This window comes from Amycolatopsis sp. NPDC005961 (assembly GCF_040629235.1).
GTDB lineage: Bacteria > Actinomycetota > Actinomycetes > Mycobacteriales > Pseudonocardiaceae > Amycolatopsis > Amycolatopsis camponoti.
Map to the genome: position 1 here is coordinate 1 of NZ_JBEXVF010000062.1, position 54479 is coordinate 54479.

The following is a 54479-nucleotide window of genomic DNA, read 5'->3' on the forward strand; positions in this document are numbered from 1 at the left end:
TCGAGACTCGCGCGATCCACGCCGGTCAGAAGCCAGACCCCCGCACCGGCGCTGTGATCGTGCCGATCTACCAGACTTCGACCTACGCGCAGGACCGCCGTGCTCGATGAACCACTCCTGGATGTCGGCCATCATCCGGAGGCTGAACTCGGTGGAGAAGATGCAGGTGTTCTGGCCCTGGTCCTCCTTGAGGATGTCGGCCTGGACCGTCCCCCGGACGTTGCGCAGCGCCCACTCGCGCAGCTCGGCGGCTTCCTCGTCGGACGGGTTCCGGCCGTGCTCGGCCTTGAACGCCTCGACGCGCTGGTCGATCGCGGTGTTGAGGAAGAAGGCCAGGATCGTCGGCGCCGGGCCGTTGATCGTCATCGACACCGACGTGTTCGGCGCGGTCAGGTCGAAGCCGTCGTAGAGGACCTTCATGTCCTCCAGCGAGGCGATGGACACGCCCGACGTGCCGACCTTGCCGTAGATGTCCGGGCGCGTGTGCGGGTCGTGGCCGTACAGCGTCACCGAGTCGAAGGCCGTCGAAAGGCGCTTGGCCTCGGAGTCGGCCGACAGCATCTTGAACCGGCGGTTGGTGCGGAACGCGTCCCCCTCGCCGGCGAACATCCGCGCCGGGTCCTCCCCCTCGCGCTTGAACGGGAAGACACCGGCGGTGTAGGGGAAGTAGCCCGGGAGGTTCTCGCGGCGCAGGAACGACAGCAGCTCGCCGGATTCGGCGTAGCGCGGCAGGGCGACGCGCGGGATCCGGTTGCCGGACAGCGTGTCGCGCCACAGCTGCGTGCGCAGCTCCTTGTCGCGGATCTTGACGACCAGCTCGTCCTGGCGGTACTCCTCGGCCAGCTCCCGGAACCGCGCGAGGAGCTTTGTCGACTCGCCGTCCACATCGGACTCGGCCGCGGCGAGCAGCCCGTCGAGCGCGTCGGTCGAGGCGTCCACCTTGGACAGTTCGGCGCGCGCCAGCGCCAGCGCTTCACGCTTGCGGATCGCGGCGACCTGCGCCTCGGTCTTCGCGTGGTACCCGCGCACGGTCTCGGAGATCTCGGCCAGGTAGCGGGCCCGGTTGCCCGGGATGACCGTCGAAGCGTCGGTCGACACCTTGACTTCGACCTTCGGCAGCGTGCCGGCCGAGACGGTCAGCCCGCGCTCGGCGAGCAGGCCGCGCAGGTGCTGGTACAGCGCGGTGACGCCGTCGTCGTTGAACTTCGCCGCGCTCGTGCCGTACACCGGCATGTCTTCCGGGCCCTGGGAGAAGGCCTCGCGGTTGCGCACCAGCTGACGCGCGACGTCGCGGCGGGCGTCCTCGGCGCCGCGGCGCTCGAACTTGTTGATCGCGACGACGTCGGCGAAGTCGAGCATGTCGATCTTCTCCAGCTGCGACGCGGCGCCGAACTCCGGCGTCATCACGTACAGCGACTCGTCCACGAAGTCGACGATGCCGGCGTCGCCCTGGCCGATGCCCGGCGTCTCGACGATCACCAGGTCGAACCCGGCGGCCTTGCACGCCTGGATCGCCTCGCTCAGCCCGGCCGGGATCTCGCCGGACGTCGTGCGCGTCGCCAGGGAGCGGAAGTACACCGGGGAGCCGTCGAGGCAGTTCATCCGGATGCGGTCGCCGAGCAGCGCGCCGCCGCCCTTGCGCCGCGACGGGTCGACGGCGAGCACCGCGATCCGCAGCTTGTCCTCCTGGTCGAGGCGGAAGCGGCGGATCAGCTCGTCGGTGAGCGACGACTTGCCCGAGCCGCCGGTGCCGGTGATGCCCAGAACCGGCACCTCCCGCTGGCCCGCGGCCTCGGCGATACCACCGAGCAGGTCGCCGGGCAGCCGCTCCGCCTGCAGCTGCGTGATGACGCGCGAGAGGGCGGCGACGTCGCCGGAGAGCACCTTGTCCAGCGCCGGGGCCTCGGCCGCGAGGTCGACGTCGCAGGCTTTGATCATCAGGTTGATCATGCCCGGCAGGCCCATCTCGTAGCCGTCCTCGGGCGAGAAGATGCGGGCGACGCCGCGCGAGTGCAGCAGGTCGATCTCCTCGCGCACGATCACCCCGCCCCCGCCGCCGAAGACCTTGATGTGGCCGGCGCCGCGCTCGCGCAGCAGCTCGACCAGGTAGGAGAAGTACTCGACGTGCCCACCCTGGTAAGCCGAGATGGCGACACCCTGGACGTCTTCGGCGATGGCCGCGGTGGCCACCTCGTCGACCGACCGGTTGTGGCCGAGGTGCACGACCTCCGCGCCCTGCGACTGCAGGATCCGCCGCATGATGTTGATCGACGCGTCGTGACCGTCGAAGAGACTCGACGCCGTGACGAACCGGACGGGGTGCGCGGGGCGGTACAGCTCACTGCTCATCCCCTGAGAATACTTTGACTTCCTACTATCGGGAACCCGAGGACCCGTGACACGGCTCTCACGAGCTCTCCGGGAGAACTTGACATCGGCCAGCTCGGCGCTATGTTTAACAAGTCCGTTAATTAACAAGGTGCTGAAATGACCACTGACCAGTTGAGCCGGACGTTCTCGGCGCTCGCCGACCCGACCCGGCGTGCCATTCTCGCCCGGCTGTCGGCGGGCGAAGCGACCGTGAACGAGCTCGCCGAGCCGTTCACGATGAGCCTGCCCGCCGTTTCCCGGCACCTGAAGGTGCTGGAACAGGCCGGGCTGATCACCCGCGGCCGCACCCGCCAGTGGCGGCCCTGCCGGCTGGAGGCGAAACCCCTGGAAGACGTCGCCGACTGGGTCGCGACCTACCGCCGGTTCTGGGACGGCGGGTTCGACCGCCTCGAGGAGCACCTGAGGAGCCTGACCGGCGATGCCTGACCTCACCATCACCCGCGTCTTCGACGCCCCGCGCGAACTCGTCTACACCGCCTGGACCGCACCGGACCACCTGGCGAGCTGGTTCGGTCCGCAGGGCTTCACCTGCTCCGCCGTGACTGCCGACCCGCGCCCCGGCGGCCGCTGGCGGGCCTGCATCCACTCCCCCGAAGGCGAGGACCACTGGATGCACGGCGTCTACCGCGAGGTCGACGCCCCGGAACGGCTCGCGTTCACCTTCGCCTGGGAAGCCCAGGGGCAGGAGACGCTCGTGACGATCGGCTTCGCCGACCTCGGGGGCAAGACCGAGATGACGTTCACCCAGACCGGCTTCCCGACCGCCGCCGAACGCGACGGCCACGAGGAAGGCTGGAACTCCAGCTTCGAGGACCTGACCGGCTTCATCCGAGGAAAGGACGCCCGATGACCGCCACCCAGCCGCAGATCGTCACGCCGGAGGAATGGCAGGCCGCGCGCGACGCGCTGCTGGTCAAGGAGAAGGAGCACATGAAGGCGGCCGACCGCCTCGCCGCCGAGCGCCGCCGGCTGCCGATGGTCCGCTTCGACGCGAAGTACCCGTTCGAGAGCGCCGACGGGCCGGTCACGCTGCTCGACCTGTTCGAGGGCCGCCGTCAGCTGATCGTGTACCACTTCATGCTGCACCCCGGCGACGAGGCGGGCTGCCCCGGCTGCTCCCTGCTCGTCGACAACATGCCGCACCTGGCGCACCTGCACGCCCGCGACGTCACGCTCAAGGTCGTCGCGCCGGCGACGCTGCCGGAGATCGAGCGGTACCGGACGCGGATGGGCTGGGACGTGCCGTGGGTGTCCGCGCACGGCACCGGGTTCACCGAGGACTGCGGCGTCGGGATGGGGTTCGGCGTGAGCGTGTTCCTGCGCGACGGCGACGACGTGTACCGCACGTACTTCACCTCCGGCCGGGGCGGCGAGATGTTCCTGGCCTCCCACCGCTACCTCGACGTCACGCCGCTGGGGCGCCAGGAAGCGTGGGAAGAGGACAGCCACGGCGACGACGCGCCGAGCTCGTGGTGGCGCCGTCACGACGAATACTGAAAGTTCCCGGGCGGCCGTGTCCGATCTGCCCGCGCGGCTCCGACCTCCCGGTGAAAGCACTTCAGAAGGAGACGAAAATGCGCGAGATCGTCCACATGGTCCACACCTCGCTCGACGGCTGCGTCGAGGGCCCGGCCGGCGAGTTCGACTGGCCGGTCATGGGACCGGAGCTGTCCGGCTACTCGCAGGAGCTGGCCGGGCGCTACGGCGAGTTCGCCTACGGGCGGAAGGTCTGGGACATGATGTCCGCGTTCTGGCCGACCGCCGAGACGACCTCCGACCACCCGCACGACATCGCCTTCGCGCCGGTGTGGCGGTCCACCCCGAAGATCGTGTTCTCGCGGACGCTGGAGAAGGCGGACTGGAACACGCGGGTGGTCGGGGGCGCGCTGCCCGAGGTGGTCACGTCGCTGAAGGCCGAGCCGGGCAAGGACGTGCTGCTGATGGGCGGCGCGGAGCTGGCCGCCGGGCTGACCGCCCACGGGCTGATCGACGAGTACCAGGTGTTCGTCCACCCGGTGATCCTGGGCGGCACCAAGCGCCCGTTCGCCGAGGGCACGGCACGGCTCGGGCTCGAGCTGGCCGAGTCCCGCACGTTCGACGGACGGGTGGTGCTGCTGCGCCTGCGGCGCGCGTGAAACGGCGCCGGCGATCCCGCGCTTCCCCGCGCGCGATCGACCGGCGTGGTGCTCACGCCCGGAAGCGGCTGGTGCCTCCTCGGCACCGTCCGCTCCCCCGGCGTCAGCGGCTCTTGGCCGCCCGCAGCGCGATCCACTGGCGCATCGCGTACTCGACCAGCGTGATCAGCGTCTGCTTCGTCGACTCGCGGTCCCGGGCGTCGCAGCGGACGATCGGGATGTTCGGGTCGATCGACAGGGCCTCGCGCACGTCGTTGATGTCGTGCTCCAGCACGCCGTCGAACGTGTTGACGCCGACGATGTACGGCAGGCCGCGATCTTCGAAGAAGTCGATCGGGGCGAACGAGTCGGCCAGCCGGCGGGTGTCCGCCAGCACGACCGCGCCGATCGCGCCGCGGACCAGGTCGTCCCACATGAACCAGAACCGCTGCTGCCCGGGCGTGCCGAACAGGTAGAGGATCAGGTCCGCGTCCAGCGACACCCGGCCGAAGTCCATCGCCACCGTCGTCGTCGACTTGCCCGGCGTGTGGTCGAGGTTGTCGACGCCGACGCTCGCGTCGGTCATCATCGCCTCGGTGGTGAGCGGCACGATTTCCGACACCGACCCGACGAAGGTCGTCTTGCCCGCGCCGAAGCCGCCCGCCACCACGATCTTGGCGGATGTCATGGTCGGGGGCGCGGTGTCCCGCGGTGCCTTAAAGCCGACGGAGTCCACTCAAAACCCTTTCCATCAACACCAGATGTGCCTCGGCGCCGTCATTGCCCGTTATCGTCTTGTGCACCGTGACCAGCCCTGCGTCCGCCGCGTCGCTGATCAGCACCCGGGCCACGCCCAAAGGCACCCGCAAGGCCGACACCAGCTCGGCGACCGAACGGGGGGTCCGGCACTCTTCCATGATCGAGATGCACTCGATCTGCTCCGCGGCCACTTCGGGGAAGCCACCGGTGGCAGCGTAGTCCTTCGCGGAGATCAGTGTCTCCAGCTCCAGGGCGTAGTTCGCCCGGGTGCGGCCACCGGTCAAAGCGTACGGCCGGACGATCGCCGTCTGGTCCTCGGGCGCGAGCGGCTGTTCGAACACCGCGGGCATGATGAACTCGCCGCTGGGCGGTCCGGGGTCGAACAGCCCCCCTGGTCTGGGGGCGTCTCCGTCGGTACTGCCGGGTGGAGAGACTAAAGAGGTCACTCGATCTCCTTGGTCGGCCGACGGCGCGGGCGCCGGCGGTTCCGCGGCCGCGTGCGCACCGGCGGCCGGGGGTGGCGGGGACTCCTTGCTCTTCTTGCGCTTCCGGCGGGCACGGCCGGAATCCAGGGTGAACCCGTTGAGGACGTCGGCGAAGGTGCCGTCGTCCTCTCGCCCGGGGGGCCGCTGCCCCTCGGGTGGTTCACCGCCGAATCCGGACCCCGTGCTCATCGCGCCATCATCCCACCGGTTCGCCGATCAGCGACCCACCAGAGCCCTGAAGCTGAGCGCGCAGCTCCGGGGTCAGGATCTGGCCGACCCGGTCGACGAGCATCGTCATCTCGTAGGCGACCTGCCCGATGTCGCAGTTCGGGGCCGCGAGCACGGCCAGGCAGGACCCGTCGCTGATGGACATCAGCACCATGATCCCCAGCTCCATCTCGACGACGGTCTCGTTGACCGCGCCCGCCTCGAAGCACCGGGCGGCGCCCTGGGTGAGGCTGACCAGGCCCGAAGCGACCGCGGCGAGCTGGTCGGCCCGGTCGAGCGGCAACCGGTTCGACGCGCTCAGCAGCAGGCCGTCCGCCGAGACGACCACGGCGTGGGCCACGCCGGGCACCCGCTCCGCGAAGTCGTTGATCAGCCAGCCGAACTGATTCTGCGGCGGCTGTGCGCTACTCGGCGAGGTCATTCGCCCTCCAGTGTCTCGTGGTTGGTCTCGGCCCGCGCGGTGCGGTGGCGTCCGCGCTCGATGCCCTGCTGGAAGCTTCGCAGGCGGCCGCGCACGTCGTGTGCGTCCCGTTGTGGTCGGGGGGCCGTGGCCCCGGTGGGCGGTCCGGCGCTGCCCGGGAGCAGCTGCTCCCCGCGACGGCGCCGGGGCAATCCTGCCGAAGTGAACGTGGCAGGTGCCGACTGGGACACCGCTTGCACCGCCCGCCAGCCTTCATCGGTGCCGAAGTTCCACTCGGCGGTGGCTTCGACGGCCGGCTCTTCCTGGCGCGGCGCCGGCGTTTCCGGATCCGCGGCGCCCCGCCGCGACGGCAGCGCCGAGGGCGGGACGGCGGGACGGCCCGGGCCCTCGAGGAAGGCCGGGGACGGCCGGTCGGGTCCACCGAAGGCCGGCGGGCGCGGCGACGGCCGCGGCTGCCGGCTCGGCAGCGGTCCGGGCTGCTGGGGCGCGGCCGGTTCGCCGGGCTGAGCCGGGCCATCCTGCTGTGCGGGCTGGTGGAGGGCTGCGGGCTGAGCTTGCCCCGGCTGCGGCGATCCGTCGGACGGGGAGGACTGCTCGCGGAGGGCAGCGGGCTGAGCTTGCCCCGGCAGCGGCGAACCGTCCGACGGGGATGACTGCTCGCCGGACTGCGCCGGTGTGGACTGCTGCGGCCCGGGCGACGGCCGCCTGGCCGGCAGCTGTCCGGGTTCGCCGGCCTCAGGCGCGGCCGGAGACTGGCCGGACTGCGCCGGCTTGTTCGCCTCACTGGACCGACGGAGAGCGGCGGGCACCCGGCTCCACTGCGGCAGCCCGTCGGACTCGCCAGGCTGGTGGAGGGCGGCCGGCGTTTGGCCGGACTGCGCCGACCCATCCGACTCACTGGGAGCAACAGCCCCCTGCCCCGATCCCTCCGGTTCGCCGGACGGGCGGAAAGCGGCCGGCACCTGGCCCGAACCACCAGGCTGAACGGGAGCAGCGGGCCCCGGCTGCGCCGGCGCGTGCGGCTGGAACATGTCCGGCTGGGCGGCCGGGCGGCCCGGCCGGCCGTTCGGCTGCGGCGCCTGCCCGGCACCTGGCTGTCCCCGCCGCGGCAGGCCGTTCTGCTGGAACGCCACGTCCTGCTGCGTCCCGGGTGCCCCCGGCTCGAGCCTCTGCGCGAACGACTGCTGCTGGGCTGTCGCCGCCGAGATGTCCGGCTCGGCAGCTCCCGGCTGAGGAGCGTCCGGCTGGAAGGCGGGCGCCGCGCCCTGTGCCTGGCGCGCCTGGCGGCGGCCGCGGGTGACGCCCTGCTGGAAGCTGCTCAGCCGCCCGCGGACGTCGGCCGGGTCGCGGACCGGCAGGTCGGAACGGGCCGGGGCCGGGGCCGCCGGAATCGCCGCGGCCGGGGTCGCGCTGCCCGGCATGAGCTGCTCGCCGCGGCGGCGGCGGGGCAGCCCCGCCTCGGTGAACGCCGTCGGCTCCGACTTGGTGACCGCCTGGACCGTGCGGAAGTTCTCGTCGCTGGCGAAATCCCAGCTGCGGGCCTCCTGCGGCTCGGCAGCAGGCTTCTCCGGGGCCTCGGCGACCGGCTCCGAATCTTCCGAAGCGGCGGCGGCCGGCTTCTCGGCGGGCTTGTCCTCGCGGAACCACGCCGACAGCATCTCGTCGAAGATCGGCGTCGTCTCCGAGCGATCCGGCGCCGGAGTGGGCGCCGGGGCCGGCTCCGCGGTCGCCTGCTGCCACCAGTCGGTCAACGTGGTTTCGTTGGCGGAGAACAGGTCCTTGCCCGAGGGCAGGTCACCGGCGCGCGGCGGGTCCGGCACCGGCAGCACCGCGGGCACCGGCGGCAGCGTCGGCCGCGGCGGCGGCGCCGGGTCGTCCTTGGGCAGCGGCGCGAACAGGTCCGTCCCGGAGATCTCCAGGTCCGACGGCGGCCGGACCCCGGCCGGCCCGTGACCGTTGGTCAGCCCGGCGAGGTCGCTCGCCGACGGCCAGCGCTCCTCCCCCATCGCCGGCTGCTCCGGCACCAACGGGCGCGGCCGCGAGTTGCCGTTGACCTGGCGCCGCGGCAGCTGGTTGCCCATCGGCGGGCTCGCGGGCGGCCGCTGCGCGCTGATCTGGCCCGTCCGCGGGCCGTCGGTCACCGCCATCACCAGCTCCGCCGGGACGACGACCGTGGCGCGGACCCCGACGATGTCCCGGCCGCCGTGCAGCGACACGCCGATCCGGTGCCGGCTGGCCAGCCGGCCGACGACGAACAGGCCCATCCGGCGCGAGGTGGCCAGGTCGACCGACCCGGCCTCGGTCAGCCGGGTGTTCGCCTCGGCGACCTCGGCCTCGTTCATGCCGATGCCCTTGTCGAGGATGTCGATGTTGAGCGAGCCGTCCTCGCCCAGCCGCGACGCCACGGTCACGCTCGTCTCCGGCGCGGAGAACGCCGTCGCGTTGTCCAGCAGCTCGGCGACCAGGCGCATCAGGTCGCTCGCGGCGTAGCCGACGATCCGGGCCGGGGGCGGCGACTGGACCTGGACCCGCTGGTACTGCTCGATCTCCGACACCGCGGCGCGGAGCATGTCGGTGGTGCCGACCGGCTTGCCGGACCGGCGGCCGGGCTCGGCGCCCGACAGCACCATCAGGTTCTCGTTGTTGCGCCGCATCCGGGTGGCGAGGTGGTCGAGCTGGAACAGCGTCGCCAGCTGGTCGGCGTCCTCCTCGTCCCGCTCCAGCTGCTCGATCAGCTGCAGCTGCCGCTGGACCAGGCTCTGGCTGCGCCGCGACAGGTTGACGAAGACGCTGCCGAAGCCGGTGCGCATCGCGGCCTGCTCGGTCGCCAGCCGCAGCGCCTGGTGGTGGACCTTGTCGAACGCCCGCGCCACCTCGCCGACCTCGTCCTCGGTCTGCACCGGCACCGGCACGACGGCCGTGCCCTGCACGCGGCCTTCCTGGATGTTGCGGACCGCTTCGGGCAGCGCGGTTTCGGCGACGTCGAGAGCGCTGCGACGCAGTGCTTTCAGCGAGCGCAGCAGCTGCCGGGTGATGAGGAAGACGACCGCGACGGCGAGCACCATCGCGGCGAACAGCAGCACCGCGAGCAGGCCCGCGCCGCTGCTGGCGTCGTCGACGAGCTGCTCCGAGGTGGCCGACGCCGACGCGCCGAGCCGGTCGGCGACCTGGCCGATCTGCGTCCGCATCGCCGAGGAAGCGGCGGTCCAGTCGGCCGCGGACAGGGCGCGGAAGGCGTCGTCGACCGTGTTCCCCTGCGCGTTCAGCACCGACTCGACCATCCGGGCCCGGCTCTGGGCCTGCGCGCCTTCGGCGATCGCGGCGAAGTCGCGCTGCAGCGTGTCGCCCGCCGCGGAGCGGAAGTCGATGAGCCGGTCGGCCAGCCGCAGCTCGGCGGCGCGCAGCGTGGCCAGCTCGCTCGGCGACAGCGCGGAGCGGGCGATGCCGTAGGAGACCAGTGCCTGGCTGACCGACACCTGCTCGCCCGCGACGAGCAGCTCGTGCAGCCCGGCGGGGGTCCCGCCGAGGGTGCCGTCGCCGGCGCCCGCGGTGGCCGCGGTGTCGAGGCCGATCAGCGAGCCGGTGGTCCCCGAGTACGCGGTGACGGCCTGGGCCGGGTCGAGCTGGCCGCCGTCGACCTGGCGGCGCAGGAAGCCGAGGTTGTTGACCTGCGCGGTCGCCGCGCCGGCGGCCCCGGCCACGCCGGGCTCGACCTCGGACGCGCGGGCCTGCGCCGCGGTGAACGGCGCGACCGCGGCGTCGGTGGCCTTGCGGGCCGCGGCCAGCGCGGGCGTGCCGCCGACGGTGCCGTCGGTCAGCATCGCCGCGGTGACCGTGCGCTCCTGCTGCAGCGCACCGGTGAGCGCGCGGGTCTGGCCGCCGAGCGAGACGAGCCGGTCGAGGCGCTGGTACTCGGCCGAGCGGCCGACCTGGCCCGCGATCGTCGTGACGCCGAGGACCAGCGCGAGCACGATGGGGACGACGGTGACGGCCGAGAGCTTGACGGGCAGGCTCCAGTCGCGCCAGCGCACGAGGGCGCGCCACGCGTCCTTCCCCTTGGACCGCCGGGGTGCTCGGCCGAGCAGCTCCCCCACGGGCACCTGACCTTCTCCTGCAACGGTCACGTGAGTGACTCCCTGTCCGGCGTCATGGATCCGCGTCGACGGCGCGGCGTCCCGGCTCGCGGCGGGCCGCCGGACGGTCGTGCCGCCCGCGCCCTGCCGCGTCCCCGGTGCCCTCGCTCGTCCCCGGCCGCCCGGCCGTCCGCGCACTCGTGCAGGCACCGTCCCGCCGTCCCGTGCAAGGGACTGTGCACGTGCACGGCGCAACTTGCGGTCTGCACGGTCGTCGAGATCAACTTAATCGGTGCCAATCGATCGCTGCGGTCAGCTGGGCCAAAGAATCGTACCCCCGGCGCCCGGACGGTCAATTTTGTTCTCCACTCGGGCGCTGACCTGCGAAAAGTGGATTCCGGGCCGAGAACCACCCCGCACATTCGCCCTCACCGCCCCCGAAGAGGGAATTCCGGTTACCGGAAGCGTCTCACCCAGGCATCCGGCCGTCACCCGATTAGCCCACCCAGGGGAGTGTAGTACCTCGGACGATCTACACTCAGTACCCCCATCGGGTGGGTCAAGTCTCAAGATGTGCCCGATGTTGTGGCGTTGTCCCCCATCGTGCCCCGACCTGGTGATTTCTTTCGAGACTGACCGCTGACCAGTGGATCTTCACCGCCACGCCCGCAGGCGGGCGACACTCTCCGGGACGACGTGAGCGCTCACGGACACTCTGCGTGTCCGACGCGGATCGACCCTCGACCGGATTAGCTCGTTCGCCGCAGTGCCCGCCGGATGCGACAACGTGGCGTCACAATTCTTTTCATCATTACGGGTGATCTGCTCGTGATCATGAAGCACTACTCCATTCGACGCTTTCGACGAGAAATCGAATACCGCGCGTTCCGCGCGTCCTGGACCGACCGGCCGCCTGCGATGTCCGCCGGACGGCCTAGTTACGATGTTCGTCTCGCAGTCCGCAAGGGCGGCCCGGTGCGCTGTCCGCAGACGGCCGGGGCCCCGCCGCCACGGAGGCACTCTGCCGGAGGCAACCCACATGTACGACGTCGCGCGCCCCGCGGCGGGCAACCCCCTCGAGGAGACCGGCCAGATGCCGGCCCTGTTCACCGGGGACCGCCCACCCGCGGCCCAGCACCGCCGGCCCGTTCCCCGCCCGGGTCCCGACTACCCCGCGATCCAGGCCAGCCGCGAGTTCGGCTCGCTGCGGCGGCGGTTCCGGGCCTTCGTCTTCCCGATGAGCTTGGCCTTCTTCGCCTGGTACATGACGTACGTGCTGCTCGCCGCGTACGCGCACGACTTCATGAGCACCAAGGTGTTCGGCCAGGTCAACGTCGGCATCCTGCTCGGCATCGGCCAGTTCGCCAGCACCGCGCTGGTCACCTGGCTCTACCTGCGCTACGCGCGCCGCCACCTCGACCCGCGCGTGGCCGAGCTGCGGGCCCGCGCGGGCCTGACGGAAGGGACCCGCCGATGACCGCCCTCGCCGCCGAAGGCACCCCGGCCAGCGACCCGCTCGTCAACACCGCCGTGTTCGCCCTGTTCGTGGCGATCACGCTGTACGTCGTCTACCGGGCCAGCAGCCGGAACTCCTCGACGGCCGACTACTACGCCGCGGGCAGCGCGTTCACCGGCCGCCAGAACGGCATCGCGCTGTCGGGCGACTTCCTGTCGGCGGCATCGTTCCTCGGCATCGCCGGCGCCATCGCGATGCACGGCTACGACGGCTTCCTCTACTCGATCGGCTTCCTCGTCGCCTGGCTGGTCGACCTGCTGCTGATCGCCGAGCTCCTGCGCAACACCGGCCGCTTCACGATGGGCGACGTGCTGAGCTTCCGGATGAAGCAGCGCCCGGTCCGCGCGGCGGCGGCGACGTCGACACTGGTGATCTCCTTCTTCTACATGCTGGCGCAGATGGCGGGCGCCGGCGGCCTGGTGGCGCTGCTGCTCAACGTCCACTCCAAACTCGGCCAGGCGCTGGTGATCGGCGTCGTCGGCCTGGTCATGGTGCTGTACGTGCTGGTCGGCGGGATGAAGGGCACCACGTGGGTGCAGATCATCAAGGCGACCATCCTGCTGCTGTGCGGCGCGCTGCTCACGGTGTTCCTGTTCGGCAAGTTCGGCTTCTCGTTCTCGAACCTGCTCTCGTCGGCCGCGGAGAACAGCCCGCTCGGCGACAAGCTCCTGGAGCCGGGCGGCTCGTACGGCAAGAACGCCACCACGAAGCTCGACTTCGTGTCACTGGCCTTGGCGCTGGTGCTCGGCGCGGCGGCACTGCCCCACGTGCTGATGCGCTTCTACACCGTGCCGAACTCCCGTGAGGCGCGGCGAAGCGTCGTCTGGGCGACGGCGTGCATGTTCCTGTTCTACCTGTGCACGCTGGTCATCGGCTTCGGTGCGGCCGCGCTGGTCGGCGCGGACGAGATCAAGGCCGCGCCCGGCGGGGAGAACTCGGCGGCTCCGCTGCTGGCCCTGCACGTCGGCGGGACGCTGCTGCTGGGCATCATCGCCGCGGTGGCGTTCGCGACGATCCTCGCGGTGGTGGCCGGGCTGACGATCACCGCGTCGGCCTCCTTCGCCCACGACGTCTACGCGAACATCTTCAAGCGCGGCAAGGCGGACCCGGCCGACGAGGTCCGGGTGGCGCGGCTGACCGCGATCGCGGTCGGGGCGCTGGCCATCGTCGGCGGCGTGCTGGCGAACGGCCAGAACATCGCGTTCCTGGTCGCGCTGGCGTTCGCGGTCGCGGCGTCGGCGAACCTCTCGACGCTGCTGTACTCGCTGTTCTGGAAGCGGTTCAACACGACGGGCACGCTCTGGGGCATCTACGGCGGCCTGGCCGCGAGCCTGATCCTGGTGCTCTTCTCGCCGGTCGTCTCGGGCGCACCGGACGCGATCTTCAAGGGCATCGACTTCGCCTGGTTCCCGCTCAAGAACCCGGGCCTGGTGTCGATCCCGTTCTCGTTCCTCTGCGGGTTCGTCGGCACCCTCGTCGGCAAGCCGAAGGCGGACCTGGAGAAGCAGGCCGAGATGGAGGTCCGGTCCCTCACCGGGATCGGCAGCTGACTGCCTGACGATCCTGGACGGCCTGCGTCACGCGCGCAGGCCGTCCAGGATCACGGTCAGCACGCGTTTCCCGTCCTCGGGGCTGCAGTTGCGCACCGCCATGCCCGCGCCGTGGCCCAGCCGCAGGACGTCGGGCCCCGCGACGTCGGGCCGGATCAGCCCCGCGGCCGCGTCGACCAGCACCCCGACCGCTTCCCGCAGCCGCACCTGGCAGTACTGGAACGTCTCCGAGCCCGAGTCGATCGACTCCTTGAGCACCGTCGCCAGCTTGTGCCGCTCCACGACCCAGGTGACCTGCTCCCGCAGCCAGGCCTCGAGGGCCTCCCACGGCGGCAGCTCGTCGTGCAGGACGTACGCGCGGTCGGCGAGCACCTCGATCTCGTCGCGGTAGACCGCTTCGAACAGCTTTTCGCGCGTCGGGAAGTGCCGGTACAGCGTGCCCGCCCCCACCCCGGCCTTCTTCGCGATGTCGTCCAGCGGCACGTCGGCGCCGTGCGCGGTGAAGAGATCCTTCGCCGTCGCGACGATGCGCTCGTAGTTGCGCCGCGCGTCCGCCCGCATCGGACGCTCCGAGTCCGCACCCGGCATCCCGGCCTCCTCGCCACTTAACCGGAGAGATTCTCCGAATTCACTTGCGCATCCGGAGACACTCTCCATATTATCGGATCGCACCCAAGCGGAGAAACTCTCCGCTTACCTCCGTACTCCTTGGGGGAGTATCTCTTGTCCCAGCAAACGATCCATCCTGCGGTCGAGCCTGCCCCGGCGCGCCGCAGCGGGCTGGTCCTCGCGATCATCCTCACCTGTCAGCTCATGCTCATCCTCGACGCGACAGTCATGAACGTCGCGCTCCCGCGCATCCAGGCCGACCTGGGGTTTTCGGCCACCGGCCTGTCCTGGGTGATGACGGCCTACAGCCTGGTCTTCGGCGGTCTCCTGCTGCTCGGCGGCCGCGCCGGCGACCTGTTCGGGCGACGCCGGATGTTCGTCGCGGGCACCGCACTGTTCACCCTCGCGTCGCTGGCCGGCGGCCTCGCCGGCTCGGCCACGCTGCTCATCGCCGCCCGCGTCCTGCAGGGCGTCGGCGCCGCCATGGCCGGTCCGAGCACCCTGGCGCTGGTCACGACCACGTTCACCGAGGCCAAGGCCCGCATCCGGGCGCTCGCGCTGTTCTCCGCCATGTCCAGTGGCGGGTTCGCGATCGGCCTGATCGTCGGCGGCCTGCTCACCGAGTGGATCTCGTGGCGCGCCGCGCTGTTCATCAACGTCCCGTTCGGCCTGGCGATCGTGCTGCTCGCACCCCGGTTCGTCCCCGAACCGGCCCGCCGGCCCGCGCACCTCGACCTGCCCGGCGCGATCACCGGCACCCTGGGCGTCGGCTCGCTCGTGTTCGCCTTCACCCACGCGGCGTCCGACGGCTGGGGCAACCCGGTGACGCTCGGCTCGCTCGCCGGCGGGCTGGCGCTGCTGACGGCGTTCGTCGCGATCGAGGCCCGCACCGCGATGCCGCTGGTCCCGCTCCGGCTGTTCGCCGACCGCGACCGCAGCGCGGCCTACGTCAACTTCTTCCTCGGCCCGATGGCCATGATGTCGATGTTCTTCTTCCTCACCCAGTTCATGCAGGACATCCGGCACTTCGCCGCACTTGCCACCGGCTTCGCGTTCCTGCCGATGGCGGCGCTGATCTTCACGATGAGCCGGCTCGTGCCGCGGCTGCTCCCGCGCTACGGCCCGAAGCCGCTCGCCGTCACCGGCACGCTGCTGATGCTGGCGGGCGTCGGCTGGCTGGCGATGCTGACGACCACCAGCGCGTACTTCCCCGCGTTGCTGGGGCCGCTGGTGCTGATGGGGCTCGGCGGCGGGCTGGCGTTCGCGCCGCTCAACGTGATCGTGATGGCCACCGTGCCGAACGACGACGCGGGCGCGGCGGGCGGCGTCCTGCAGACGATGCAGCAGGTCGGCAGCACGCTGGGGCTGGCCGTGCTGGTCACGGTGTTCGGCGCGACGACCCGCTCGTCGGGCGCGACGGGAGCTCAGCTCGCCGTCGACGGCATGACGTCGGCCTTCGCGACGGCCGCGGTGTTCGCGGCGGGCACGGTCCTGGTGGCGCTGACGTTCCGGCGGGTTACAGCTTCTGCCCGGCCTTGACCTTGTGCGTCACCCGGCGCTCGACGAGGAACGAGACGAACGGGACGCAGCCGGCCAGCAGCACGAGCACGGTGCCCTTGATCGACCAGCGGGCCTTGATCGCCAGGTCGATGGTCAGCACGAGGTAGATCATGTACAGCACGCCGTGGATCGGCGAGTAGACCGCCGACGGCGTCGGGTTGTCGAAGCCGTAGCGCAGCACCATGACGAAGCAGAGGCCGAGCAGCCCGACGCCGGTGACGTAGGCGGCGGTGCGGAACCGGACGAGGGGGCCGGCGAGCGGCACCGCGGTCTGGGCGGCACCTTCGGTGCTGGTGGTCATCGGGACGTCCTCACTCTGCGGCCTCACTCGGCGGCCTGCTGGTCGCGGGCGTTCAGCTCGCGCAGGTAACGGTTGTACGCGGCCAGCTCCTCGTCCTCGTCCGTCGGCCGCACGTCGGGCCGGGGACGGGGAGCGGGCACCTCGGCGACGGGGGCCGGCTTCGGGCGGTCGTCCGCGGTGCCGTCGGCCTCGGCCTTCTGGCGGAGCTTGCGGATCCGCCAGAACATGAAGGCCGGGAACAGGCCGAAGAGCGGCCACTGCAGGACGTACCCGAGGTTCTGGAAGGTGCCGTTCGCCGAGGTGAAGCGGTCCCACTGCCACCAGGCGAGCCCGCAGCAGACGAGCAGGCTCACCAGGCACGTCGCGGCGATCGCGATCCGGCGTCCCCAGGGGGAAGCCGCCGGCGAAGGGGAAGCTGGCACGCTCCGACGCTAGCACTGGGCGGCTGAGGGCCGGCGGCCGACTTGCGCGCCGGGTGGCGTCGCTCTCAGCGCAGGTCGGGTGGGTTCACGTGGCCTTGACCTGGCGGCCGGGTGGGCCCGAAACTCAGCCTTGCCTGCGCACCGACTGGGCGCCCTTCGCATAGCCATCGGCCAGGCCGAACACCTTCTGCGCGTACTCCGTCGAGTTGTTGTACGACAGGATCCCGGCCCACCACCCCGAAGGGCTCGCCATGTCGCGCCCGCCCGCGCACAGATAACGCGCCGCCCCCAAGGCCGCGTCGTCGATCTGCTGGGGGTCGCCGAGGCCGTCGCCGTTGCCGTCCGATGCCCACTTGCGCCACGTGCTCGGGATGAACTGCATCGGGCCGACCGCCCGGTCGACACCGGCGTCGCCGTCGTAGCGGCCGCCGTCCGTGTCGCCGATCGCCTGGACGCCCGCCGATCCGTCGAGGGGGACGCCGATGATCGGCTTGGACGGGCGGCCGTCCGCGCCGAGGACCGCGCCCGCGTACTGCCCGTGGTTCGACTCGATCCGGCCGATGCCGGCGAGCGTGGCCCACGAGATCTTGCACTTCGGCTGGTCCGCGCGCATCGCCAGCTCGGCGTTGCCGTACGCCTGCAGCGCCCGCGCCGGGACTCCGGTCGCCGCGGCGACCTGGGTCGCCCACTGGGACAGCGTCGCCGGGCCGGTGCTGCGGGCCTGCTGGGGAGACGTCTGCTGCTCGGCCCCGCCCGCGACCGCACCGCCGGCCGGCGCGACCGACCCCGGGCGGACGTCGGCCGCCTTGACCTGCAGGGCGGGGATTTCGGTGGTGAGCGGGCTCGCCTCCGGCGTCGACGCGCGGGTGACGAGCCAGATCCCGCCGCCGGCCACGGCCAGCACGGCGAGGACCACGATCAGCCGGGTGAGCACCGCGACACTCGCGGAGCGCGGCGCCGGTGCCGGTGCGGCGGGGGCGGCTTCCTCGACGCTCGCGTCGATCGGGTCGTCCTCGTTCTTTCCGGTCCTGGTGCGCACGTAACTCCGGTCCTCCAGCGTGGTGTCGACGAAGTGTCAACGAGCCCGCGCAGGTTAGCGTTACGCGGGTCGTCGCGATCGTCTCACCACACCGGTTCACCCGGCCGAGTGGAAACGGTCAGGCGGACTTCTGCTGCCGCGCGAGGCGCGCGACGCACCAGGCCGGGGCACTGCCGCGGCGGAGGTGCTGAAGGACGGTCATCGGCCCGAGCCGGCGGCTCAGGTCGGACGGCGCGAGCCCGGCCGCCCGGTAGTCGAGGGCCCGCTGGTCGAGCGGGCTGAGACCGGCGTCCCACCACTCCTCGGCCTCGGCGACGCCGCCGACCATCTGCCACCAGCCCGCGGCGGCGGTGAGGAGCTCTTCGGGTACTTCCGGCAACCGGCGCCGCATCGCGTCGAGGTAGCCGGGATCGGCCGCCTCGACCGGGACGAACCGCTGCTGCCCCGTACGGGCACGCTGGCCGGGGATGCCCGGAGCCTGCGCAGGCGCGTCCGCCAGCCACGCGGACGCGATGCGGTCGACCTCCTGCTCTTCGGGGGTCTGCTCGCGCTCCGCGGCCCATTGCCGGATCAGCGCGTCCACTCCGGGATCTCCGGTCATCCCTGCCTCCTTGTAGGTCCCCGACGGACAGGCCTGACACCTGTCCCACGCGGTGGTGCCGCACGCACCAACCTGCACCTTGCTGAGTGGAAACTGCCTGCGTACCGGGGTTCTCCGGGGGGATGGCGAACCACCCGATCACGCAATGTGAGCACCGTAGGGCCGGGGTGGTCTCCTTCGCCAGACCCCGGCAGGCACGAATTCGCCGACCTGCGCGTTTTCGGCCGCAATCCACCCGGATGGTCGAGTGTTCGGTCCGAAATCCGAGATTCGTGACACTCAGTGATTTACCGTCCGCTAACACACAGGGTGACGACCGGCGCCGCCTTTTGCGGCGCCGGTCAGAGCGTTTCCGGTGGTCAGGAGAAGAGCGACCGGAAGAACGTCACGATCGCTTCGGCGCCGTCCTTGAGCCAGCCGAGGACGCGGTGCACGAAGTCCGCGGACTGGGTGGGCTGGGTGATCAGGAAGAACAGCACGAGCGCGACGACACCGACGATCAGAACTTTCTTCATGCCGCTCGACATGCGCTTCCTCCCCGGCTCGCCGTCCCCGTCCTGGGAGTGGCCACGTCAATACTCTAGGGAAGGCGTGCCCCGAAGACACCCCGATCAACCCCCGATCACCCCGACCGGCCCCGAGGAGCGGCGATGACCCGGAACGTACTGGTCGAGCGGGACGGCGCGGTGACGACGGTCACCATCGACCGCCCCGCCGCCCGCAACGCCGTCGACGGGCCGACCGCGGCCGAGCTCGCCGAGGCGTTCCGCGAGTTCGACGCGGACCCCGGCGCCGCCGTCGCGGTCCTCACCGGATCGGGTGGCGCGTTCTGCGCCGGAGCGGACCTCAAGGCGATCGGCACCGACCGGGTGAACCGCACTCACCCGGACGGGGACGGCCCGATGGGCCCGACCCGGATGCGCCTCGGCAAGCCGGTGATCGCCGCCGTGCACGGGCACGCCGTCGCGGGCGGGCTGGAGCTGGCGCTGTGGTGCGACCTGCGGGTCGCGGACGCGACGGCGGTGTTCGGGGTGTTCTGCCGCCGCTGGGGGGTGCCGCTGATCGACGGCGGCACGGTCCGGCTGCCACGGCTGATCGGCCAGTCCCGCGCGATGGACCTGATCCTGACCGGCCGGGCCGTCGAGGCGCCCGAAGCGCTGGAGATCGGCTTGGCGAACCGGCTCGTCCCGGCCGGCGAAGCGGTTTCCGCGGCGCAGGAGCTGGCGCGGCAGCTCGCGGCGTTCCCGCAGCAGTGCCTGCGGGGCGACCGGCTCTCGGCGCTCGAGCAGTGGGGGAAGTCCGAAGAGGACGCGCTCGCGACGGAGTTCCGGGCGGCGATGGGCGCGGGGGTGCTGGCGGCGGAAGCGGTCGACGGCGCGGCCCGGTTCGCCGGCGGCGAGGGCCGACACGGCACTTTCACGTGATCAGAGGGGCATCACCCGTGACTGCAGGGGCATCACCTGTGCTTGAGGAGTCGACACGCGTGACTGGGAGGTCGACATGCGTGACTGCGGGGTCGACACGGCGAAGCCGATCGTCCCCGCCGTGTCGACCCTCCAGTCACGCGTGTCGACCCTCCGATCACGCGTGATGCCTGGCTGGTCACGGGGTTTCGGTCGGTGACCGGCCATGGCTCGACCGGGTGGATCACGGAGAACCGGGGCGGTTCCGGTCGGGCGGCCGATAGGGTCGCCGGATGGACGACGATGTTCCGAGAGTCGTGCTCCGGCCCGTGGCCGAAGGCGATCTCGACCTCCTGGAACGGCTGACCAACGATCCCGTCGCCGCCGGGGAGCACCAGTGGTTCGGCTGGCACGATCCCGGCTACCTGCGCCGCCGCTGGCAGGAGACCGGCATGCTCACCACCGAAACCGGGATGCTCGTGCCGACCCTCGGCGGCCGCATCCTCGGTCTCGTCTCCTGGCACCGCAGCCGCACCGGGCCGACGTCCTACTGCTGGAACGTCGGGCTCGTGCTGGCGCCGGAAGCGCGTGGCCACGGCTACGGCACCGAAGCCCAGCGGCTGCTCGCCGAGTACCTCTTCGCCCACACCCAGCTCAACCGGGTCGAAGCGACGACCGAGGTCGGCAACCGCGCCGAACAGCGCTCGCTCGAGAAAGCCGGCTTCACGCGCGAAGGCATCCTTCGCGGCTACGGCTTCCGTGACGGCGAGTGGCGCGACAGCGTCGTCTACTCGGTCGTGCGCTCCGACCTGGCGAAGACCTAGGCGATCGCCCCCGCCGAACGCAGGGCGCCGAGGTCCGTGACGCCCAGTTCGGCGAGCACGGCTTCGGTGTCGGATCCCTTGGCACGCGGGGCTTCCGGCGTCTCGGGCGGGGTGCGGCCGAACCGCGGGGCCGGCGCGGGCTGGACCATGCCGCCGATCTCGACGAACGTTCCGCGCGCCGCGTTGTGCGGGTGTTGCGGAGCCTCCGAAGGCGACAGCACCGGCGTCAGGCAGGCGTCGGTGCCTTCGGCGCGCGCGACGAGGTCGTCGCGGGTGTGCTTGGCGATCGCCCCCGCCACGATCTCGCGAAGGCGGGGCCACTGCGAACTGTCGATGTGCAGCGGCAGCTCCGCCGGGTCCAGCTCGAGGACCTTCACGAAGTCGCCCCAGAACCGCATCTCGATCGCGCCGACGGCGACGTACTTGCCGTCCGCGGTCTCGTAGGTGTCGTAGAAGGGGGCGCCTCCGTCGAGCATGTTCTCGCCGCGGCCGCCGCCCCAGAGCCCGGCCGCGGCCATGCCGTGCAGGCTCGTGGTGAGCAGCGCGGCGCCGTCCACCATCGACGCGTCGACGACCTGCCCGCGGCCCGAGGTGTTCCGTTCGTACAGCGCGGCCAGGATGCCCATCGCCAGCAGCAGCCCGCCGCCGCCGAAGTCGCCGACGAGGTTGAGCGGCGGCACCGGCCGCTCGCCCGCGCGCCCGATCGGCTCGAGCGCGCCGGAGATGCCGATGTAGTTGATGTCGTGCCCGGCCGCGGTGGCCAGCGGGCCGTCCTGGCCCCAGCCGGTCATCCGGCCGTAGACCAGCCGCGGGTTGCGGGCGTGGACGACGTCGGGGCCGAGCCCGATCCGTTCGGCGACGCCGGGGCGGAAGGGCTCGATGAGGATGTCGGCGGTGTCGCACAGCTTCAGCACCAGTTCGACACCCTCGGGCGTCTTGGTGTTGATGCCGACCGAGCGGCGGCCGCGGGCGAGCGGGTCGGTCTGGATGCCCAGCACGTCCTCCCCCGGTGCCGCGCGGTCGACGCGGACGACGTCGGCACCGAGGTCGGAAAGGATCATCGCGGCGAACGGGCCGGGGGCGAGCCCGGCCAGTTCCACCACCTTCAGGCCGCTGAGCGGACCTGCTTTCATGTCGGGTCCTTTCAGAGCGAGCGGGAGATGATTTCCTTCATGATTTCGCTGGTACCACCGAAGATCCGCGAGATCCGGACGTCGGCCCACGCGCGCGCGATCGGGTACTCGGACATGTAGCCGTAGCCGCCGAAGAGCTGCACGCAGTCGTCGATCACCTTGTTGACGCGCTCGGTGGTCCACAGCTTCGCCATCGCCGCGCCCTGGACGTCGAGCTCGCCCTTGAGGTGGCGTTCGATGCACTGGTCGAGGAACGCCCGCGCGACGGCGGCCTCGGTGGCGGCCTCGGCGAGCTTGAACTTGGTGTTCTGGAAGGAAAAGATGGGCCGGCCGAACGCCGTGCGCTCCTTCGTGTACTCCAGCGTGAGGTCGACCGCGGCCTCCAGGCCGGCCACCGCGGTGACGGCGATGATCAGCCGTTCCTGCGGCAGCTGCAGCATCAGCTGGAAGAAGCCCTGGCCCTCGGCGTCGCCGAGGAGGTTGGCCGCGGGCACGCGGACGTCGTCGAAGAACAGCTCGGCGGTGTCCTGGCCCTTGAGACCGACCTTGTCGAGCACGCGGCCGCGGCGGAAGCCCGGGGTGTCGGTCTCGACCACGATCAGCGAGACGCCCTGCGCGCCCGCGTCCGGGTCGGTCTTGACCGCGACGACCACCAGGCCGGCGTGCAACCCGTTGGTGATGAAGGTCTTCGCGCCGTTGATGACGTAGTGGTCGCCGTCGCGCACCGCGCGGGTCTTGATGCCCTGCAGGTCGGAGCCGGTGCCGGGCTCGGTCATCGCGATCGCGCCGACCAGCTCGCCGCTGGCCATCTTCGGCAGCCACTCGCGCTTCTTCTCTTCGGCGGCGTACGCGTTGAGGTAGTGCGCGACGATTCCGTTGTGGACGGTCACGCCCCACGCGCTGTCGCCCGAGCGGGCCTGCTCTTCGTAGAGCACCGCCTCGTGGGCGAAGGTGCCGCCGCCCCCGCCGTACTCCTCGGGGATGGACAGGCAGAGCAGGCCGACGTCGCCGGCCTTGGTCCACAACTCGCGGTCGACCTTCTTCTCGGCCGCCCAGCGTTCCTGGTGCGGCACGGCCTCCTTCTGCAGGAACGACCGCGACAGCTCGCGGAGGTCGTCGAGCTCGGTCGTGCTCCAGGAGCTCTTCGGGAGTTGAAGCGGCACGGGACCCTCCTGCTGGAAAACATGACGATCAGCATGTAAGTTCTCTGCGGAATGTACATCCGTACCGGCCTGTAGGTAAAGCAGGGAGGCCGAAGTGACCGCGGCGGCACACCGGACCCAGGCGCAGCGGCGCGAACAGACCCGCACGGCGCTGCTCGACGCCACCATCGACTGCCTGGTGGACGTCGGGTACGCGCGCACGTCGGTGCAGGAGATCTGCGCCCGCGCCGGCGTCTCGAAGGGCGCGGTGCAGCACCACTTCACCGCGAAGGCCGAGCTGATGGCGGCCGCCGTCGAACACCTGACGACGAAGCTGCGCCGCCAGCTCGCCGCGTCGCTGGACGAGCTGCCCAGCGGCGGCACCGGCGTTGCCGCCGCGATCGACCTGCTCTGGACCGGCTACTCCGGCACCCTTTCCACCGCCGTCACCGAGCTGTGGGTCGCCGCCCGCACCGACCCCGAGCTGCGCGCGGCCATCCGCCCGGTCGACCGCGCGCTCGGCCGCGCCACGCTGGAGCACGTCACCCAGGTCGCCGGCGAGCTGCCGCCCGAACGCGCGGAAATGCTGTTCTGGCTCACCGTGAACCTGACCCGCGGGCTGGCGCTGGACGCCGAGCTCGGCGGCGACCCGAACCGGCGGCGGCAGCTGCTGGAAGAGTGGAAGCGGATCGCGGTGCTGCTCTACCAGGACGCAGCCACTGCGCCAAGCTGACCAGCCGGGCCCCGCAAGGGCTGGAATACCCCTTATCCCGCAGGCGGATTCGTGGTCCAATCCCCCCGGACGAGGGGAGCTCCGATGACCGCCAGCCCGTACCAGAACCCGTACGGCCCTCCCCCGGTGCAGCAGCCACCGCCGCCCCGGCCACCCGCCGACGCCGGCGCGCGCTTCCGGCTGATCGCCGCGATCGTCGGCGCCTTGGCCGCGGTGCTCGTGCTGGCCGGGTCGTTCCTCCCGCAGACGAAGTTCGAGCAGGTCGTCGGCGGCAAGGCCGAGAGCAGCCAGACGATCAGCGCTTGGACGCGCTCGTTCGACGTCGAGCCCAGCCCCGAGGCGAAGAAGTTCTACGAGAACACCCACGTCGCGCGCTACGGGATCCCGCTGTCGGCCGGCGCGCTGGTGCTGCTGGCCGGAGCCGGCCTGGCGTTCGCGGGTGCGCGGCGTTCGGCGGGTCCCGGAGTGCGCTCGGGCGCCCGGACGGCCCTCGTCGCCGGCGGTGCCGGGGTCGCCGCGGCGGTCTGGATGCTCGGCATGGACGTCTCGGCGACCTTGAGCTACGAGTCCGACGACGAGTCGCTCAGCTCCGTCTACTCGACCGGCATCGGGTTCTGGATCCTGATCGGCGGTGGCGCGCTGGGCGTGGTGACGCTGATCCTCGCGACGCTCGCCGGGCGGCGGGCGCCGGCCACCGCGCCGGCGGGATTCTCCCCGGGACCTTACGGCGGGCCGTACCAGCAGCAGCAGCGGCCGTACCCGGTTCCGCCGCAGCAGTACGGACCGCCCCACCCGGGTGCCCAGCCGCCGTACCCCGGCGGGCCGCAGCCGTACCCGGGTGCGCCGTCGTCACAGCCGTTCCCCGCACAGGGCGGACCGGTTTCGCAGCCCTTCCCGACACAGAGCGGACCCCCTTCGCAGCCTTTCCCGGCGCAGTCCGGTGAGGTGACGCCCGCGCCGGCCGACGGGCTGTCGTCGCGACTCGACGACGCTTACGGCGGCGCGACGCAGGCCCATCCACATCCTGGGCAGGAGCCGCCGTCGCCGACCGAGCCGAACTACCAGCTCCCGCCGCTGAACCCACCCAATACGTGAAACTTATTCACATCAGGCTGGACAACTGACGTACCGGCGGTATGGTGTACTCGTCGGTAACCTCTGCGCGGCACCGCGTGGACTCCGGACGCCGCGGAACGGAGACGTCATGACCAGCACGACCCCCGCGAACGCGGTCGAAGACACCCCCTTGCCGCCGACCGTCGGCGGCGTCGCCGGGGCTCCCGGCTCGGCACGGGCGGCCCAGCTCGTCGCCCGCGTGGCCGGCGGCGCCGACTCGGCGCCGATCCGCATGCACGCCCCCTTCACCGGGCAGCCGATCGCGACGCTGCCCCAGGCCACCGACGCCGACGTCCGCGCGGTGTTCGCCGGCGCTCGGACGGCCCAGCGGGCCTGGGCGGAGCGCTCCCCCGCCGAGCGCGCCCGCGTCCTCACCCGGCTGCACGACCTCGTGCTCGCCCGGCAGGACGAGGTGCTCGACCTGGTCCAGGTCGAGGCGGGCAAGGCGCGGCTCGACGCGTTCGACGAGGTCAGCGCGACCGCGCTGGTCGCGGCCTACTACGGCAAGCACGCCGCGAAGCTGCTCGCCCCGCGCCGGGTCGCCGGCGTCATCCCCGGCCTGACCCGGGCCGGCGAGATCCGGCACCCCAAGGGCGTCGTCGGCGTCATCTCGCCGTGGAACTACCCCCTCGCGCTCACCGCGATGGACGTCCTCCCGGCGCTGGCCGCCGGCAACGCCGTGGTGCAGAAACCGGACAACCAGACCGCGCTTTCGGCGCTGTGGCTGCAGGAGCTCGCCGAGGAGGCCGGGCTGCCGGCCGGGACCTGGCAGATCGTGCTCGGTCGCGGCTCGAAGATCGGCACCGCGCTGGTCGAGGAGTCGGACTACCTGTGCTTCACTGGCTCCACGCCGACCGGCAAGGAGCTGGCCGGCCAGGTGGCGAAGCGGCTGACGTCGTACTCGCTCGAGCTCGGCGGCAAGAACCCCATGGTCGTGCTGCCGGACGCCGACATCGCGAAGGCCGCGACGGGTGCGGTGACCGCGTGCTTCTCCTCGGCGGGCCAGCTGTGCGTGTCGGTCGAGCGGATCTACGTCCATGAAGACATCCGCGAGGAGTTCACCCGCGCGTTCGTCGCCCGGACCGCGGCGCTGAAGCTCGGCGGCGCGCTGGACTACCAGGCCCAGATGGGGTCGCTGACGTCGGAGGACCAGCTCGCGACGGTGTCGGCGCACGTCGAGGACGCCCGCGCGAAGGGCGCGTCCGTGCTCACCGGCGGCCGGGCCCGGCCCGACCTCGGCCCGCTGTTCTACGAGCCGACGGTGCTGTCCGGGGTCACGCCGGACATGGTGCCGTTCGCGGAGGAGACGTTCGGGCCGGTCGTCTCGATCTACGGCTACACCGACGTCACCGACGCAATCGACCGGGCCAACGACACGCCGTTCGGGCTCAACGCCAGCGTCTGGTCGCGCAACGGCCGCGCGGGCTGGGAGGTCGCGGCGCGGCTCAAGGCCGGGACGGTCAACGTCAACGAGGGCTACGCGGCGACGTTCGGCAGCGTCGGCGTCCCGATGGGCGGCATGAAGGACTCCGGCGTCGGCCGCCGCAACGGCGCCGAGGGACTCCTGAAGTACACGGAGTCCCAGTCGATCGCGCTGCAGCGCGGCTTGGCCCTCCGCCCGCCTCGCCGGGTCCCGGGTTCGCTGTGGTCCCGCGGCATGACCCTCGGCCTGAAAGCCCTCCGCCGCCTCCCCCGCTGACGTGAAGGAAGGGTCAGTACGCGTGATCGAAGGGTCATCACTCGTGATTTGAGGGGCGACACGGCGCCGGCTGCGAGCCCGGCCGTGTCGACCCTTCAATCACGCGTGTCGGCTCGGCAATCACGCGTGTCGACCCTCTGATCACGCGTGTTCGGCGGTGGGGGCCGTCAGGAGGCCGCGGTCGTAGGCGATCGCGACCGCTTCCGCGCGGCGGCTCGCGCCGAGTTTCGCCATCACGCGGGACAGGTGGACGCTCACCGTCTTTTCGCTGATGTACAGCTCTTCGCCGACCTGGCGGTTCGTGCGGCCCAGGGCCACGCGCTCGAGGACGTCGCGCTCGCGGTCGGTCAGCGGGTCGGCCACCGTGCGGGCCGGGGCCGCCGGCTCGACGCCCGCCAGCTCGACGCGGGCGCGGTGCGCCAGGTCGCGGACGGCGTCGCGCAGCGGGATCGCGCCGAGGCGGACGGCCACGGCGTGGGCCGCCTCGATGGCCGCGCCCGCGTCACCGTCCGCCGCCAGCAGGGCTTCGGCCTCGTGCCAGTGGCAGATCGCCTGCTCGTACACGGCGCCGTAGCCGAACGCCGCCGCCGCGGCCGCCCACTTCTCCGCGTCGCCCCGGCCGGTCAGGCAGGACGCCGCCGCCTCCAGCCGGGCCAGCCACGCCCGGCCCTCCGGCCCGAGCGTCCCGGACCGCGGTTGCCCGACGACCGCGCACATCCGGCCGTGCGCCAGCATCCGCTCGCCGGCCGCCACCGCGGCGGCGGCCGTGGCCTGGTCGCCGCGGACCCGGGCCTCGGCGGCCTGCGCGGCCGCGGCGGTCACCCCGACCGCGGCCACCCGGATGCCGGCCAGCAGACCGGGTTCGATCCGTTCCAGCCAGCCGATGAGGTCCTCGGCGCGTCGCACGGCCTCGGCGTGGTCACCCCGCCAGTACGCCAGCTGGATGCCCGCGTCCCCGACCGACAGCGGGATCTGCATGTCCGCCGTCCAGTGCTGGCGCAACCCGGCGACGAGCTTCGCGGCTTCGTCGAACCGGCCGCGCGCGACGACGAACAGCGACCAGATCGCCAGGATCCGCGCGGCGACCGCGCTGGACACCCCACGCCCGGCCCGGCTGGCGCTCTCGTCCGGCCAGTCGCCCATCAGGTAGCGCAGGGTCAGCTGCCGGGCGCGCAGCTCCAGCCCGTAGACGCTCCAGCTGAGCCCGGTCTCTTCCGCCCGGGCGACGCCGCTCGTGACGTGGTCCAGCGCTTCGGCGAAGTCGGCGTGGTCGTCGTAGCTCAGTGCCAGGAAGTACGTCGCGCGCATCTCGGTGTTCGGCGCGCCGGCGTCCCGTGCCTTCCGCTGTGCCTTGCGCAGCCACTCCCGTGCCTCGGCGGGATCGCCCGCGGAGTCGGCGAGCGTGCCCAGGGTGACCAGGGCCGCGGCCTCCGCGGCCGCCGCCCCGACCGCCTGCGCGTCGGCGACCGCGGCGCGCGCGCTCTCCAGCGCCGCCTCCGGCTGTTCGAGGATCCGCAGGAACCCGGCGCGGCCCGCCAGCACCCACGCGCGCGTGCCGCTCGGCTCGGTGTCCTTCACCAGGTCCCAGGCGCGGTCGATGGCCGCGGTCGCCTCGTCGAGGGTGCCTTCCAGCGCCAGCAAGGCCTCGGCGAGCCGCCGCCACGTCTTGGCCGCGCGGTCGGCCGCCGTGTCCGGCTTCAAGGCTTGCGTGGCCGACCGCGCGAAGGCCACGGCGCGCTCGGGCTCGCCGGACGTGCCCGCGAAGTAGGACGCCTCGTGCAGCAGCCGCAGCTCGTCGAACCCGTCGGGCCGCTCGGCCTCCGGGACCGCGTCCCAGATGGACAGTGCCTGCTCGACGTGCTGCAGCGCCGACCCGGGCGCGCCGAGCTTCTCGGCCTCGTCCATCGCGCGCAGCAGCGCCGGCAGCGCGGTGACCAGGTCGCTGCTCTGCATCGAGTGGTAGGCCAGCTTCGCGTCGTGGCCGCGGCCCTGCGGCCGCGCCTGGATCCGGGCGGCGTACGCGGCGTGCGTGCGCGACCGCTCCCCCGGCAGCAGGTCGCCGTAGACCGCTTCCTGCAGCAACGCGTGCCGGAACGTGTAGGAGCCGTCGGACAGCACCACCAGGACGTGGTGCTGGACGGCTTCGCGCAGCGCCTCGTCGAGCTCCAGCTCCCCCAGCCCCGAGACCTCGGCGAGCGCGCCGTGCATCACCGGCTCGTTCGCCACCGAGATCACGCGGGCCACCCGGCGGGTGTCCGGCGAGAGGCGCTCGAGCCGGGACAGCAGCACTTCGGCGAGCCCGGCGGGCAGGTCGTTGCACTCGGTCTGGGTGGCGAGCAGCTCCTCGGCGAAGAACGGGTTGCCCTCGGACCGGGCGACGATGTCGGCCACGACGTCGGCCGGCATCGGCTCGTCGGCCAGCGCCTCGACGAACTTCCGGGCGTCGGCGGTACCGAAGGGGTGGAGGTCGACGCGCTCGACGGTGGCGAGGCGGACCAGCTCCGACAGCAGGCCGCGCAGCGGGTGACGCCGGTGCACGTCCTCCTCGCGGTAGCTGCCCACGACCAGCAGCCGCTGCGCCCGCAGCCTGCTGAGCAGGAAGGACAGCAGGTTGCGGGTCGAGGCGTCGGCCCAGTGGAGATCCTCCAGGAGGATCACCACCGGGCGCGCCTGGGCGATCTCGGTCAGCACCCCCAGTACCGCGTCGAACAACTGCAGCTGGCCGAGATCCTGCTCGGGCCGGGGACGCACCATGGTCTCCCGGTCGTTCGAGGTCATCGGCGGGTGTTCGGCCGGGCGCGGTTCCTCCAGACCCTGGCCCTGCGGCAACAGCCGCCCGAGCGCGGGCCGGAGCCGCACCGCGGCGGCCACCGCCGGGTCCGCCGAGCTGCCCAGCGGGGCGAGCGCTTCGGCGAACGGAAGATAAGGAAGACCGCCTTCGCGGACGTCGATGCAGCGGCCGGTGAGCACCAGCCCGCCGCTCGCCTCGACGTGCTCGCCGAGCGCGGTCAGCAACCGGGTCTTGCCGACCCCGGCGTCCCCCGAGAGCAGCACCGCGCCGGCTTCGCCACGTTCTGCCCTGGCGAAGGCGGCGCGGAGCCGCCGCATCTCGTGGGTACGGGCGACGAGCGGGATTCCGGAGCCGAGTCGGGGCACGATCAGCATTGTTGCCTACCCCACCGACAGTTTCCGACCGCTTATCGCCTTCGACACCATCTCGCCGCCCCTACCGGGCGGTCTCGCCGACGCCCGCGGTCTCCCGCGCGGCTTCGCGGCGCTCCTGCGCCGGCACGTCGACATCGGTGCGCGCGGCCCGCAGGTGGCGGACGGCGCGACGGGCGCGGACGGCCCAGGCGCTGCGCCCGGCCTTCCGCAGTTCCTCGGCCCGGTAAGCCGCTTCGGCCCGGACCGCGTCGAGCAGCAGATCGCTGTGCATCGTGTTTCCCCTTTGTCCCCGAGTTCACCGGTTGGTAGCACTCAGGTTCGTCCTGAGGGTCGGCCTCAGGCATCGGGTGATCACGTGGCCCTGGACGCGAAAAGACCCCTTACTCCCGGCCGAGCCCAGCTCGGCGGGGGTAAGGGGTCTTCGAAGCCGCCTCAGTCCTGCACGGGGCCGCCGGGCCGCACCGCGGCCAGCAGCCCCCGCCAACCGGATGCGGGGAGGCGGAAAGCACCACCTTCGGGGTCCTTCGAGTCGCGCAGCGCGGCACCGCCGGCGACGAACGCGACCTCGACGCAGTCGTTCCCGCCGCCGCTGTGGCTGCTCTTGCGCCACCGCACCCCGGACAGTGCCTCCGAAAACTCGTTCTCCATGGTCCCCAACTCCCTTACTGTGTTCTCGGTTCCAGATGGTGCACCGGAGCCGGTGCGGCAGCCTGTTCGGCGAACCGCCCGGCTGCCTCGGCGATCAGCTCCACCGAGTCGTCCGGCTTCAGTGCGGCCGCGCGCAGATGGTCGAACATCAGCCCGTAGCGCCGGACGTCTGTGGGTTCCTCCAGGTAGAGGCCGCTGGACGTGCTGTCGTCGACGTAGACGACGTCCGGGTCGGCCTGCTCGGGGAAGCCCATGATCAGGAAGGGACCCTCCATGCCCGGGTGCGCGCCGGCCCCGAACGGCACGACCTGGATGGTCACGTTCGGCTTCTCGGCGATCGCGAGCATGCGGTAGAGCTGCTCGGCCATCACCTCGGGGCCGTCGACGACGCGGCGCAGGACGGCTTCGTCCATCACCGCCCAGTACTCCGGCGGCGGGGTGTCGGACAGCAGCTCCTGGCGCGCCATCCGGGCGGCGACGCGGCGGCGGATCTCGGCGTCCTCGGCGTCCGGCCGCAGCGCCCGGATCACCGCGCGGGCGTACCTCTCGGTCTGCAGCAGCCCCGGCACCAGCAGGGCCTGGAACGCGCGCAGCGAGCTGGCGTCGGCTTCGAGCCCGACGAACGTGCCGGTGAAGACCTCGTTGTAGGCGTGCCACCAGCCACGCTTGCGGGCCTCCCTGGCCAGCTGGACGAGCGCCTCCTGCTCGTCGCCGGTGATGCCGTAGAGGGCCAGCATGTCCCGCGCGTCACGCGGGGTGACCCCGACGTGGCCGGTCTCGATGCGGCTGACCTTCGACGCGGAGCACTCGAGCTTCTCGCCCACCTCGTCGATCGTCAGGTCCGCGGCTTCGCGCAGCCGGCGGAGCTCGCCCGCGAGCCGCCGGCGGCGAACCGTGGGGCTCTGTCCCCTTGCCATCGCGCACCTCCGGATGTCGACGGCGTCGTAGCCGTTCGCTCGCTGCCAGTATCCAACATGAACGGCCGGGTAATCGCACGGCACCGATTACCGGACCCCGACGCGCGTCGTATCTGCAATTTGCAGAATGCTTCTGTATGCTCGCATCCTGCACTGAGACAGGATGCGACAAGGGCGCGGCGGGATTGCTCCCCCAGCCCTGCTCAGGGCCTGTGATCAGCGTAGACGATGACCGCGCGGCTCGCCGTGTGATCATCGGGAGTGGAGGTCCGGGACCGTCCCCCGATCGGTCCCGGCCCTCTTCCACCACGCCGTTGCCTTATTGGCAGAACGATTATTCCGCCCATTCGTCGCCCGCAAGGGTGATTTCCGGCAAACTTTTTCAGAGGACGCGCAGGAGTCCTTCTTGGACGACCGTCGCGATGAGCGTGCCGTCCGCACCGAAGAACCGTCCCGTGGCGAGGCCGCGCGCACCGGAGGCGGTCGGCGACGCGCTGTCGTAGAGGAACCACTCGTCGGCGCGGAACGGCCGGTGGAACCAGAGCGCGTGGTCGAGGCTCGCACCGAGCACCTTGTCGGTGTCCCAGTAGACGCCGTGGCGCGCCAGCACCGAGTCGAGCAGGGTCATGTCCGAGGCGTAGGTCAGCACGCAGACGTGCAGCAGCTGCTGGTCGGGCAGCTTCCCGTCGGCGCGCATCCACACCTGGTTGCGCGCGGGCCGCTCACCGGTCTCGCGGGTGACCCACGGCGGCTCGTTGACGTACCGCACGTCGATCGGCCGCGGCCGGCTGTGCGCGCCGATCGCGTAGCCCTCGGCGCGTTCCATCAGCGTCGGCAGCGTGTCCGGGGCCGGGACGCCCTCGGGCATCTCCTCCGCGTGCTCGATGCCCGGCTCGTCCTTCTGGAACGACGCCGAGAGCGAGAAGATCGCCTTGCCGTGCTGGATCGCGATGACGCGGCGGGTGGTGAACGACCGGCCGTCCCGGATCCGGTCGACCTCGTAGATGATCGGCACGCTCGGGTCGCCGCCGCGGATGAAGTACGCGTGCAGCGAGTGGACCCGCCGCTCCTCGGGGACCGTGCGCCCGGCCGCGACCAGCGCCTGGCCGGCGACCTGCCCGCCGAAGACCCGCACCGGCGAATGGGCGGGCGAGACGCCGCGGAAGATGTTCTCCTCGATCTTCTCGAGGTCCAGCAGCGCGATCAGGCGGTCCAGCACCGGCTGGCCGCCACCCGGGATCTCCAGCTCGGTGGCGGCCGTCCTGGCCATTTCAGTCATGGCCAGACCCTATGTGCTGCGGGGGTGGGGCGTCCCTTATGCGTGGTCGTCTTCACCGAGGCGGTGCACGTGGATGAGGTTCGTCGAGCCCACGGTGCCCGGCGGGGAGCCGGCCACGATGACGACCAGGTCGCCCTTCTGGTACTTGCCCATCTCCAGCATCGCGTGGTCGACCTGCTGGATCATCTGGTCGGTCGAGTCCACCCGCGGCACGATCTGGGTGGTGGTGCCCCAGGTCATCGACAGCTGGCTGCGCACGCAGTCCTCCGGCGTGAACGCCAGCAGCGGCAGCCGCGTGTGCAGCCGGGCCAGGCGGCGCACGGTGTCACCGGACTGGGTGAAGGCGACCAGCGCCTTCGCGTTGAGCCGCTCGCCGATGTCGCGGGCGGCGTAGGAGATCACGCCGCGCTTGGTGCGCGGGACGTGCGTCAGCGGCGGCACGATCGGCGAGTCGGTCTCGACCGCCTCGATGATCCGGCCCATCGTCTGGACGACCTCGATCGCGTACCGCCCGACGCTGGTCTCGCCGGACAGCATCAGCGCGTCGGCGCCGTCGAGGACGGCGTTCGCGACGTCGGAGGCCTCGGCGCGGGTCGGCCGGGAGTTGTTGATCATCGACTCGAGCATCTGCGTCGCGACGATGACCGGCTTCGCGTTCTCGCGGCAGATCTGGATGGCGCGCTTCTGCACCAGCGGGACCTGCTCCAGCGGCAGCTCGACGCCGAGGTCGCCGCGGGCGACCATCACCGCGTCGAAGGCCAGCACGATGGCCTCGAGGTTGTAGACGGCCTCGGGCTTCTCGATCTTGGCGACGACCGGGAGCCGTCCCTTGCCGACGCGGTCCATCACCTGGTGGACCAGGTCGATGTCGGCGGGCGAGCGGACGAAGGACAGGGCGATGAAGTCCACGCCCAGCTCGAGGGCGAACTCGAGGTCCTCGATGTCCTTCTCGGACATCGCCGGCACGGAGACGTCCATGCCGGGCAGCGAGACGCCCTTGTTGTTGCTGACCGGGCCGCCCTCGGTGACCTCGCACACGACGTCCTGGCCGTCGACCTCCTTGACCACCAGGCCGACCTTGCCGTCGTCGACGAGCAGGCGGTCACCGGGCTTGGCGTCCTTCGCCAGGCCCTTGTAGGTGGTCGAGACGCGGTCGTGGGTGCCCGCGACGTCCTCGACGGTGATCCGGACGATGTCGCCGGTGTGCCACTCGACCGGTCCGCCGGCGAACGTGCCGAGGCGGATCTTCGGGCCCTGCAGGTCGGCGAGGATGCCGACCGCCCGGCCACTCTCGGCAGCCGCGGCCCGGATGAGGTCGTAGACCTCCTTGTGGTCGCCGTGGCTGCCGTGGCTGAAGTTCATCCTGGCCACGTCCATGCCGGCATCCACCAGGGCCCGCATCTTCTCCGGCGTGGCAGTGGCAGGACCCAGGGTACAAACGATCTTCGCGCGTCGGCTCACGTTCGCACAGCGTAGTCCCTCTCCCCGCGTTCGTCTGTACCGATCCCGAAAAGTTCAAGAAAACTGTTCAGAAACCTGCGGGTTCAGACTCTCTTCGGGGGTCCGGGTGGCGGAGACCCCCGCCGGATGTTTCAGGCACGCTGACGGCGCGGCTGCTCACTGGGTCCGACCCGGTCACGGGCCCACTCGTTGAACTCGCGCAGCTGCCGCCAGGCCTTCCGCACCCGTTCGAGGGCACCCCGTTCGTGCAGGACGTCGTCCGGCTCCCAGACCCGGACCGCGTACACCGAGCGGTAGCGCAGCAGGTCGAGCCGCGGGTGGTCGGCGTCGAACCCGCGGGGCTTGGACTTGAGCCGGTCGCCGCGGATCTCCCAGCCGGTCTTCTCGAGCTTCTGCAGGATCTTCCCGAGGGCCTCGCCGTGCAGCTCGGTGTCGACGGCCTGGCGGAACCGGGCGATCTGGTCGGAGGCCAGGTAGAAGCAGCCGCCGCCGGCGCGCAGGCCGGCCGGCCCGACCTCGACGTAGTAGGCGCCGCCGCCGCGGCCCTGCTCGATCACGCCGCCGCAGTGGGTCTTGTACGGCGTCTTGTCCTTGGCGAACCGGACGTCGCGGTAGGGGCGGAACACCTTGGGGTCGCCGAAGCCGTCGGAGAACTCCGGCGCCAGCTCCGCGAGCAGCGCCTCCATCGGGGCCCGGACGTCGGACTTGTAGGTCTCGACGTGGTCGTCCCAGTAGGGCTTCGAGTTGTCTTCCACGAGGCCGTCGTAGAAGTCGACGGCGTACTCGCCGAATCCGCTGAACGTCACGGGGTGGACCCTAATCCCGCGCACCGACAGGAATTGTCGGTCCCCCGGCGTAGCGTCCCGCCGCATGACGCACGAGGAGTACTTCGCGGCGCTCGCCGAACCTCGGCGGGGCGAGCTGCGGGCGTTGCACGCGTTGATCCGCGAGTCGGCGCCGGACCTGGCGCCGACGATGGAGTTCGGCCTGCCCGGCTACGGCCGCTACCACTACCGGTACGCGTCGGGCCGGGAAGGCGATGCGGCGACCGTGTCGCTGGCCGGTCGCAAGAACCACATCTCGCTGTACGTCTCGTGCCTGGCCGGCGACCGGTACCTGCCGGAGCTGTTCGCCGACCGGCTCACCGGGGCGTCGGTCGGGAAGAGCTGCGTCCGGTTCAAGCACCTGTCCGATGTGGACATCGGCGTGCTCGGGGAGCTGCTGCGGGCCGCGGCGGAGACGCCACCCGCCGGGGCGGTGTGAAACCCGGTGCGACCGGCACGCCGCGCGCGGCCGGTCACACCGGGAGCCCTTACCGGGCGACGGCGCCGATCAGCTCGCCGTCGGTGGTGTCACCCGAGAGTTCCCAGAACATCGCGCCGCCGAGCCCCTGCTGCTTGGCGTAGTCCACCTTGCCGCCGATGGTCGACGGGGTGTCGTAGCTCCACCAGTCGTTGCCGCACTTGGCGTACGCGGTGCCGGCGACGGTCCCGGTCGACGGGCACGACGTCTTGAGCACCTTGTAGTCCTCGATGCCCGGCTCGTACTTGGCCGGCGCCGCACCGGTCGCGGTGCCGCCCGGGGCGTCCTGGGTGACGCCGGTCCAGCCGCGGCCGTAGAAACCGATGCCCAGCAACAGCTTGCCCGCCGGGACGCCCTTGCCCTTGAGCTTCTGGATGGCGGCGTCGGAGTAGAAGCCGGCCGTCGGGATGCCGGCGTAGCTCGTGAGCGGCGAGTGCGGGGCGGTCGGGCCCTGCGCGGCGAACGCGCCGAAGTAGTCGTAGGTCATCACGTTGTACCAGTCGACGTACTGCGCGGCGCCCGCGTAGTCGGCCGCGTCGATCTTGCCGCCGTCGGTGCCGTCCGCGGTGATCGCCGAGGTGACGAGCTGCGAACCGAACTTGGCGCGCAGGGCGCCCATCAGGTTCTTGTACGCCGCCGCGCCGCTGCTGTCGCAGCTCAGGCCGCAGGCGTTGGGGTACTCCCAGTCGATGTCGATGCCGTCGAAGACCCCGGCCCAGCGCGGGTCGTTGACGAGGTTGTAGCAGGAGTCCGCGAACGCCGCGGGGTTCTGCGCGGCCTGCCCGAAGCCACCCGACCAGGTCCAGCCGCCGAACGACCAGATGACCTTCAGCCCGGGGTGCTTGGCCTTGAGCTTCTTGAGCTGGTTGAAGCTGCCGGCGACGGGCTGGTCCCAGGTGTCGGCGACGCCGTCGACGCTGCCCGCGGCGTCGTAGGTCTTCTGGTAGTCGGCGTAGGCGTCACCGATCGCGCAGCCGCCGTTCGTCACGTTGCCGAACGCGTAGTTGATGTGGGTCAGCTTGCTCGCCGACCCCGACGTCTCGATGTTCTTGACGTGGTAGTTGCGGTCGTAGACCCCCCACTCGGTGAAGTAGCCGACAACCTTGCCGACGGAAGCCTGGGTGGCTTCGGCGGCGGCGGTGGCCACCGGGGCGGTCGCGACCCCCGCGACCAGGCCCGCGGCGGCGGCCACGGTCAGCAGCGCCGAGAAGCTCTTCCTGCGGAAACGGGACATGCCTTCTCCCTCCGGAGAATTACTCACGGCCACGGTGCCGGAGTGGTGGGGACCACACCACCGTAAGTGGACTAGACCACTAGGTCAATGGTTCAGACCAAGAAGCCTTAGGCCGAGCGGCCCAGCGGCCCGGTCACGCATGCCTTGACAGGAATATGCCGCGCGGAGCACATTTCAGGGGTGATGCAGACGTTCGAGGTGCTGGCCGAGCCCCGCCGCCGCACGATCCTGGACCTGCTGCGCGACGGCGAGCGGTCGGTGGGCGAGCTGGTCGACGAGCTGGAGCTGAGCCAGCCCGCGGTGTCCAAGCACCTACGGGTGCTGCGGGAGGCCGGCCTCGTGACGGTCCGGGTGGCGGCCCAGCGAAGGTGCTACGCGCTGCGGCCGCAGCCACTGGCCGAAGTGGACGCCTGGCTGGCGCCGTACCGCCGGTTCTGGTCGGACCGCCTGGACGCGCTGGAACGCCGCCTGGACGAAACCGACCCGCGCTGACCGGCGCGCCCAGTGTGGCCTGGGGGTGCTTACGCCGGGGCCTCGAACGTGATGCCCGCGGCCGCCGCGCGGCGCTCGCCCCACTCGTACAGCGCCGTCAGCGCCGGGCGGAGCTCCTCCCCCACCTCCGTCAGGTGGTACTCGACGTGCGGCACCCGGCCGTCGAACTCGACGCGGCGGACGATCCCGTCCGCCGCCAGCTCGCGCAGCTGCTGGGTCAGCATCTTCTCGCTCACCCCCGGCATCCGGCGCCGCAGTTCGCCGTAGCGGTGCGCGCCCTCCTTCAGGTGCGCGAGGATCACCGGCTTCCACTTGCCGCCGATCAGGTCGACCGCCAGCTCCACCGCGCAGTGGTACCGCTTCATCCGCCCTCCCCACGAACCGGAAAGTACGTGGTTGCCCGACCGGGGCGACCACTGGTTGCCTGACCGGGTGATCGTGCCAGAAACCCCGCCGACGCCGACCCTCTACGACTGGGCCGGCGGCCACGAAGCCCTCGTGAAGCTGCTCGAGATCTTCTACGGCCACGTCCTGGAAGACCCGCTGCTCGAACCCGTCTTCCGCGGCATGGACCCCGACCACCCGAAGCACGTCGCGGTCTGGCTCGGCGAGGTCTTCGGCGGCCCGGCCGCCTACTCCGAGAACCACGGCGGCCACGCCCACATGGTCGGCCGCCACCTCGGCCGCGGCATCACCGAAGAGCAGCGCCGCCGGTGGGTGAACCTGCTGCTCGACGCCGCCGACGAGGCCGGCCTGCCCGCCGACCCCGAGTTCCGCGCCGCCTTCGCGGGCTACCTCGAGTGGGGCAGCCGCCTGGCCGTCCTCTTCTCCGCCCCCGGCGCCGAGCCGAACCCGCACGAACCGGTACCGCACTGGGACTGGCCGATGCCGCCCTGGCAACCACCCGCGTCCTAGCCGCATAGTGAGGGCAGCCGGGAAGGAGGCTGCCGTGATCCGGGTCGACGGCCGGACCCTGCGGTGCGCGGACGTGGTGACCGCGGCGCGCACCGGGGGCCCGCTGGGTATCGACGTCTCGATCGCCGCGCTGCGCGGCGCCGAGAACGCGTGGAAGCTCGCCGAGGACCTCAGCACCCGGCGGCGGGTCTACGGCCGGACGACCGGCGTCGGGGCCAACAAGGACGACACCGTCGAAAGCTCGCGGGAGCACGGCCTCCGCCTGCTGCGCAGCCACGCGGGCGGCAGCGGCGACCCGATGCCGCCCGGCCAGGTCCGCGCGATGATGCTGATCCGGCTCAACCAGCTGCTGGCCGGCCGGTCGGGGATCAGCCCCGAGCTGATCGGCGCGCTGGCCGACGCGGTCCGCGCCGGCGCGCTGCCGCTGGTGCACCGGCTGGGCGCGATCGGCACCGGCGACCTCGCGCCGCTGGCCGAGACGGCGCTCGCGCTCACCGGCGAACGCGCGTGGGTCGAGGGGCACGTGCCGCCGGTGCCGGTGCACGCCGGCGACGCGCTGGCGTTCATGAGCAGCAACGCCGCGACGCTCGCCGAGGCGACCCTCGCGACCATGCGGCTCGACGCGCTGACCCGGGCGAGCCACGCCGTCGCGGCGCTGACCTACGTCGCGCTCGACGGCAACCCGGAGGCGTACGCGACGCCGGTGCACGAAGCGCGGCCGCACGCGGGGCAGGTCGCGTGCGCGGCGGAGATGCGGCGCCTGCTCGGCATGCACCAGACGCCGAAGCCGGGCCGGCGGATCCAGGATCCCTTCGGGCTGCGGGCTTTTCCGCAGGTCCAGGGCCCCGCGCTCGACGCGATCCACTACCTGCGCGACGTGCTCGCCGTGGAGATCAACGCCAGCACCGAGAACCCGATGATCTCGACGGTCCACGGCGACGCCTACCACCACGCCCACTTCCACACGGCGTACGTGTCGACGGCGCTCGACCAGGCCCGGGCGACCGTGCACCAGGTGGCGGAGCTGTCGGTGGCCCGGCTCGGCGACCTGGTCGAGCCGGAGTTCACCGGGCTGCGGCCGTTCCTCGCGGCGGGCCCGGCGGGCAGTTCCGGCGTGATGATCCTGGAGTACGTCGCCCACGACGCGCTCACCGAGCTGCGGCAGGCGGCCCTGCCGGCGACGCTCGGCACGGCGGTCGTCTCCCGCGGCCTCGAGGACCACGCGAGCTTCTCGACGCAGGCAGCCCGCGCGGCGACGGCGGCGTGCGCGGCCTACCAGCAGGTGCTGGGCTGCGAGCTGGTCGCGGCGGTCCGCGCACTGCGGATGCGGGACGCCGACCTGGTCGATCTCCCGGTCCGGGACGCGTTCGAAGCGGCGTCGGCGGTCCTCGACGCGAGTGTCGACGACCGGCCGCTCACCGACGACATCGCCGCCGCGGCCGGCGTCCTGGACGCCCTCGCCCGGATCTGAACGCGCCGCGGGGCCGCCCCCGATGGGGACGGCCCCCGGCGGAAGTGCTCAGCCGAAGAAGACTTCGGCTTCCTGGTAGCGCTCGGCCGGGACGGTCTTCAGCTCGGCCGTCGCCTCGGACAGCTTGACGCGGACGATGTCCGTGCCCTTCAGCGCCACCATCACGCCGAAGTCGCCGTCGGCCACGGCGTCCACGGCGTGCAGGCCGAAGCGCGTCGCGAGGACGCGGTCGTACGCCGTCGGGGTGCCGCCGCGCTGGACGTGACCCAGGACCACGGCGCGGGACTCCTTGCCGGTGCGGTGGGCGATCTCGTCGGCCAGCCAGGTGCCGATGCCGCCGAGGCGGACGTGCCCGAAGGCGTCCTTCTCCCCGGTGAGCAGCCGCTCCTCGCCGCCCTCGGGCAGCGCGCCCTCGGCGACGACGATGATCGGCGCGAACTCCTTCTCGAAGCGGCTCTCGACGTACGAGACGACCTGGTCGACGTTGAAGTGCCGCTCCGGCACCAGGATCACGCTCGCGCCGCCGGCGAGGCCGGAGTGCAGCGCGATCCAGCCGGCGTGGCGGCCCATGACCTCGACGACCAGCGCGCGGTGGTGCGACTCGGCGGTGGTGTGCAGCCGGTCGATCGCCTCGGTCGCGATGGAGACCGCGGTGTCGAAGCCGAAGGTGTAGTCGGTGGCGCCCAGGTCGTTGTCGATCGTCTTGGGCACGCCCACGACGCCGACGCCGTCGTCGGTGAGCCGCTTCGCGACGCCGAGGGTGTCCTCGCCGCCGATCGCGACCAGCGCGTCGACGCCCTGGTCGGCCAGGACCTGCTTGATCTTCTCGACGCCACCCTCGACCTTGTACGGGTTGGTGCGCGAGGACCGCAGGATGGTGCCGCCGCGGGTGAGGATGTCTTCGACGTCGTTGAGGCCGAGCGGACGGCTGTCGCCGGTCAGCGGGCCGTTCCAGCCGTTGCGGAAGCCGACGAGGTCCCAGCCGTGGACCTCGATGCCCTTACGCACCACCGCGCGGATGACCGCGTTGAGCCCCGGGCAGTCGCCGCCGCCGGTCAGCACACCGACACGCATGAGAAGCCTCCGTCTGTTTTCTGGAGATGACAGTCACATTTCGTCGTCCGCCAGAGTAGCGGCTCACGTCTTGATCGGTGCAGCCCGTACCACCTGGAGAATCGGTCCGGCTCCGGCGTGTGCTAACTTGACGGCGTGCAGCGCTATTACTGGTTTACGAAGCCGGCCCCGGGTGGGCACGGCGGCGTGAACCTGCGCTGACCTCCACCCCCGAGCCGGATTTCGAACCGGCTCGGCGAGGGTCCCCCGCGCGGGTCGGTGTCCACCAGGAAGGAACACCCCCGCGATGACGCTCTCCGCCGGACCCGCCACCATCGGTGACCTCGACGCCGCGCGCACCACGTCGATCAGTCCGCTCATTTCGCCCGCGATGCTCCGGGAAGACCATCCCGTCGGCCCCGCCGTCGCCAAGGTCGTGAAACAGGGCCGCGCCGAAACGGTCGACATCCTCGACGGCCGGGACGACCGGCTGCTCGTGGTCGTCGGCCCGTGCTCGGTGCACGACCCCGAAGCCGCCCTCGACTACGCCCGCCGCCTCGCCGCGAAGGCCGAGGAACTGCGCGAAGACATCCACGTCGTGATGCGCGTGTACTTCGAGAAGCCGCGCACCACGCTGGGCTGGAAGGGCCTGATCAACGACCCGGACCTCGACGGCACGTTCGCCGTCAACAAGGGTCTGCGGATGGCGCGCAAGCTGCTGCTCGACGTCTCCGAGCTCGGCCTGCCGGTCGGGTGCGAGTTCCTCGACCCGATCACGCCGCAGTTCATCGCCGACATCGTGACGTGGGGCTCGATCGGCGCGCGGACCGCGGCGAGCCAGGTCCACCGCCAGCTGTGCAGCGCGCTGTCGATGCCGGTGGGCATCAAGAACTCGACCGAGGGCGACGTCCAGGTGGCGGTCGACGCGACCCGCGCGGCCGCGGCGAGCCACGTGTTCCCGGGCATCAACACCGACGGCCTGGCGGCGCTGCTGACGACGTCGGGCAACCCGGACTGCCACGTGATCCTGCGCGGCCACGCGGGCGGCCCCAACTACGACACCGCGACAGTCACCGAAACCCTGGCGCGGCTGGCGAAGGCGGGTCTGCCGGAGCGCGTGATCATCGACGCTTCCCACGGCAACAGCGGCAAGGACCACGTCCGCCAGGCCGCGGTGGTCGGCGAGCTGGCCGCCCGCATCGGCGGCGGTGAGCGCATCACCGGGCTGATGATGGAGAGCTTCCTGGCGGGCGGGCGGCAGGACCTCGACCTGGGCCACCCGGAGAAGCTGACGTACGGCCAGTCGATCACCGACGCGTGCATGGCGTGGGACGACACCGCACCGCTGCTGGACGAGCTGGCTTCGGCGGTGCGGGCGCGCCGCTGAGAGGTCCCCGGCCCGGGGGTCCCCCGGTTCTTACGTTACCGGGGACCCCCGACAGTTTCGGGCGGTCAGCGCAGCAACGGCAGCGACCCGACCAGCCGGTCGACGCTCTTGCGCGGGCCGTGCAGGGCGACGCCGGCACCGGCGAGGTCCGCGGTGGCCGTGGCCGCCAGCTTGGCCGTGTACTCCTCGTACGTGCGGCAGCTCTGGGCGAGCGCGCTGAAGGCGACGAAGAACAGCTCGTCGTCTTCGGCGGCCGCCCGGACGATGGCGGCGATCTCCGCGCGCGAGGCGGTCAGGATCGGCAGCGGCACGTGGATGATCCCGGCGTGCGTGACGCCGTCCGCGTCCTTGACGTCGGCTCCGACGAGCCCCTCGACCCGGTGCCCGAGGGTCACCGAGAGGACGCCCGCGGCGTTGGCCGCCAAGCCCGCGGGCAACTCGGCGCCGACCACGACGGCGCACTTGTGCTGCGCCTTCACTTCCGGCTCCCGAGGAAAACTCCGGCGAGCACCACGGCTCCACCCAGCAGCTGCCACGGCGTCACGCTCTCCCCCGCCAGCACCACCGCCCAGCCGAGCCCGGCCACCGGGACGACGTTGAGCAGGTTGACCGCGACGCTCGGCTCCAGCCCGCGCAGACCGTGGTTGTACAGCAGGAAAGCCGCCACCGAGCACACCACCGCGAGAAAACCGATCCGCAGCACCGTTCCGCCGGACGGGACGTTCCACCGGGAAGTCTCCGTCAGCGACAGCAGGACGAACCCGCCCGCGCCCGCGAGCGTCTGGTAGTACGTCACCACGATCGGCGACGCGCCCGAGCCCTCCCCGCGCGCGACCAGGTTGTAGGCCGCCCAAGCGACGCCGCCGGCGACCAGCAGCACGTCACCCCACAGGCGGTGGCCGCCGCCGGAGTGCTCCCGGACGACCAGCCAGACCCCGGCGAGCGCCACCAGCATGCCCACCAGCCGGACCGGGGAGAACGCGGCGCGGCCGGAAAGCGCCAGCGTGATGATCGGGTAGGCGGCGACGATCAGCGTCGCGTCGGACGCCGTCGCCAGGTCGACGCCCGCGTTCTCCAGCGCGAAGTACGCCGTGATCCCGAGCAGGCCGGCGCCGCCGATGGACAAGCGCTGCCGGGTGGACGGCCGGGGAAACCGGCGCGCCGCGACGCCGAGGACGAGCGCCGCGAGGACGAACCGCATCGCCCCGAGCGTCATCGGCGGGACCTCCGCCAGCGCCACCTTGGTGACCGCGAACGAGCTGCTCCAGATCAGCGCCGCGGCCAGCACCGCGGCCACCGAGAGGCCACGCGTTTCTGTGATCATGGCGCGAGACTAAGCAGCGAACGGGAAGCCCTCGACGAACGCCGTGCTAATTTCGGCGACACCGGCGAAACACCGAACTTCACGAGCCGGAGGGAGAACGGAGCGTCCCGTGGACGAACTGGATTCGGCGCTGCTGACCCTGCTGCAGGAAGACGCCAAGCAGACCAACAAGGAGCTCGCCCGCAAGCTGCACATCGCGCAGTCGACGTGCCTCGAACGGGTGCGGGAGCTGACCCGGCGCGGGATCGTGCGCGGGCACCACGTCGACGTCGACCTGAAGAAGATCGGCCGGCCCGTGCAGGCGATGGTGGCGGTGCGGCTGCGCCCGCCCGACCGTGCGGTGATCGAGTCGTTCCGCGCCTTCGTGGCGGGGCTGCCCGAGGTGCTGTCGGTGTTCGTGATGTCCGGCAGCGACGACTTCCTGCTGCACATCGCGGTCGCCGACAACGACCACCTGAGCGGGTTCGTCCTCGACCGGCTGACCCAGCGCAAGGAGATCGTCGACGTGCGGACGTCGGTGATCTTCAACCACTTCCGCCGCACGGTCGTCACGCCGGTGGCGCCCGACGCGTGACCGTCAGCGGCGCCGGAAGTACTCCTCGATGATCTCCCAGCGCGCGAGGTTGTGCTTCGCGTCCGCGAGTGCGTCGTGCTGGTCGGTGGGGGCCGACGGCAGCTTCGGCTTGCCCGCGTCCTCCCACCGCTGGCGCAGGTCGCGGGTGAAGCGCGGCAGCTGCCTCGGCAGCGCTGGCATCGGGCCCCACAGCTGGGCGAGCGCGACGTGGTCGTACGCGGCGAACCACGCCCACAGCTCGATCCCGCCCGGCGGCTTGCCGAAGAACTCCAGCAGGTCGGCGCGGATCTTCTCGCGGCTGCGCCACGCGCGGTCGGCCGGCGACGGCAGCTTGTTCAGGACGTTGTCCCGGACCCACTGGCCGGCCTTCGCCGGGTCGAACTCGGTCGAGACCGCGTAGAACTCGCGGCCCCGTTCGTCAACGACACCGATGGACACCAGATCGATGGTCACGCCGTCTTCGATGAACTCGGTGTCGTAGAAGAAACGCACCGGTGAACCCTAGTGGGTCAGCCGACCTTGGATTCGGGCACCCGGGCCGCGTCCTTCGCGGACGGCTGGGCGGGCACCTCGGGCTTGACCCCGGCGGCCTCGGCGGCCAGCAGTTCCTTCGCCTTCGCCGCGTAGATGTCGACGTACTCCTGGCCGGAGAGCTCCATCAGCGCGTACATGATCTCGTCGGTGATCGACCGCTCGATGAAGCGGTCGCCCGCGAGACCCTCGTACCGCGAGAAGTCGAGGGGCTTGCCGAAGCGGACCTCGAGGCGGCGCGGCCACCACATCTTGGAGCCGATCGGGTTGACCTTGTCCGTGCCGATCATCGCCACCGGGACGACGACGCCGCCGGACTCCAGCGCGATCCGGGCGACGCCGGTCTTGCCCTTGTACAGACGGCCGTCCGGGGAGCGGGTGCCCTCGGGGTAGATGCCGAGCAGGTGTCCGGCCTTGACCAGGCGGGTCGCGGTGTCGAGGGCGGCCTGGGCGGCGTTGCCGCCGGAGCGGTCGATCGGGAACTGGCCGACGCCGGTGAAGAACCACTTCTTGAGCAGGCCCTTGAAGCCGGGCTCGGTGAAGTACTCGGACTTGGCCGGGAAGGTGACCTTGCGCTTGACCCGCAGCGGCATGAAGAACGAGTCCGCGACCGCCAGGTGGTTGCCGGCCAGGATCGCGCCACCGCTCTCCGGGATGTTCTCCGCGCCGACGACCTTGGTCGGCCACAGCGTCTTGAGCAGCGGTCCGATGAATACCCACTTCATGAGCCAGTACAGCACCGGTGCCTCAGTCCTCCATCGCAGCTCAGCCCCATCAACCCGCGCGAGACAGCCTACGAACCCCGGTGGCCGCCGCACAACGGAGACCACCCGGTTACCACGCGGGCGCGATCGATCTCACAGGGAATTCCGGGCCCGGGCGGAGCCCCACAAGGTCCGCGAGCCGTGAGAGCATGGGGGAATCCACCGCTCACACGGAAGGCGATCGCATGGGCGTGCTCGCCGGCGCGGAACCGTTCGCACACACCGGTTCGGCCGAGACCGGGTTCCTGCTCTGCCACGGGTTCACCGGTACCCCCGCGAGCATGCGGGCCTGGGGTGACCACCTGGCCGGGGCCGGGTTCACGGTGCGCTGCCCGCTGCTGCCGGGGCACGGCACCCGCTGGCCGGACCTCAACCGCACGACGTGGGAAGACTGGTACGGCGCCGTCCGCGAGGCGCTGCTCGCGCTGCTGTCGACGTGCAAGACCGTGTTCGTCGGCGGCCTCTCGATGGGCGGCACGCTCACCCTGCGCCTCGCCGAGGAGTTCGGTGACCGGATCGCCGGGATCGTCCTGGTCAACCCGTCGGTGACGCGGCTGAAGTGGGACACGAAGCTGCTGCCGGTGCTGGGCCGGATCGTGCCGTCGGTGCCGGCGATCGCGAACGACATCAAGAAGCCCGGCGAGACGGAGCTGGCCTACCCGCGCACCCCGGTGCGCGCCGCGGCGAGCCTGGCGAAGCTATGGGCGCTCGTGCGCGCGGACCTGGGCAAGGTGACGCAGCCGGTGCTGCTGCTGCACTCGGCGGTCGACCACGTCGTCGAGCCGGAGAACTCGCGGCTGGTGCTGGCGGGCGTCTCGAGCACCGACGTCACCGAGGTCGTGCTGGAGAACAGCTACCACGTCGCCACGCAGGACAACGACGCCGAACTCATTTTCACGCGTAGCGTCGAGTTCGCGAAGACGCACGCCGCACAGCCCGAGGAGACCGCATGAGCCGGGGGAAGGACGGACCGGAGGACGTCGACGCGACGTTCGCCGAGATCGTCGCCGACCTGCGGGCCGACGGGTTCGGGCTCCCCGAAAAAGACACCGTAGACACCGCGGACAAAGCCGACAAAGCCGACCGGGCTGACCGCGCCGACAGGGCTGACAAAGCCGACAAGACCGGCACCGCGGGGCCCGGCTTCGGGGTGGAGAGCGAGTCGCGCCGGAAGCCGGACCGGCCCGCCGAACCGCCGGTCGTGGACACCCCGCCGGAGCCCGGCTGGCGGTCCGGGGGCACGTCGTGGGACGCGACGATGTTCTCCGACGACCCGGCCGGCGACGACGAGCACTACGTCCCGCCGGAGCCGCCGCCACTGCCGCGGCCGAAGATGGGCGCGTTCCTCATCCTGCTGCTGTTCCTGGCCGGGCTGTTCCTGCTGATCCTGCCCGGCGCGATCGGCGTGGGCCCGACCGTGGCGACGCCGCTGGGCATCCTCGCGCTCGCGACGTCGATCGCGTTGCTGCTGCTGCGCGTGCGCCAGGGGCCGCCGCCCGGCGCCGATCCCAGCAACGGCGCCCAGGTCTGACACAGGCGCGATGAACATCGAGTTCAGCCCCTCGCGGCGATCGACCGTCGGCGCGGAATGGGAGCTCGGCCTGGTCGACCGGCGCAGCGGCGAGCTGTCCTCGGTCGCCGAGCGGATCCTCGAGGCCGTCCGCCCCGACGGGCGGGCCGAGCACCCGAAGATCAAGCAGGAGCTACTGCTCAACACCATCGAGATCATCACCGGGGTCTGCGACACGATCGCCGAGGTCAAGGCCGACCTGAACGAGTCGCTCGACGTCGTGCACGGCGTCGCCGACCCGCTCGGCGTCGAGATGTTCTCGGCCGGGACGCACCCGTTCTCGAACTGGTACCAGCAGAAGGTCACCGACAAGGAGCGGTACGCGAAGCTGATCGACCGGACCCAGTGGTGGGGACGCCAGATGCTGATCTACGGCGTGCACGTCCACGTCGGGGTCGACCACCGCGACAAGGTGCTGCCGATCCTCGACGGGCTGCTGAACTACGCGCCGCACCTGCAGGCGCTCTCGGCGTCGTCGCCGTACTGGGGCGCCGAGGACACCGGGTACGCGTCGAACCGGGCCCTGATGTTCCAGCAGCTGCCGACGGCCGGGCTGCCGTTCCAGTTCCGGAAGTGGGCCGAGCTGGAGAGCTACACCGAGGACATGTTCACCACCGGCGTGATCGACTCGTTCTCGGAGATCCGCTGGGACATCCGGCCGGCACCGCACCTGGGCACGATCGAGATGCGGGTCTGCGACGGGCTGCCGACGCTGGAGGAGGTCGGCGCGATCTCCGCGCTGACGCAGTGCCTGGTCGACGACTTCAGCGAGCGCCTGGACGACGGCGAGATCCTGCCGTCGCTGCCGCCGTGGCACGTCCAAGAGAACAAGTGGCGCGCGGCCCGCTACGGCACCGACGCGATCGTCATCCTGGACGCGGCCGGGCGCGAGCGGCTGGTCACCGACGACATCGCCGACCTGCTGGACCGGCTGGAGCCGGTGGCGCGGCGCCTGGACTGCGTCGCCGAGCTGCGCGACGTCGAGAAGATCCTGCGGTACGGGCCCAGCTACCGGCGGCAGCGCGCGGTCGCGCAGGCGCACAAGGGCAGCCTCAAGGCCGTGATGGCGTCGCTGGTCGCCGAGATGCGCGACGGGACGCTGAAGGGCTAGAGCTTGTCGAGCCGGGTGCGGAGCGTGCCGGGGCCGAGGATCGACGCGCCGAGGGCTTCGACGCGCCTTTTGAGCTCCCGATCGGCCGTCGCCACCAGGACCTTGGCTTTCTCCTGGGCGACGACTTCGACGATCTTCGAGTCGCCATCGGTGTCGGCCGGGACGACCTCGACGCCGGTCACGCCGGTGACGTGCTTGGCCTTGCCTTCGACGACCAGGACGATGCGCGGCCACCAGGTCACGGCGTCGTCATCGGGGTCGAGCACGCCGGCTTCGGCGAGTTTCGCGAGCTGGTCACGCAGGCGCTCGGCGGCGCCGTGCCGGTCCCGCCACCAGCCGTCCGGCCGCGAGCCGACGACGTTGGCGCCGTCGACGACCAAGACCAGCTCCTGCCCGACGCGGCCGCGCAGGTCCGGCCAGGCGGCCGCGAAGTCGCGGTGCAGCCGGTACTCGGGCACGTCATCGGGGTCCACCCAGCGCACCTCCGCACTTTCGGTGTTGGCGACCCGCGCCTCGGCCCCATCGGCCAGGGCGAGGACGGTGGTGTAGCTCCACTCCCCATGGTCCACCACGGACGCCGACACCGCGCGGAAGGCCGCGGCGGGGACGGAGGCTTCTTCGAACGCTTCGCGGGCGGCGGCGGTCACGGCGGTCTCGCCGGCTTCGATGGCCCCACCGGGCAGAGCCCAGGTGCGGCCGTGGTGCACCCACCAGGCCCGACGCTGCAGGAGAACCCCGCGCGCGGGGTCGGCGAGCAGCAGGCCGGCGGCGCCGTAGCGACCCCAGTGCAGGTGCCCGCAGGAACACCGGACGAAGACGCTCGCGGACGGGGCACTCACCAGCCCAGCCTGTCACAGGTAGACCGCAGATCACCTCTCAGAGAAAGCCGAGGCTCACCCCCGACGCCCGCGAGCGAAAAGCCGCGGGAAAAGGCCACGGCAGCAAACGGACCCAACACGAACGGGGCCCACACCCCCCCGCAACCCCGATCCGAAGCCAGAACACGGCCGGCGACGCCGGGTCAAGGCATCTTTCCCGCCTTGACGCGGTGCCGCCGGCCGTAGTCACAATCGGGCTTCGGGGTGGCGCGGAAGACCGCCGACGGGGCCGGCGCCGAACCGAGTCAGACCGGAGTCTTCGCCGCTTCCAACGCCAACGCCGCAGCACCGACGATCGCCGTGTCGTCACCCAGGTGCGCGGTCCGAATCCGAGCCAACGGCCGATGCCGAGCCCCGGTGATCGCGCCCGCGTAGTGCTCCCGAGCCTCGTCCAGAAACAGCGGAGCCGACTCCGACACTCCCCCACCGATCACGATGATCTCCGGATCGAACACATCCGCCACCAGCGCCAAACCCTCACCCAACCACTTGGCCAACTCCGCCATCGCCAATTGCGCGATCGGGTCGCCATCACGCGCCGCGCCGGCCACCCGGCGGCCGGTCACCGAACCCGGGTCCCCCGCCACCCGCGGGGCCAGCACCGTCGAGCGGCCCGGGTGGCGCGTCAGCAGCTCCACCGCCGTCGCCGCCAGTGCCGTTCCGCTGCAGTAGCGCTCCCAGCAGCCGTACTTGCCGCACGGGCACGGCCGCCCGCCGCGGACCACCGTCAGGTGGCCCAGCTCGGGCGCCACGCCGTACGCGCCGCGGAACAGCTTGCCGTCCAGGAGCAGCCCGGCGCCGATGCCGGTGCCGAGCGCCACCAGCGCCGCCACGTGGGCGCCGCGGGCCGCGCCGAACCGGTGCTCGCCCACCATCGCCGCGTTGACGTCGTGCTCCAGCAGCACCGGCAGGCCGACGCGCTTCTCGATCCGGTCCGCGACCGGTGCGCCGCGCCAGGCCAGGTGCGGCGCGAACATCACCGACCGGCGGTCGCGCGCCACGAACCCGGCCACGGCCAGGCCCACCCCGGCCACCTCGTGCCGGTTGCGCAGGCCCTCGATGACGCCGGCGATGGCGTCCTCGAGGGCGCCCTCCTCGCTCGGCGTCGCGACGCGTGCCGTGTCCAGCAGGGAGCCGCGCTCGTCCACCACGCCGGCCCGGACGCTCGTCCCGCCGACGTCCACCCCTATCGTCCGCACTCAGCTCTCCCACTCGTCGCGCCGGCGGACGGCGATGTGCTGCACCCGCACCGACACCGAAGCGTCCGCCGGCGGTCGCGGCGCGGGGCGGAACCCGGGCATGTGCACGCCCTCGTCCGGCTCCCAGCGGTCCGCGAGCACCGCTCGGAGCAACGCCACGAGCTGCGCCAGCTGTTCCAGGAGCCGCGCGGCGAACTCGGGACGCTCACCGCGCACCACCGCGACGATCGCACACAGCGGGCACCAGCCGCACCCCGAGCCGTCCGGTTTCGCCTGGTCAGGGTCCCCGTGGCCGGCGGCGACGACCCCTTCGAGCCACGGCGCCGCCTTCTCCACGACCATTTCGACGAGCAGGCGGATCTCCTCGGCCAGCCGCGGCCCGGCCGCCTCGTCCTCTTCGCTCACCCGCGTCCCCGGTTCCCGGCCAGGTTCACGACCAGGCCGTCGGCGTCGGATTCCGCGCCGGTGATCCGGCACGGCCGCAGCGACTCCGGCAGGGCGATGAGCCTGCGGAAGCCGTCCACGGTGATCGCCAGGTCGTCGTCGACGCGGGCGAGGTCGACCTCGGTGTCCCGCGCGAGCGGGATCGCGATGCGCAGCGTGTAGCCGTCCGGCGCCGGGCGGACCCGCAGCAGCGGCGTGACCGGGGTGCCGTCGCCGGCCAGCGGATCGCCGTCGCCGTAGAGCCCGGCGGCGATCTCCAGCAGCGCGGGCAGCCCGACCGGCTCGACGGCCCGGTGCTCGACGCGGGACACCGCCGTGAACCCGGCGGCGGACAGTTCGGCCAGCACGGCGTCCTGCTGCGCCCGCCGGGTGCGCAGCCAGGAGCCGGCGCCGCCGCGCCAGAACCCGGGCGCGGGCATCAGCCGGTTGGCGATCAGGCCGTCGACGGCGATCCCGCGCAGGGCCAGGGAGCTGAGCGTGCGCCGCGCTTCGGCGACGACGACCCGCTCCGGCGTCAGCACCAGCCGGACCGTGGTCACCGACGGCTCGGTGAGCAGTGCGCGCAGGGCGTCCAGGTGGACGCCGAGCCGGCGCACGGAGTCCGAGACGCGGCGGCCGAACACACGGGTCAGGTAGCCGGAGAAGGCTTCGGGCAGGGCGAGCAGCCGCAGCGTCTCGGCCGTCGGCCCGCAGTCGACGACGATGGTCTCCCACGGCCCGTCTTCGGCCAGCCGGCGGACTTCGGTGAGGGCGAGCAACTCGTCGACGCCGGGCAGCACCGTGAGTTCCTCGGCGTCCAAAGTGTCGAGACCCGCGCCGGACAGGACCGACTGCACCTCGGCCCGCAGCCGGTGCCAGGTGGTGTCGACCAGCGTCCGCGAGTCGATCTGGACGGCGGAGAGCAGAGCGTCCACTTCGGACGGTTCGGCCCCGAGGGTGTGCCCGAAGGCGTCGCCGAGCGAGTGAGCCGGGTCGGTGGACACGACGAGCGTCTTCCTGCCGCGAGCGGCCAGGGCGGCGCCGGTGGCCGCGGCCAGCGTCGTCTTCCCGACACCCCCCTTGCCGGTGAACAGCAGGATCCGCACGCGGCTACCCCTCGGCCCGCTTCTTGAGCTCCTTCAGCGCGGTGTCCATGACCATCTTCTCGGCCTTGCGGCGCAGCAGGCCGATCATCGGCAGCGCCAGCTCGACCGACAGCGTGTACGTCACGCGGGTGCGGCCGCCGAGGTCCTCCAGCGCGTACCGGCCGTTCTGCGCCTTCTGCATCTGGCCCTTGACCAGGTGCCAGCTGACGCCGAGGCCGTCACCGTCCCAGTCGTACTCGAGGGTGTAGACGTCCTTGATCGGGCCCGCGTCGAGGGTGAGCTTGACCTGCTTGGCGCGCCCGTCACCGTCGGTGTCGAGGACCTCGGTCTGCCGGACGGCCTTGGCCCATTCCGGGTACGCGGGGAAGTCGGCGATCACGGCCATCACCCGGCTGGGCTCGGCGTCGACCTCGATGGACTGTGTGGACTGCTCGGCCATGGGACGAAGCGTAGCCGCCGCGGTCGGTCACCAGCGCAGCACGTACGGCTGCCCGGTCTCCTTGAAGTGACCGACGTTACGGCACTCGGTCAGCCCGACCCGGGCGCGCGGGGCGAGCGGCTGGTGCACGTGCCCGAACACCGACCAGCGCGGCCGCTGGGCGTGGATGAGGTCGAGCAGGGCCGTCGAGCCGATTTCGGCGCGGCGCGCGACGACGTCGTAGGTCAGCTCCGGCAGCGCCGGCGGGCCGTGCGTGCAGAGGACGTCGACCTCGGTGAGCTGGGCCACACTCGCGTCGTAGTCTTCGCGAACGCGCAGGTAGGGACGCCAGGCGGCGCCCTTGCGAGGACGCGGCACGACGCCGTCGGGCAGCAGTGCGCCGCCGACGAACCCGAACCGCAGGCCGCCGATCTCGGCCACCTCCCCGTCGAGGACCCGGATGCCCTCGCCGGCGAACTCGGGCCACAGCGCCGGGGTGTCGACGTTGCCGGGGGTGGCGTAGGTGGGCGCGGTCATCGCCGCGAAGAGCGCCGCGTACTGGGTGCGGATGGCCTCGTCGACGGCGCCGGCCGGGTCGTCGAGGCTCGCCCAGAGCGTCCGTGAGTAGGCAACGGTTTCGTCACGGGTGCCCTCCCGGCGCAGGCGGGCGAACCCGGCCACCTTCTCCGCGCCGAACAGGGCGCCCATGATGCCCTTTTCGTGGTCGTGGTAGTCGACGAAGTCGACCAGGTCGCCGAGCACGACCAGAGCGTCGGCCCCGTCTCCCGCGCGCTTCAGCCCGTCGACGTTGCCGTGCACGTCCGAGACGACGTGTACCCGCACCCCTGGCCCCCTCTAGCTTTCGCCGCGTGGAGGAACGCCGGGCTCGCGCCCGTCCTCCAGGATCTCCTTGAGCCCGAGCGCGATCTCCTTCGCCGCGCGGGCCCGCCGGTCGAACTCCCGGCGCAGGTCGCGTGGCGCCAGTTCCCGGGGCGTCCCGGCCGCGTCAGCGGGCGTCGCCCGCAGGAAGTAGTGCAGCAGGGTGCCGTCGAGCACCGGCTCGAGCCAGACCTCCATCGTACCGACGAGCGCGCCCCGCACGGTCCAGCGCAGGCCCTTGTCGCCCCGGTCGGTGTAGACCTCGAGGACCAGGTCGGGCCAGTAGCGCCGCCAGGACGCCGGTGCGGCGAAGACCGCGGCCACGGTGGCCGGCGGAACGGCGAGGAACGTCTCGTCGACGATGTCGAGTGAGGGTGGCGCGTTCACGTGCGAAGAATGTCACGCCCTCGCCGTGCGACGGCGATCAGCATGGTCTTAAGGTGCTCACCACGCTAAGTTGACTGGCGGGTAACAGCGGTGTCGCCTGCCGCACGCGTTGAACACGGAGGTCCACGTGCGCGAATACAGCGCTCCCGCCGGCAAGCCGGTGGCCGACGACGAGAACATGTCCGATGTCGTCTGGGCGAACGCCGAGCGGTTCTCGGACGTGGTGAGCTTCCGCCGCCAGGTCGACGGAACCTGGCTGGACGTCACGGCCAAGGAGTTCGCCGGCCAGGTGCTGGCGGTGGCCAAGGGCATGGCCCAGGCCGGGATCGGCCGCGGCGACCGCGTCGCCATCATGTCGAAGACCCGCTACGAGTGGACGCTGATCGACTTCGCCATCTGGGCGGCGGGCGCGGTCACGGTGCCGATCTACGACACCTCCTCCCCCGAGCAGGTGTACTGGATCCTCTCCGACTCGGCCGCGAAGGGCGTTTTCGTCGAGACGAACGCCCACGCCGCGGCGGTCGAGGAGATCCGGGACCGGCTCACCGAGCTGGACCACACGTGGCAGATCGAAGGTGACTCCCCCGCCGTCGAAGAGCTGGCCGCGATGGGCGCGTCGCTGTCGGACGACGAGCTGCACGAGCGCCGCCGCGAGGTGAGCGCGGGCGAGCTCGCCACGATCGTCTACACGTCGGGCACCACCGGCCGCCCCAAGGGCGTCGAGCTGACCCACCGCAACCTACTGGCCGAGATCCGCGCCGACATCGAGGCGTTCCCGCAGCTCATGGAGCAGGGCAACTCGCTGCTGGTGTTCCTGCCGCTGGCGCACGTGCTGGCCCGCGCGATCGCCGTGACCGCGCTGTCCGCCCGCGTCACCCTCGGGCACACGCCGGACGTCAAGAACCTGGTCGCCGACCTGGGCACGTTCCGGCCGACGTTCGTCGTCGCCGTGCCGCGCGTGTTCGAGAAGGTCTACAACTCGGCGAAGCAGAAGGCCCACGGCGACGGCAAGGGCAAGATCTTCGACGCCGCCGAGGCCACCGCGGTCGCCTACAGCGAGGCGCAGGACAAGGGCGGCGCCGGGCTCGGGCTCAAGCTGAAGCACCTGGTCTTCGACAAGCTCGTCTACGGCAAGCTGCGCGCGGCCCTCGGCGGCCGGTGCGTCGCGGCGGTGTCGGGCGGCGCCCCGCTCGGCGCGCGGCTGGCCCACTTCTTCCGCGGCATCGGCGTCCCGGTGTTCGAGGGCTACGGCCTGACCGAGACGTCCGCGGCGGCGAACGTCAACACGCAGACGGCGTTCCGCGTCGGCACGGTCGGCAAGCCGGTCAACGGCACGTCGGTCCGCATCGCCGACGACGGCGAGGTCATGCTCAAGGGCGACGTCGTGTTCGGGGCGTACTACAACAACCCGCAGGCGACGGCCGAGTCCCTCACCGACGGCTGGTTCCACACCGGCGACCTGGGCGAGCTCGACTCCGACGGCTTCCTCAAGATCACCGGCCGCAAGAAGGAGATCATCGTCACGGCGGGTGGCAAGAACGTCGCCCCGTCCGGCCTCGAGGACACGATCAAGGCGGCCCCGCTGGTCAGCCAGGCCATGGTGGTCGGCGACCAGCGCCCGTTCATCGCGGCGCTGGTGACGGTGGACGAGGAGTACTTCCCGGCGTGGAAGTCCCAGCACAACAAGCCCGCCGACGCTTCGGTCGCGGACCTGGCCACCGACGCCGACCTCCTCGCGGAGATCCAGGTCGCGGTCGACGAGGCCAACCGGCAGGTGTCCAAGGCCGAGGCGATCAAGAAGTTCACGGTGCTGGCCAACGACTTCACCGAGGCGGGCGGGGAGATCACGCCGAGCCTCAAGCTGAAGCGCAA

The 54479-nt window shown here is 71.7% G+C and carries 56 protein-coding genes and 1 pseudogene (1 of these 57 running past the window's edge); 23 read left to right on the plus strand and 34 right to left on the minus strand.

The genetic code is table 11. The annotated features are described in order from the left end of the window. Positions 1–14: 14 nt before the first annotated feature. The gene (locus ABZ342_RS37750; protein WP_360483709.1) at positions 15–110 is read left to right on the plus strand and encodes a hypothetical protein; all 96 of its coding nucleotides are present in this window, start codon (positions 15–17) and stop codon (positions 108–110) included. Here ABZ342_RS37750 and ABZ342_RS37755 read toward each other — a convergent pair. Next, positions 97–2349, minus strand: a pseudogene (locus ABZ342_RS37755) (methylmalonyl-CoA mutase family protein); the annotation flags it as partial. The gene ABZ342_RS37750 and the pseudogene ABZ342_RS37755 overlap by 14 nt on opposite strands. A gap of 138 nt (positions 2350–2487) precedes the next feature. Here ABZ342_RS37755 and ABZ342_RS37760 point away from each other — a divergent pair. The 4 genes from ABZ342_RS37760 to ABZ342_RS37775 all read left to right on the plus strand — a co-directional run bounded on the left by ABZ342_RS37760 (position 2488) and on the right by ABZ342_RS37775 (position 4526). After that, positions 2488–2817: a metalloregulator ArsR/SmtB family transcription factor gene (locus ABZ342_RS37760; RefSeq protein ID WP_155542176.1), complete on the plus strand. Its 330-nt coding sequence runs from the start codon at positions 2488–2490 to the stop codon at positions 2815–2817. After that, on the plus strand, positions 2810–3241 hold the full coding sequence (locus tag ABZ342_RS37765) for an SRPBCC domain-containing protein (protein WP_360483621.1): 432 nt from the start codon (positions 2810–2812) through the stop codon (positions 3239–3241). The genes ABZ342_RS37760 and ABZ342_RS37765 overlap by 8 nt, the downstream gene beginning before the upstream one ends. After that, positions 3238–3888, plus strand: coding sequence for a DUF899 domain-containing protein (locus tag ABZ342_RS37770; protein ID WP_360483624.1), 651 nt, complete (start codon positions 3238–3240; stop codon positions 3886–3888). The genes ABZ342_RS37765 and ABZ342_RS37770 overlap by 4 nt, the downstream gene beginning before the upstream one ends. Positions 3889–3965: 77 nt before the next feature. After that, the gene (locus ABZ342_RS37775) at positions 3966–4526 is read left to right on the plus strand and encodes a dihydrofolate reductase family protein (RefSeq protein WP_360483627.1); all 561 of its coding nucleotides are present in this window, start codon (positions 3966–3968) and stop codon (positions 4524–4526) included. Between the two features lie 103 nt (positions 4527–4629). Here ABZ342_RS37775 and ABZ342_RS37780 read toward each other — a convergent pair whose 3' ends face one another. From ABZ342_RS37780 to ABZ342_RS37795, 4 genes are read right to left on the minus strand one after another with little or no spacing between them, the layout of a single operon-like run. Next, positions 4630–5193: an ATP/GTP-binding protein gene (locus tag ABZ342_RS37780; protein ID WP_155542172.1), complete on the minus strand. Its 564-nt coding sequence runs from the start codon at positions 5191–5193 to the stop codon at positions 4630–4632. Positions 5194–5221: 28 nt separating this feature from the next. Then, positions 5222–5938, minus strand: coding sequence for a DUF742 domain-containing protein (locus ABZ342_RS37785; RefSeq protein ID WP_230862401.1), 717 nt, complete (start codon positions 5936–5938; stop codon positions 5222–5224). A gap of 7 nt (positions 5939–5945) precedes the next feature. Beyond that, on the minus strand, positions 5946–6398 hold the full coding sequence (locus ABZ342_RS37790; RefSeq protein WP_155542171.1) for a roadblock/LC7 domain-containing protein: 453 nt from the start codon (positions 6396–6398) through the stop codon (positions 5946–5948). Then, positions 6395–10498, minus strand: a complete 4104-nt coding sequence (locus tag ABZ342_RS37795; protein WP_360483712.1) for a nitrate- and nitrite sensing domain-containing protein — start codon at positions 10496–10498, stop codon at positions 6395–6397. The genes ABZ342_RS37790 and ABZ342_RS37795 overlap by 4 nt, the downstream gene beginning before the upstream one ends. A 1012-nt stretch (positions 10499–11510) precedes the next feature. Between ABZ342_RS37795 and ABZ342_RS37800 the strand changes: the two genes are divergently transcribed. Next, positions 11511–11948 (plus strand): DUF485 domain-containing protein, encoded by a 438-nt coding sequence (locus tag ABZ342_RS37800; RefSeq protein WP_155542170.1) that lies wholly within the window; start codon positions 11511–11513, stop codon positions 11946–11948. Then, on the plus strand, positions 11945–13537 hold the full coding sequence (locus ABZ342_RS37805) for a cation acetate symporter (RefSeq protein ID WP_360483633.1): 1593 nt from the start codon (positions 11945–11947) through the stop codon (positions 13535–13537). The genes ABZ342_RS37800 and ABZ342_RS37805 overlap by 4 nt, the downstream gene beginning before the upstream one ends. A 27-nt stretch (positions 13538–13564) precedes the next feature. On the opposite strand, the gene ABZ342_RS37810 is transcribed toward ABZ342_RS37805, so the two are convergent. Further along, positions 13565–14125 carry a TetR/AcrR family transcriptional regulator gene (locus ABZ342_RS37810; protein WP_360483636.1) on the minus strand — a complete coding sequence of 187 codons (561 nt, stop codon included), beginning with the start codon at positions 14123–14125 and terminating at the stop codon, positions 13565–13567. A 135-nt stretch (positions 14126–14260) separates the two neighbouring features. Between ABZ342_RS37810 and ABZ342_RS37815 the strand changes: the two genes are divergently transcribed. Next, entirely contained in the window at positions 14261–15685 is a 1425-nt protein-coding gene (locus ABZ342_RS37815) for an MFS transporter (RefSeq protein ID WP_360483639.1), read from the plus strand. Here the strand turns inward: ABZ342_RS37815 and ABZ342_RS37820 are convergent. The 5 genes from ABZ342_RS37820 to ABZ342_RS37840 form a co-directional block, all read right to left on the minus strand. After that, on the minus strand, positions 15663–16007 hold the full coding sequence (locus ABZ342_RS37820) for a DUF3817 domain-containing protein (RefSeq protein ID WP_155542166.1): 345 nt from the start codon (positions 16005–16007) through the stop codon (positions 15663–15665). The two genes, ABZ342_RS37815 and ABZ342_RS37820, sit on opposite strands and share 23 nt — an antisense overlap. Before the next feature lie 23 nt (positions 16008–16030). Continuing rightward, a complete protein-coding gene (locus tag ABZ342_RS37825; protein WP_196425249.1) occupies positions 16031–16429 on the minus strand; it encodes a hypothetical protein in 399 nt (132 codons plus the stop codon). Between the two features lie 124 nt (positions 16430–16553). Next, entirely contained in the window at positions 16554–17468 is a 915-nt protein-coding gene (locus ABZ342_RS37830; protein WP_360483643.1) for a lytic murein transglycosylase, read from the minus strand. Positions 17469–17586: 118 nt separating this feature from the next. Next, complete coding sequence (locus ABZ342_RS37835) at positions 17587–18069, minus strand: helix-turn-helix transcriptional regulator (RefSeq protein ID WP_155542164.1); 483 nt, start codon at positions 18067–18069, stop codon at positions 17587–17589. A 359-nt stretch (positions 18070–18428) separates the two neighbouring features. After that, on the minus strand, positions 18429–18584 hold the full coding sequence (locus ABZ342_RS37840) for a hypothetical protein (RefSeq protein ID WP_285483651.1): 156 nt from the start codon (positions 18582–18584) through the stop codon (positions 18429–18431). 135 nt (positions 18585–18719) lie between these two features. Here ABZ342_RS37840 and ABZ342_RS37845 point away from each other — a divergent pair, with 135 nt between their 5' ends. Continuing rightward, the gene (locus tag ABZ342_RS37845; RefSeq protein ID WP_360483647.1) at positions 18720–19493 is read left to right on the plus strand and encodes a crotonase/enoyl-CoA hydratase family protein; all 774 of its coding nucleotides are present in this window, start codon (positions 18720–18722) and stop codon (positions 19491–19493) included. Positions 19494–19765: 272 nt separating this feature from the next. Next, positions 19766–20296 carry a GNAT family protein gene (locus tag ABZ342_RS37850; RefSeq protein WP_155542162.1) on the plus strand — a complete coding sequence of 177 codons (531 nt, stop codon included), beginning with the start codon at positions 19766–19768 and terminating at the stop codon, positions 20294–20296. On the opposite strand, the gene ABZ342_RS37855 is transcribed toward ABZ342_RS37850, so the two are convergent. Both ABZ342_RS37855 and ABZ342_RS37860 read right to left on the minus strand, forming a co-directional pair. Continuing rightward, positions 20293–21429 carry a CaiB/BaiF CoA-transferase family protein gene (locus ABZ342_RS37855; protein WP_360483651.1) on the minus strand — a complete coding sequence of 379 codons (1137 nt, stop codon included), beginning with the start codon at positions 21427–21429 and terminating at the stop codon, positions 20293–20295. The genes ABZ342_RS37850 and ABZ342_RS37855 overlap by 4 nt on opposite strands. An 11-nt stretch (positions 21430–21440) precedes the next feature. Then, positions 21441–22592 (minus strand): acyl-CoA dehydrogenase family protein, encoded by a 1152-nt coding sequence (locus ABZ342_RS37860; RefSeq protein ID WP_155542160.1) that lies wholly within the window; start codon positions 22590–22592, stop codon positions 21441–21443. Positions 22593–22686: 94 nt separating this feature from the next. On the opposite strand from ABZ342_RS37860, the gene ABZ342_RS37865 reads away from it, so the two are divergent. The 3 genes from ABZ342_RS37865 to ABZ342_RS37875 all read left to right on the plus strand — a co-directional run bounded on the left by ABZ342_RS37865 (position 22687) and on the right by ABZ342_RS37875 (position 26119). Then, entirely contained in the window at positions 22687–23304 is a 618-nt protein-coding gene (locus tag ABZ342_RS37865; protein ID WP_155542159.1) for a TetR/AcrR family transcriptional regulator, read from the plus strand. A gap of 84 nt (positions 23305–23388) precedes the next feature. Next, positions 23389–24399: a hypothetical protein gene (locus tag ABZ342_RS37870; protein WP_360483655.1), complete on the plus strand. Its 1011-nt coding sequence runs from the start codon at positions 23389–23391 to the stop codon at positions 24397–24399. A 109-nt stretch (positions 24400–24508) separates the two neighbouring features. Continuing rightward, a complete protein-coding gene (locus ABZ342_RS37875) occupies positions 24509–26119 on the plus strand; it encodes a succinic semialdehyde dehydrogenase (protein WP_360483658.1) in 1611 nt (536 codons plus the stop codon). A gap of 141 nt (positions 26120–26260) precedes the next feature. On the opposite strand, the gene ABZ342_RS37880 is transcribed toward ABZ342_RS37875, so the two are convergent. The 7 genes from ABZ342_RS37880 to ABZ342_RS37910 all read right to left on the minus strand — a co-directional run bounded on the left by ABZ342_RS37880 (position 26261) and on the right by ABZ342_RS37910 (position 34395). After that, positions 26261–29284: an AAA family ATPase gene (locus ABZ342_RS37880; protein ID WP_360483661.1), complete on the minus strand. Its 3024-nt coding sequence runs from the start codon at positions 29282–29284 to the stop codon at positions 26261–26263. Positions 29285–29345: 61 nt separating this feature from the next. Beyond that, a complete protein-coding gene (locus ABZ342_RS37885) occupies positions 29346–29555 on the minus strand; it encodes a hypothetical protein (protein WP_155542155.1) in 210 nt (69 codons plus the stop codon). A 161-nt stretch (positions 29556–29716) separates the two neighbouring features. Then, complete coding sequence (locus tag ABZ342_RS37890) at positions 29717–29932, minus strand: DUF397 domain-containing protein (protein WP_155542154.1); 216 nt, start codon at positions 29930–29932, stop codon at positions 29717–29719. A 14-nt stretch (positions 29933–29946) separates the two neighbouring features. Then, positions 29947–30849 carry a helix-turn-helix transcriptional regulator gene (locus tag ABZ342_RS37895; protein WP_155542153.1) on the minus strand — a complete coding sequence of 301 codons (903 nt, stop codon included), beginning with the start codon at positions 30847–30849 and terminating at the stop codon, positions 29947–29949. Between the two features lie 382 nt (positions 30850–31231). Further along, on the minus strand, positions 31232–32128 hold the full coding sequence (locus ABZ342_RS37900; RefSeq protein WP_155542152.1) for an acyl-CoA thioesterase II: 897 nt from the start codon (positions 32126–32128) through the stop codon (positions 31232–31234). Between the two features lie 36 nt (positions 32129–32164). Further along, a complete protein-coding gene (gene pyk / locus ABZ342_RS37905) occupies positions 32165–33589 on the minus strand; it encodes a pyruvate kinase (RefSeq protein WP_155542151.1) in 1425 nt (474 codons plus the stop codon). A 131-nt stretch (positions 33590–33720) separates the two neighbouring features. Further along, positions 33721–34395, minus strand: coding sequence for a DUF2461 domain-containing protein (locus tag ABZ342_RS37910; RefSeq protein ID WP_360483667.1), 675 nt, complete (start codon positions 34393–34395; stop codon positions 33721–33723). A 64-nt stretch (positions 34396–34459) separates the two neighbouring features. On the opposite strand from ABZ342_RS37910, the gene ABZ342_RS37915 reads away from it, so the two are divergent. Beyond that, the gene (locus ABZ342_RS37915; RefSeq protein WP_155542149.1) at positions 34460–34852 is read left to right on the plus strand and encodes a DUF1801 domain-containing protein; all 393 of its coding nucleotides are present in this window, start codon (positions 34460–34462) and stop codon (positions 34850–34852) included. Positions 34853–34901: 49 nt separating this feature from the next. On the opposite strand, the gene ABZ342_RS37920 is transcribed toward ABZ342_RS37915, so the two are convergent. Continuing rightward, the gene (locus ABZ342_RS37920) at positions 34902–36125 is read right to left on the minus strand and encodes a glycoside hydrolase family 18 protein (protein ID WP_360483670.1); all 1224 of its coding nucleotides are present in this window, start codon (positions 36123–36125) and stop codon (positions 34902–34904) included. A 183-nt stretch (positions 36126–36308) separates the two neighbouring features. Here ABZ342_RS37920 and ABZ342_RS37925 point away from each other — a divergent pair, with 183 nt between their 5' ends. Then, a complete protein-coding gene (locus tag ABZ342_RS37925) occupies positions 36309–36617 on the plus strand; it encodes a metalloregulator ArsR/SmtB family transcription factor (RefSeq protein WP_196425426.1) in 309 nt (102 codons plus the stop codon). Between the two features lie 29 nt (positions 36618–36646). Here the strand turns inward: ABZ342_RS37925 and ABZ342_RS37930 are convergent, their stop codons facing one another. Then, on the minus strand, positions 36647–36982 hold the full coding sequence (locus tag ABZ342_RS37930; protein WP_360483673.1) for a helix-turn-helix domain-containing protein: 336 nt from the start codon (positions 36980–36982) through the stop codon (positions 36647–36649). A 67-nt stretch (positions 36983–37049) separates the two neighbouring features. Here ABZ342_RS37930 and ABZ342_RS37935 point away from each other — a divergent pair, with 67 nt between their 5' ends. Both ABZ342_RS37935 and ABZ342_RS37940 read left to right on the plus strand, forming a co-directional pair. Next, on the plus strand, positions 37050–37532 hold the full coding sequence (locus ABZ342_RS37935) for a group II truncated hemoglobin (protein ID WP_360483676.1): 483 nt from the start codon (positions 37050–37052) through the stop codon (positions 37530–37532). Positions 37533–37566: 34 nt separating this feature from the next. Continuing rightward, on the plus strand, positions 37567–39003 hold the full coding sequence (locus ABZ342_RS37940; RefSeq protein WP_155542144.1) for an aromatic amino acid ammonia-lyase: 1437 nt from the start codon (positions 37567–37569) through the stop codon (positions 39001–39003). 48 nt (positions 39004–39051) lie between these two features. On the opposite strand, the gene ABZ342_RS37945 is transcribed toward ABZ342_RS37940, so the two are convergent. Next, entirely contained in the window at positions 39052–40077 is a 1026-nt protein-coding gene (locus tag ABZ342_RS37945) for a 6-phosphofructokinase (protein ID WP_155542143.1), read from the minus strand. A gap of 286 nt (positions 40078–40363) precedes the next feature. Here ABZ342_RS37945 and ABZ342_RS37950 point away from each other — a divergent pair, with 286 nt between their 5' ends. Then, positions 40364–41443 (plus strand): 3-deoxy-7-phosphoheptulonate synthase, encoded by a 1080-nt coding sequence (locus tag ABZ342_RS37950; RefSeq protein ID WP_360483680.1) that lies wholly within the window; start codon positions 40364–40366, stop codon positions 41441–41443. Positions 41444–41508: 65 nt separating this feature from the next. On the opposite strand, the gene ABZ342_RS37955 is transcribed toward ABZ342_RS37950, so the two are convergent. Together ABZ342_RS37955 and ABZ342_RS37960 are read right to left on the minus strand one after the other, a co-directional pair. Further along, a complete protein-coding gene (locus ABZ342_RS37955; RefSeq protein ID WP_360483683.1) occupies positions 41509–41922 on the minus strand; it encodes a DUF2000 domain-containing protein in 414 nt (137 codons plus the stop codon). After that, positions 41919–42767, minus strand: coding sequence for a DMT family transporter (locus tag ABZ342_RS37960; protein WP_360483686.1), 849 nt, complete (start codon positions 42765–42767; stop codon positions 41919–41921). The genes ABZ342_RS37955 and ABZ342_RS37960 overlap by 4 nt, the downstream gene beginning before the upstream one ends. Positions 42768–42876: 109 nt before the next feature. Here ABZ342_RS37960 and ABZ342_RS37965 point away from each other — a divergent pair, with 109 nt between their 5' ends. Beyond that, positions 42877–43341: an Lrp/AsnC family transcriptional regulator gene (locus tag ABZ342_RS37965; protein WP_360483689.1), complete on the plus strand. Its 465-nt coding sequence runs from the start codon at positions 42877–42879 to the stop codon at positions 43339–43341. Positions 43342–43344: 3 nt separating this feature from the next. Here the strand turns inward: ABZ342_RS37965 and ABZ342_RS37970 are convergent, their stop codons facing one another. Together ABZ342_RS37970 and ABZ342_RS37975 are read right to left on the minus strand one after the other, a co-directional pair. Continuing rightward, positions 43345–43833: a polyadenylate-specific 3'-exoribonuclease AS gene (locus tag ABZ342_RS37970; RefSeq protein ID WP_155542138.1), complete on the minus strand. Its 489-nt coding sequence runs from the start codon at positions 43831–43833 to the stop codon at positions 43345–43347. Positions 43834–43850: 17 nt separating this feature from the next. Beyond that, complete coding sequence (locus ABZ342_RS37975) at positions 43851–44612, minus strand: lysophospholipid acyltransferase family protein (protein ID WP_155542137.1); 762 nt, start codon at positions 44610–44612, stop codon at positions 43851–43853. A 209-nt stretch (positions 44613–44821) separates the two neighbouring features. On the opposite strand from ABZ342_RS37975, the gene ABZ342_RS37980 reads away from it, so the two are divergent. Genes ABZ342_RS37980 through ABZ342_RS37990 form a run of 3 tightly spaced genes read left to right on the plus strand, consistent with a single transcriptional unit; the run spans position 44822 to position 47317 of the window. Beyond that, positions 44822–45589: an alpha/beta fold hydrolase gene (locus ABZ342_RS37980; RefSeq protein ID WP_155542136.1), complete on the plus strand. Its 768-nt coding sequence runs from the start codon at positions 44822–44824 to the stop codon at positions 45587–45589. Continuing rightward, positions 45586–46167: a hypothetical protein gene (locus ABZ342_RS37985; RefSeq protein WP_360483694.1), complete on the plus strand. Its 582-nt coding sequence runs from the start codon at positions 45586–45588 to the stop codon at positions 46165–46167. Before ABZ342_RS37980 ends, ABZ342_RS37985 begins: the two co-directional genes overlap by 4 nt. Positions 46168–46177: 10 nt before the next feature. Further along, entirely contained in the window at positions 46178–47317 is a 1140-nt protein-coding gene (locus ABZ342_RS37990) for a glutamate--cysteine ligase (protein WP_155542134.1), read from the plus strand. Here ABZ342_RS37990 and ABZ342_RS37995 read toward each other — a convergent pair. The 7 genes from ABZ342_RS37995 to ABZ342_RS38025 form a co-directional block, all read right to left on the minus strand. Then, positions 47314–48156: an NUDIX domain-containing protein gene (locus tag ABZ342_RS37995; RefSeq protein ID WP_360483697.1), complete on the minus strand. Its 843-nt coding sequence runs from the start codon at positions 48154–48156 to the stop codon at positions 47314–47316. The two genes, ABZ342_RS37990 and ABZ342_RS37995, sit on opposite strands and share 4 nt — an antisense overlap. Positions 48157–48440: 284 nt before the next feature. Beyond that, a complete protein-coding gene (locus tag ABZ342_RS38000; protein WP_360483715.1) occupies positions 48441–49379 on the minus strand; it encodes an ROK family protein in 939 nt (312 codons plus the stop codon). 15 nt (positions 49380–49394) lie between these two features. After that, positions 49395–49799, minus strand: a complete 405-nt coding sequence (locus tag ABZ342_RS38005) for a hypothetical protein (protein ID WP_196425246.1) — start codon at positions 49797–49799, stop codon at positions 49395–49397. Further along, a complete protein-coding gene (locus ABZ342_RS38010) occupies positions 49796–50923 on the minus strand; it encodes an ArsA family ATPase (protein ID WP_360483700.1) in 1128 nt (375 codons plus the stop codon). The genes ABZ342_RS38005 and ABZ342_RS38010 overlap by 4 nt, the downstream gene beginning before the upstream one ends. A gap of 4 nt (positions 50924–50927) precedes the next feature. Then, complete coding sequence (locus ABZ342_RS38015; protein ID WP_086678751.1) at positions 50928–51362, minus strand: SRPBCC family protein; 435 nt, start codon at positions 51360–51362, stop codon at positions 50928–50930. 27 nt (positions 51363–51389) lie between these two features. Next, positions 51390–52184, minus strand: a complete 795-nt coding sequence (locus tag ABZ342_RS38020; RefSeq protein ID WP_155542131.1) for a metallophosphoesterase — start codon at positions 52182–52184, stop codon at positions 51390–51392. Positions 52185–52196: 12 nt separating this feature from the next. Further along, positions 52197–52607 carry a polyketide cyclase / dehydrase and lipid transport gene (locus tag ABZ342_RS38025; RefSeq protein ID WP_155542130.1) on the minus strand — a complete coding sequence of 137 codons (411 nt, stop codon included), beginning with the start codon at positions 52605–52607 and terminating at the stop codon, positions 52197–52199. A 127-nt stretch (positions 52608–52734) separates the two neighbouring features. Here ABZ342_RS38025 and ABZ342_RS38030 point away from each other — a divergent pair, with 127 nt between their 5' ends. Further along, positions 52735–54479, plus strand: partial view of a long-chain fatty acid--CoA ligase gene (locus ABZ342_RS38030; RefSeq protein ID WP_360483703.1) — the 5' portion only. Its footprint extends 52 nt past the window's final position; only the first 1745 of its 1797 coding nucleotides appear in the window; the start codon lies at positions 52735–52737; the stop codon falls past the right edge of the window.

What these genes read in the sequence shown, in the direction of transcription:
- ABZ342_RS37760 (WP_155542176.1), top strand. Translation starts at nt 2,488, where the DNA reads ATGACCACTGACCAGTTGAGCCGGACGTTCTCGGCGCTCGCCGACCCG.
- ABZ342_RS37765 (WP_360483621.1), top strand. Translation starts at nt 2,810, where the DNA reads ATGCCTGACCTCACCATCACCCGCGTCTTCGACGCCCCGCGCGAACTC.
- ABZ342_RS37770 (WP_360483624.1), top strand. Translation starts at nt 3,238, where the DNA reads ATGACCGCCACCCAGCCGCAGATCGTCACGCCGGAGGAATGGCAGGCC.
- ABZ342_RS37775 (WP_360483627.1), top strand. Translation starts at nt 3,966, where the DNA reads ATGCGCGAGATCGTCCACATGGTCCACACCTCGCTCGACGGCTGCGTC.
- ABZ342_RS37780 (WP_155542172.1), bottom strand. Translation starts at nt 5,193, where the DNA reads ATGACATCCGCCAAGATCGTGGTGGCGGGCGGCTTCGGCGCGGGCAAG.
- ABZ342_RS37785 (WP_230862401.1), bottom strand. Translation starts at nt 5,938, where the DNA reads ATGAGCACGGGGTCCGGATTCGGCGGTGAACCACCCGAGGGGCAGCGG.
- ABZ342_RS37790 (WP_155542171.1), bottom strand. Translation starts at nt 6,398, where the DNA reads ATGACCTCGCCGAGTAGCGCACAGCCGCCGCAGAATCAGTTCGGCTGG.
- ABZ342_RS37800 (WP_155542170.1), top strand. Translation starts at nt 11,511, where the DNA reads ATGTACGACGTCGCGCGCCCCGCGGCGGGCAACCCCCTCGAGGAGACC.
- ABZ342_RS37805 (WP_360483633.1), top strand. Translation starts at nt 11,945, where the DNA reads ATGACCGCCCTCGCCGCCGAAGGCACCCCGGCCAGCGACCCGCTCGTC.
- ABZ342_RS37810 (WP_360483636.1), bottom strand. Translation starts at nt 14,125, where the DNA reads ATGCCGGGTGCGGACTCGGAGCGTCCGATGCGGGCGGACGCGCGGCGC.
- ABZ342_RS37820 (WP_155542166.1), bottom strand. Translation starts at nt 16,007, where the DNA reads ATGACCACCAGCACCGAAGGTGCCGCCCAGACCGCGGTGCCGCTCGCC.
- ABZ342_RS37835 (WP_155542164.1), bottom strand. Translation starts at nt 18,069, where the DNA reads ATGACCGGAGATCCCGGAGTGGACGCGCTGATCCGGCAATGGGCCGCG.
- ABZ342_RS37840 (WP_285483651.1), bottom strand. Translation starts at nt 18,584, where the DNA reads ATGAAGAAAGTTCTGATCGTCGGTGTCGTCGCGCTCGTGCTGTTCTTC.
- ABZ342_RS37845 (WP_360483647.1), top strand. Translation starts at nt 18,720, where the DNA reads ATGACCCGGAACGTACTGGTCGAGCGGGACGGCGCGGTGACGACGGTC.
- ABZ342_RS37850 (WP_155542162.1), top strand. Translation starts at nt 19,766, where the DNA reads ATGGACGACGATGTTCCGAGAGTCGTGCTCCGGCCCGTGGCCGAAGGC.
- ABZ342_RS37855 (WP_360483651.1), bottom strand. Translation starts at nt 21,429, where the DNA reads ATGAAAGCAGGTCCGCTCAGCGGCCTGAAGGTGGTGGAACTGGCCGGG.
- ABZ342_RS37870 (WP_360483655.1), top strand. Translation starts at nt 23,389, where the DNA reads ATGACCGCCAGCCCGTACCAGAACCCGTACGGCCCTCCCCCGGTGCAG.
- ABZ342_RS37875 (WP_360483658.1), top strand. Translation starts at nt 24,509, where the DNA reads ATGACCAGCACGACCCCCGCGAACGCGGTCGAAGACACCCCCTTGCCG.
- ABZ342_RS37880 (WP_360483661.1), bottom strand. Translation starts at nt 29,284, where the DNA reads ATGCTGATCGTGCCCCGACTCGGCTCCGGAATCCCGCTCGTCGCCCGT.
- ABZ342_RS37885 (WP_155542155.1), bottom strand. Translation starts at nt 29,555, where the DNA reads ATGCACAGCGATCTGCTGCTCGACGCGGTCCGGGCCGAAGCGGCTTAC.
- ABZ342_RS37890 (WP_155542154.1), bottom strand. Translation starts at nt 29,932, where the DNA reads ATGGAGAACGAGTTTTCGGAGGCACTGTCCGGGGTGCGGTGGCGCAAG.
- ABZ342_RS37895 (WP_155542153.1), bottom strand. Translation starts at nt 30,849, where the DNA reads ATGGCAAGGGGACAGAGCCCCACGGTTCGCCGCCGGCGGCTCGCGGGC.
- ABZ342_RS37900 (WP_155542152.1), bottom strand. Translation starts at nt 32,128, where the DNA reads ATGACTGAAATGGCCAGGACGGCCGCCACCGAGCTGGAGATCCCGGGT.
- ABZ342_RS37915 (WP_155542149.1), top strand. Translation starts at nt 34,460, where the DNA reads ATGACGCACGAGGAGTACTTCGCGGCGCTCGCCGAACCTCGGCGGGGC.
- ABZ342_RS37920 (WP_360483670.1), bottom strand. Translation starts at nt 36,125, where the DNA reads ATGTCCCGTTTCCGCAGGAAGAGCTTCTCGGCGCTGCTGACCGTGGCC.
- ABZ342_RS37925 (WP_196425426.1), top strand. Translation starts at nt 36,309, where the DNA reads ATGCAGACGTTCGAGGTGCTGGCCGAGCCCCGCCGCCGCACGATCCTG.
- ABZ342_RS37930 (WP_360483673.1), bottom strand. Translation starts at nt 36,982, where the DNA reads ATGAAGCGGTACCACTGCGCGGTGGAGCTGGCGGTCGACCTGATCGGC.
- ABZ342_RS37945 (WP_155542143.1), bottom strand. Translation starts at nt 40,077, where the DNA reads ATGCGTGTCGGTGTGCTGACCGGCGGCGGCGACTGCCCGGGGCTCAAC.
- ABZ342_RS37950 (WP_360483680.1), top strand. Translation starts at nt 40,364, where the DNA reads ATGACGCTCTCCGCCGGACCCGCCACCATCGGTGACCTCGACGCCGCG.
- ABZ342_RS37960 (WP_360483686.1), bottom strand. Translation starts at nt 42,767, where the DNA reads ATGATCACAGAAACGCGTGGCCTCTCGGTGGCCGCGGTGCTGGCCGCG.
- ABZ342_RS37980 (WP_155542136.1), top strand. Translation starts at nt 44,822, where the DNA reads ATGGGCGTGCTCGCCGGCGCGGAACCGTTCGCACACACCGGTTCGGCC.
- ABZ342_RS37985 (WP_360483694.1), top strand. Translation starts at nt 45,586, where the DNA reads ATGAGCCGGGGGAAGGACGGACCGGAGGACGTCGACGCGACGTTCGCC.
- ABZ342_RS37990 (WP_155542134.1), top strand. Translation starts at nt 46,178, where the DNA reads ATGAACATCGAGTTCAGCCCCTCGCGGCGATCGACCGTCGGCGCGGAA.
- ABZ342_RS38015 (WP_086678751.1), bottom strand. Translation starts at nt 51,362, where the DNA reads ATGGCCGAGCAGTCCACACAGTCCATCGAGGTCGACGCCGAGCCCAGC.